This is a genomic window from Arthrobacter sp. JB02-1C, assembly GCF_057748045.1.
Window position 1 is genome coordinate 57672 of sequence record NZ_CM173235.1, and the last position, 55197, is coordinate 112868.

Annotated in this window: 58 protein-coding genes (2 of these 58 running past the window's edge); 26 read left to right on the forward strand and 32 right to left on the reverse strand. The window is 66.8% G+C overall.

Annotated elements, in window-relative coordinates:
- The 4 genes from AC3ANP_RS00225 to AC3ANP_RS00240 form a co-directional block, all read left to right on the forward strand.
- Positions 1 to 699, forward strand: partial view of an exonuclease domain-containing protein gene (locus AC3ANP_RS00225; protein WP_488331391.1) — the 3' portion only. 12 nt of this gene lie to the left of the window's left edge; the window shows 699 of its 711 coding nt (coding positions 13-711); its start codon lies off the left edge, out of view; its stop codon occupies positions 697 to 699.
- A gap of 302 nt (positions 700 to 1001) precedes the next feature.
- Positions 1002 to 1952 carry an ABC transporter substrate-binding protein gene (locus AC3ANP_RS00230; RefSeq protein ID WP_488333108.1) on the forward strand — a complete coding sequence of 317 codons (951 nt, stop codon included), beginning with the start codon at positions 1002 to 1004 and terminating at the stop codon, positions 1950 to 1952.
- A 12-nt stretch (positions 1953 to 1964) separates the two neighbouring features.
- Positions 1965 to 2729, forward strand: coding sequence for an amino acid ABC transporter permease (locus tag AC3ANP_RS00235; protein WP_488331392.1), 765 nt, complete (start codon positions 1965 to 1967; stop codon positions 2727 to 2729).
- Positions 2726 to 3463: an amino acid ABC transporter ATP-binding protein gene (locus tag AC3ANP_RS00240; protein ID WP_488331393.1), complete on the forward strand. Its 738-nt coding sequence runs from the start codon at positions 2726 to 2728 to the stop codon at positions 3461 to 3463. Before AC3ANP_RS00235 ends, AC3ANP_RS00240 begins: the two co-directional genes overlap by 4 nt.
- Positions 3464 to 3551: 88 nt before the next feature.
- On the opposite strand, the gene hemL is transcribed toward AC3ANP_RS00240, so the two are convergent.
- From hemL to hemE, 10 genes are all read right to left on the reverse strand, one after another.
- Positions 3552 to 4883, reverse strand: a complete 1332-nt coding sequence (hemL, locus tag AC3ANP_RS00245; protein ID WP_488331394.1) for a glutamate-1-semialdehyde 2,1-aminomutase — start codon at positions 4881 to 4883, stop codon at positions 3552 to 3554.
- Positions 4884 to 4888: 5 nt separating this feature from the next.
- Positions 4889 to 6010: an LLM class flavin-dependent oxidoreductase gene (locus tag AC3ANP_RS00250; RefSeq protein WP_488331395.1), complete on the reverse strand. Its 1122-nt coding sequence runs from the start codon at positions 6008 to 6010 to the stop codon at positions 4889 to 4891.
- The gene (gene hemB, locus AC3ANP_RS00255) at positions 6010 to 6990 is read right to left on the reverse strand and encodes a porphobilinogen synthase (RefSeq protein WP_488331396.1); all 981 of its coding nucleotides are present in this window, start codon (positions 6988 to 6990) and stop codon (positions 6010 to 6012) included. The genes AC3ANP_RS00250 and hemB overlap by 1 nt, the downstream gene beginning before the upstream one ends.
- Positions 6987 to 7901 (reverse strand): uroporphyrinogen-III synthase, encoded by a 915-nt coding sequence (locus tag AC3ANP_RS00260; RefSeq protein ID WP_488331397.1) that lies wholly within the window; start codon positions 7899 to 7901, stop codon positions 6987 to 6989. The genes hemB and AC3ANP_RS00260 overlap by 4 nt, the downstream gene beginning before the upstream one ends.
- A gap of 20 nt (positions 7902 to 7921) precedes the next feature.
- On the reverse strand, positions 7922 to 8920 hold the full coding sequence (hemC, locus tag AC3ANP_RS00265; RefSeq protein ID WP_488331398.1) for a hydroxymethylbilane synthase: 999 nt from the start codon (positions 8918 to 8920) through the stop codon (positions 7922 to 7924).
- Positions 8917 to 10200: a ferrochelatase gene (locus AC3ANP_RS00270; RefSeq protein WP_488331399.1), complete on the reverse strand. Its 1284-nt coding sequence runs from the start codon at positions 10198 to 10200 to the stop codon at positions 8917 to 8919. The genes hemC and AC3ANP_RS00270 overlap by 4 nt, the downstream gene beginning before the upstream one ends.
- Positions 10197 to 10913, reverse strand: a complete 717-nt coding sequence (gene hemQ, locus AC3ANP_RS00275; protein WP_488331400.1) for a hydrogen peroxide-dependent heme synthase — start codon at positions 10911 to 10913, stop codon at positions 10197 to 10199. Before hemQ ends, AC3ANP_RS00270 begins: the two co-directional genes overlap by 4 nt.
- Before the next feature lie 141 nt (positions 10914 to 11054).
- The gene (locus AC3ANP_RS00280) at positions 11055 to 11768 is read right to left on the reverse strand and encodes a hypothetical protein (protein ID WP_488331401.1); all 714 of its coding nucleotides are present in this window, start codon (positions 11766 to 11768) and stop codon (positions 11055 to 11057) included.
- Between the two features lie 199 nt (positions 11769 to 11967).
- Positions 11968 to 13422 (reverse strand): protoporphyrinogen oxidase, encoded by a 1455-nt coding sequence (gene hemG / locus AC3ANP_RS00285; RefSeq protein WP_488331402.1) that lies wholly within the window; start codon positions 13420 to 13422, stop codon positions 11968 to 11970.
- Positions 13423 to 13426: 4 nt separating this feature from the next.
- Positions 13427 to 14563 (reverse strand): uroporphyrinogen decarboxylase, encoded by a 1137-nt coding sequence (gene hemE, locus AC3ANP_RS00290; protein ID WP_488331403.1) that lies wholly within the window; start codon positions 14561 to 14563, stop codon positions 13427 to 13429.
- A 157-nt stretch (positions 14564 to 14720) separates the two neighbouring features.
- Here hemE and AC3ANP_RS00295 point away from each other — a divergent pair, with 157 nt between their 5' ends.
- The gene (locus tag AC3ANP_RS00295; RefSeq protein ID WP_488331404.1) at positions 14721 to 16079 is read left to right on the forward strand and encodes a glutamyl-tRNA reductase; all 1359 of its coding nucleotides are present in this window, start codon (positions 14721 to 14723) and stop codon (positions 16077 to 16079) included.
- A 32-nt stretch (positions 16080 to 16111) separates the two neighbouring features.
- On the opposite strand, the gene moeB is transcribed toward AC3ANP_RS00295, so the two are convergent.
- Positions 16112 to 17323: a molybdopterin-synthase adenylyltransferase MoeB gene (gene moeB / locus AC3ANP_RS00300; protein ID WP_488331405.1), complete on the reverse strand. Its 1212-nt coding sequence runs from the start codon at positions 17321 to 17323 to the stop codon at positions 16112 to 16114.
- Between the two features lie 10 nt (positions 17324 to 17333).
- Here moeB and AC3ANP_RS00305 point away from each other — a divergent pair, with 10 nt between their 5' ends.
- From AC3ANP_RS00305 to AC3ANP_RS00315, 3 genes are all read left to right on the forward strand, one after another.
- Positions 17334 to 18077 (forward strand): TetR/AcrR family transcriptional regulator, encoded by a 744-nt coding sequence (locus AC3ANP_RS00305; protein WP_488331406.1) that lies wholly within the window; start codon positions 17334 to 17336, stop codon positions 18075 to 18077.
- A 51-nt stretch (positions 18078 to 18128) separates the two neighbouring features.
- Positions 18129 to 18353: a DUF3107 domain-containing protein gene (locus AC3ANP_RS00310; RefSeq protein WP_488331407.1), complete on the forward strand. Its 225-nt coding sequence runs from the start codon at positions 18129 to 18131 to the stop codon at positions 18351 to 18353.
- Between the two features lie 63 nt (positions 18354 to 18416).
- On the forward strand, positions 18417 to 18719 hold the full coding sequence (locus tag AC3ANP_RS00315; protein WP_488331408.1) for a hypothetical protein: 303 nt from the start codon (positions 18417 to 18419) through the stop codon (positions 18717 to 18719).
- 49 nt (positions 18720 to 18768) lie between these two features.
- On the opposite strand, the gene mctP is transcribed toward AC3ANP_RS00315, so the two are convergent.
- From mctP to AC3ANP_RS00345, 6 genes are all read right to left on the reverse strand, one after another.
- The gene (mctP, locus tag AC3ANP_RS00320) at positions 18769 to 20463 is read right to left on the reverse strand and encodes a monocarboxylate uptake permease MctP (RefSeq protein WP_488331409.1); all 1695 of its coding nucleotides are present in this window, start codon (positions 20461 to 20463) and stop codon (positions 18769 to 18771) included.
- Positions 20460 to 20786 (reverse strand): DUF3311 domain-containing protein, encoded by a 327-nt coding sequence (locus AC3ANP_RS00325; protein WP_488331410.1) that lies wholly within the window; start codon positions 20784 to 20786, stop codon positions 20460 to 20462. The genes mctP and AC3ANP_RS00325 overlap by 4 nt, the downstream gene beginning before the upstream one ends.
- A 212-nt stretch (positions 20787 to 20998) precedes the next feature.
- Positions 20999 to 22015, reverse strand: a complete 1017-nt coding sequence (locus AC3ANP_RS00330; protein WP_488331411.1) for an Lrp/AsnC family transcriptional regulator — start codon at positions 22013 to 22015, stop codon at positions 20999 to 21001.
- A gap of 109 nt (positions 22016 to 22124) precedes the next feature.
- Positions 22125 to 23369: an amidohydrolase gene (locus AC3ANP_RS00335; RefSeq protein WP_488331412.1), complete on the reverse strand. Its 1245-nt coding sequence runs from the start codon at positions 23367 to 23369 to the stop codon at positions 22125 to 22127.
- A gap of 46 nt (positions 23370 to 23415) precedes the next feature.
- Positions 23416 to 24147 carry a hypothetical protein gene (locus AC3ANP_RS00340; RefSeq protein ID WP_488331413.1) on the reverse strand — a complete coding sequence of 244 codons (732 nt, stop codon included), beginning with the start codon at positions 24145 to 24147 and terminating at the stop codon, positions 23416 to 23418.
- Between the two features lie 22 nt (positions 24148 to 24169).
- On the reverse strand, positions 24170 to 24904 hold the full coding sequence (locus AC3ANP_RS00345; protein ID WP_488330617.1) for a DUF5058 family protein: 735 nt from the start codon (positions 24902 to 24904) through the stop codon (positions 24170 to 24172).
- 266 nt (positions 24905 to 25170) lie between these two features.
- Here AC3ANP_RS00345 and AC3ANP_RS00350 point away from each other — a divergent pair, with 266 nt between their 5' ends.
- The gene (locus AC3ANP_RS00350) at positions 25171 to 26682 is read left to right on the forward strand and encodes an RNB domain-containing ribonuclease (RefSeq protein WP_488331414.1); all 1512 of its coding nucleotides are present in this window, start codon (positions 25171 to 25173) and stop codon (positions 26680 to 26682) included.
- Positions 26683 to 26801: 119 nt separating this feature from the next.
- Here the strand turns inward: AC3ANP_RS00350 and AC3ANP_RS00355 are convergent, their stop codons facing one another.
- Entirely contained in the window at positions 26802 to 27401 is a 600-nt protein-coding gene (locus AC3ANP_RS00355) for a recombinase family protein (RefSeq protein ID WP_488331415.1), read from the reverse strand.
- A gap of 328 nt (positions 27402 to 27729) precedes the next feature.
- Between AC3ANP_RS00355 and AC3ANP_RS00360 the strand changes: the two genes are divergently transcribed.
- Both AC3ANP_RS00360 and AC3ANP_RS00365 read left to right on the forward strand, forming a co-directional pair.
- The gene (locus tag AC3ANP_RS00360; protein WP_488331416.1) at positions 27730 to 28275 is read left to right on the forward strand and encodes a hypothetical protein; all 546 of its coding nucleotides are present in this window, start codon (positions 27730 to 27732) and stop codon (positions 28273 to 28275) included.
- Between the two features lie 2224 nt (positions 28276 to 30499).
- Positions 30500 to 30922: a GNAT family N-acetyltransferase gene (locus AC3ANP_RS00365; protein ID WP_488331417.1), complete on the forward strand. Its 423-nt coding sequence runs from the start codon at positions 30500 to 30502 to the stop codon at positions 30920 to 30922.
- 62 nt (positions 30923 to 30984) lie between these two features.
- On the opposite strand, the gene AC3ANP_RS00370 is transcribed toward AC3ANP_RS00365, so the two are convergent.
- Positions 30985 to 31674 (reverse strand): SDR family NAD(P)-dependent oxidoreductase, encoded by a 690-nt coding sequence (locus AC3ANP_RS00370; RefSeq protein WP_488331418.1) that lies wholly within the window; start codon positions 31672 to 31674, stop codon positions 30985 to 30987.
- A 481-nt stretch (positions 31675 to 32155) separates the two neighbouring features.
- On the opposite strand from AC3ANP_RS00370, the gene AC3ANP_RS00375 reads away from it, so the two are divergent.
- From AC3ANP_RS00375 to AC3ANP_RS00395, 5 genes are all read left to right on the forward strand, one after another.
- Positions 32156 to 32617, forward strand: a complete 462-nt coding sequence (locus AC3ANP_RS00375; protein ID WP_488331419.1) for a hypothetical protein — start codon at positions 32156 to 32158, stop codon at positions 32615 to 32617.
- A 281-nt stretch (positions 32618 to 32898) separates the two neighbouring features.
- On the forward strand, positions 32899 to 33216 hold the full coding sequence (locus AC3ANP_RS00380; RefSeq protein WP_488331420.1) for a hypothetical protein: 318 nt from the start codon (positions 32899 to 32901) through the stop codon (positions 33214 to 33216).
- A 98-nt stretch (positions 33217 to 33314) separates the two neighbouring features.
- Positions 33315 to 34484 (forward strand): IS30 family transposase, encoded by a 1170-nt coding sequence (locus AC3ANP_RS00385; protein WP_488331421.1) that lies wholly within the window; start codon positions 33315 to 33317, stop codon positions 34482 to 34484.
- A gap of 149 nt (positions 34485 to 34633) precedes the next feature.
- Positions 34634 to 34783 (forward strand): ribbon-helix-helix protein, CopG family, encoded by a 150-nt coding sequence (locus tag AC3ANP_RS00390; RefSeq protein WP_488331422.1) that lies wholly within the window; start codon positions 34634 to 34636, stop codon positions 34781 to 34783.
- Complete coding sequence (locus AC3ANP_RS00395; RefSeq protein ID WP_488331423.1) at positions 34780 to 35175, forward strand: VOC family protein; 396 nt, start codon at positions 34780 to 34782, stop codon at positions 35173 to 35175. Before AC3ANP_RS00390 ends, AC3ANP_RS00395 begins: the two co-directional genes overlap by 4 nt.
- A 201-nt stretch (positions 35176 to 35376) precedes the next feature.
- Here the strand turns inward: AC3ANP_RS00395 and AC3ANP_RS00400 are convergent, their stop codons facing one another.
- From AC3ANP_RS00400 to AC3ANP_RS00410, 3 genes are all read right to left on the reverse strand, one after another.
- Positions 35377 to 35565 carry a hypothetical protein gene (locus AC3ANP_RS00400; protein ID WP_488331424.1) on the reverse strand — a complete coding sequence of 63 codons (189 nt, stop codon included), beginning with the start codon at positions 35563 to 35565 and terminating at the stop codon, positions 35377 to 35379.
- Between the two features lie 36 nt (positions 35566 to 35601).
- The gene (locus tag AC3ANP_RS00405; RefSeq protein WP_488331425.1) at positions 35602 to 35889 is read right to left on the reverse strand and encodes a DNA gyrase subunit A; all 288 of its coding nucleotides are present in this window, start codon (positions 35887 to 35889) and stop codon (positions 35602 to 35604) included.
- A 425-nt stretch (positions 35890 to 36314) separates the two neighbouring features.
- Positions 36315 to 37001 carry a hypothetical protein gene (locus tag AC3ANP_RS00410; protein ID WP_488331426.1) on the reverse strand — a complete coding sequence of 229 codons (687 nt, stop codon included), beginning with the start codon at positions 36999 to 37001 and terminating at the stop codon, positions 36315 to 36317.
- Positions 37002 to 37434: 433 nt separating this feature from the next.
- Here AC3ANP_RS00410 and AC3ANP_RS00415 point away from each other — a divergent pair, with 433 nt between their 5' ends.
- A complete protein-coding gene (locus tag AC3ANP_RS00415) occupies positions 37435 to 39165 on the forward strand; it encodes a DEAD/DEAH box helicase (RefSeq protein WP_488331427.1) in 1731 nt (576 codons plus the stop codon).
- A gap of 7 nt (positions 39166 to 39172) precedes the next feature.
- The gene (locus AC3ANP_RS00420) at positions 39173 to 40045 is read left to right on the forward strand and encodes a DNA-methyltransferase (protein WP_488331428.1); all 873 of its coding nucleotides are present in this window, start codon (positions 39173 to 39175) and stop codon (positions 40043 to 40045) included.
- 27 nt (positions 40046 to 40072) lie between these two features.
- Here AC3ANP_RS00420 and AC3ANP_RS00425 read toward each other — a convergent pair whose 3' ends face one another.
- Both AC3ANP_RS00425 and AC3ANP_RS00430 read right to left on the reverse strand, forming a co-directional pair.
- Positions 40073 to 40681, reverse strand: coding sequence for a MarC family protein (locus tag AC3ANP_RS00425; protein WP_488333109.1), 609 nt, complete (start codon positions 40679 to 40681; stop codon positions 40073 to 40075).
- Between the two features lie 8 nt (positions 40682 to 40689).
- Positions 40690 to 41535, reverse strand: a complete 846-nt coding sequence (locus tag AC3ANP_RS00430; RefSeq protein ID WP_488331429.1) for a PHP domain-containing protein — start codon at positions 41533 to 41535, stop codon at positions 40690 to 40692.
- Between the two features lie 72 nt (positions 41536 to 41607).
- Between AC3ANP_RS00430 and AC3ANP_RS00435 the strand changes: the two genes are divergently transcribed.
- Positions 41608 to 43191, forward strand: coding sequence for an aminopeptidase P family protein (locus tag AC3ANP_RS00435; RefSeq protein WP_488331430.1), 1584 nt, complete (start codon positions 41608 to 41610; stop codon positions 43189 to 43191).
- 92 nt (positions 43192 to 43283) lie between these two features.
- Here the strand turns inward: AC3ANP_RS00435 and AC3ANP_RS00440 are convergent, their stop codons facing one another.
- Positions 43284 to 44138, reverse strand: a complete 855-nt coding sequence (locus AC3ANP_RS00440) for a YflT domain-containing protein (protein ID WP_488331431.1) — start codon at positions 44136 to 44138, stop codon at positions 43284 to 43286.
- A 77-nt stretch (positions 44139 to 44215) separates the two neighbouring features.
- Between AC3ANP_RS00440 and AC3ANP_RS00445 the strand changes: the two genes are divergently transcribed.
- The 3 genes from AC3ANP_RS00445 to AC3ANP_RS00455 are packed head-to-tail and all read left to right on the forward strand — an operon-like array spanning position 44216 to position 47406.
- Positions 44216 to 45499, forward strand: coding sequence for a magnesium transporter MgtE N-terminal domain-containing protein (locus AC3ANP_RS00445; protein WP_488331432.1), 1284 nt, complete (start codon positions 44216 to 44218; stop codon positions 45497 to 45499).
- Positions 45492 to 46244: a DUF1003 domain-containing protein gene (locus tag AC3ANP_RS00450; protein WP_488331433.1), complete on the forward strand. Its 753-nt coding sequence runs from the start codon at positions 45492 to 45494 to the stop codon at positions 46242 to 46244. Before AC3ANP_RS00445 ends, AC3ANP_RS00450 begins: the two co-directional genes overlap by 8 nt.
- Before the next feature lie 10 nt (positions 46245 to 46254).
- On the forward strand, positions 46255 to 47406 hold the full coding sequence (locus AC3ANP_RS00455) for an Mrp/NBP35 family ATP-binding protein (RefSeq protein WP_488331434.1): 1152 nt from the start codon (positions 46255 to 46257) through the stop codon (positions 47404 to 47406).
- Positions 47407 to 47438: 32 nt separating this feature from the next.
- Here AC3ANP_RS00455 and AC3ANP_RS00460 read toward each other — a convergent pair whose 3' ends face one another.
- From AC3ANP_RS00460 to sigE, 3 genes are all read right to left on the reverse strand, one after another.
- Entirely contained in the window at positions 47439 to 47822 is a 384-nt protein-coding gene (locus AC3ANP_RS00460) for a twin-arginine translocase TatA/TatE family subunit (RefSeq protein ID WP_488331435.1), read from the reverse strand.
- Between the two features lie 187 nt (positions 47823 to 48009).
- Positions 48010 to 48273 carry a hypothetical protein gene (locus AC3ANP_RS00465; RefSeq protein ID WP_488331436.1) on the reverse strand — a complete coding sequence of 88 codons (264 nt, stop codon included), beginning with the start codon at positions 48271 to 48273 and terminating at the stop codon, positions 48010 to 48012.
- 6 nt (positions 48274 to 48279) lie between these two features.
- Entirely contained in the window at positions 48280 to 48915 is a 636-nt protein-coding gene (sigE, locus tag AC3ANP_RS00470; protein WP_488331437.1) for an RNA polymerase sigma factor SigE, read from the reverse strand.
- A gap of 283 nt (positions 48916 to 49198) precedes the next feature.
- Here sigE and AC3ANP_RS00475 point away from each other — a divergent pair, with 283 nt between their 5' ends.
- Positions 49199 to 49831 carry an O-methyltransferase gene (locus AC3ANP_RS00475; RefSeq protein WP_488331438.1) on the forward strand — a complete coding sequence of 211 codons (633 nt, stop codon included), beginning with the start codon at positions 49199 to 49201 and terminating at the stop codon, positions 49829 to 49831.
- A 65-nt stretch (positions 49832 to 49896) separates the two neighbouring features.
- Here AC3ANP_RS00475 and AC3ANP_RS00480 read toward each other — a convergent pair whose 3' ends face one another.
- From AC3ANP_RS00480 to AC3ANP_RS00495, 4 genes are all read right to left on the reverse strand, one after another.
- Complete coding sequence (locus tag AC3ANP_RS00480; protein ID WP_488333110.1) at positions 49897 to 50064, reverse strand: DUF3117 domain-containing protein; 168 nt, start codon at positions 50062 to 50064, stop codon at positions 49897 to 49899.
- Between the two features lie 223 nt (positions 50065 to 50287).
- Positions 50288 to 51613, reverse strand: coding sequence for a hypothetical protein (locus AC3ANP_RS00485; protein WP_488331439.1), 1326 nt, complete (start codon positions 51611 to 51613; stop codon positions 50288 to 50290).
- Positions 51610 to 52056 carry a DivIVA domain-containing protein gene (locus AC3ANP_RS00490; protein ID WP_488331440.1) on the reverse strand — a complete coding sequence of 149 codons (447 nt, stop codon included), beginning with the start codon at positions 52054 to 52056 and terminating at the stop codon, positions 51610 to 51612. Before AC3ANP_RS00490 ends, AC3ANP_RS00485 begins: the two co-directional genes overlap by 4 nt.
- Before the next feature lie 34 nt (positions 52057 to 52090).
- Positions 52091 to 52870, reverse strand: coding sequence for an LOG family protein (locus AC3ANP_RS00495; protein ID WP_488333111.1), 780 nt, complete (start codon positions 52868 to 52870; stop codon positions 52091 to 52093).
- Positions 52871 to 53169: 299 nt separating this feature from the next.
- Here AC3ANP_RS00495 and AC3ANP_RS00500 point away from each other — a divergent pair, with 299 nt between their 5' ends.
- The 3 genes from AC3ANP_RS00500 to AC3ANP_RS00510 all read left to right on the forward strand — a co-directional run.
- Positions 53170 to 53925, forward strand: coding sequence for an amino acid ABC transporter ATP-binding protein (locus tag AC3ANP_RS00500; protein WP_488331441.1), 756 nt, complete (start codon positions 53170 to 53172; stop codon positions 53923 to 53925).
- An 89-nt stretch (positions 53926 to 54014) separates the two neighbouring features.
- Complete coding sequence (locus AC3ANP_RS00505) at positions 54015 to 54896, forward strand: glutamate ABC transporter substrate-binding protein (RefSeq protein WP_488331442.1); 882 nt, start codon at positions 54015 to 54017, stop codon at positions 54894 to 54896.
- 98 nt (positions 54897 to 54994) lie between these two features.
- On the forward strand, positions 54995 to 55197 hold the 5' end (the start) of the coding sequence (locus tag AC3ANP_RS00510) for an amino acid ABC transporter permease (RefSeq protein WP_488331443.1). Its footprint extends 448 nt past the window's final position; the window shows 203 of its 651 coding nt (coding positions 1-203); it begins with the start codon at positions 54995 to 54997; its stop codon lies beyond the right edge, outside the window.

The following is a 55197-nucleotide window of genomic DNA, read 5'->3' on the forward strand; positions in this document are numbered from 1 at the left end:
CACACCCTTCCCCGCGCAGCTTTCGATCTTGAGACCACCGGCCGTAATTCCCGCGCCGCGCGGATCGTGACGGCGTCGGTGACCGTGGTGGACGCTGACGGCTCGGTCATCACGGAACACGAGTGGCTCGCCGATCCCGGGGTCGAAATCCCCACCGAGGCCAGCGATGTCCACGGCGTCACCACCGAGCAGGCGCGCCGGGAAGGCCGGCCCGCCGCCGACGTGACCCGGGAGCTGGCAGCGGTCCTGCAGGAACTCTTCGACACCGGGGTCCCGGTCATTGCTTTCAATGCCAGCTATGACTTCACGGTGCTCGCCGCGGAATCTGCCCGATACGGCGTCCCCCAGCTGACCCGCTTTCCCGTGCTGGATCCGTACATCATGAACAAGCAGGTGGACCGGTACCGCAAGGGCAAGCGGACCCTGACCGCCCTGTGCGAGGAATACGGAGTCAGCCTGGACAACGCCCACACCTCGGCCGCTGATGCGCTCGCGACGCTGCGGATGCTGGACGCGATGGCCGGGAAGTTCCCTAAACTCCGCATGCCGGCGGCCCACCTGCACCAGCTCCAGGTCGAATGGGCCACGGCGCAGGCGACAGATTTCCAAAGCTACCTGCGCAAGACGAAGCCCGCCGCGGTCATCGAGGGCGACTGGCCGGTTCTGCCACCCGAAGACGCCAGCCGCGGAGACTTCTAGCGCCGGCAAGAGCGACGCAAATCACAGCCACGCCCGACTGGCGCCCGAAGCTTTCGCTGCGCCGATCGTTCCGTCCGGCCCGGTCCGCGACGCCGCGCCGCCGGACGATCCGAGCCGATCTTGGAGATTGTTCGAGCCGCAGGGCCGTAGGCGCCAAGTAATTCGAATTGAGGCGCACCGGGCCACGGGTGACACAATTATCTTCCGCGGTGCGCGCGATTTTCGCCGGCGCCTGTGACAGCACAGCCGGCCCCGACGGTCCCCGCCGCAACCCACTGATTCCAGACGAAAGTGAATGCGTGATGAAGAGCAAAGCCTTGAAGTGGCTGACCAGCGTTCCCGTTGCGGTGGCCCTCGCCGCTTCCTTGGCGGCCTGCGGCTCCGGCGCTGCCCAGCCCAGCGGCAGCCCCACCGATGCCCTCCAGGGCAGCGACCAGCAGACGCTGGACAAGTACACCACCAAGGACGTCACGGCCTTGGACAAGATCGACAAGTCGAAGCTGGGACTCATCACGGAGGGCACGCTGCGCGTCGGCACGCTTTCCGATGCCCCGCCCAACATCTTCATCGACCCGTCGGGGAAGTTCACCGGCTACGACAACGAGCTCCTCCGCGCCATCGGCGCCAAGCTGGGCCTCAAGGTCGAGTTCGCCTCCACGGACTTCTCCGCGCTGCTCTCCCAGGTCAAGAACAAGCAGTTCGACGTCGGATCCTCCTCGATCTCCACCACGGACAAGCGCCGGGAGACCGTTGGCTTCACCAACGGCTACGACTTCGGCTACATGGCCGTCGTGACCAAGAGCGACGCCAAGGTCAAGGGCTTCGCCGACCTCAAGGACGGCGTCCGCATCGGCGTCGTGCAGGGCACCGTCCAGGACGACTACGTGACCAACACGCTCAAGCTGGAGCCGGTCCGTTTCCCGGACTACAACACGGTGTACGCCAACGTGAAGTCCGGCCAGGTGGACGCCTGGGTGGCACCGTCGCAGCAGGCCACCGGCCAGGTCAAGGAGGGTGACAACACCAAGATCGCCGAAAAGGTCGTCAACACGCAGAACTTCACCGCCTACGCCGTGAACAAGGACAACCAGCCGCTGATCGACGCCCTCAACAGCGGACTTGACGCGGTCATCGCCGACGGCACCTGGACCAAGCTCACGGCCCAGTGGTACACGGACCGCCAGACCGCAGCCGAGCAGACCCCGCAGGGCTGGAAGCCGGGCAGCAAGGCTGTCCAGGTTCCCGCGAAGTAGCCCGGACGTTCCATGGATTTCCTCACTCTGCTGTCCGAGACCTTCCTCGACTGGAAGGCGATCGGCGCTGTCCTGCCCAAGATGTTCGCCGTCGGCCTGCCGAACACGCTGGTCTTGGCCATCGCGTCCGGCGTCATCGGGACCGTCCTTGGCATGGTGCTTGCCCTGATGGGGATCTCCCGGAACGCCGCTGCCCGCTGGGTTGCACGCATCTACACGGATGTCCTTCGGGGCCTGCCGCCCATCCTCACGATCCTGGTGATCGGGCTCGGTTTCGGGCCGATTGTCCGCCAGCTGACCGGATCCACCAGTCCGTATCCGATGGCGATCGCTGCACTGTCCCTGATGTCGGCGGCCTACATCGGTGAGATCTTCCGCTCCGGGATCCAGAGCGTTGACAAGGGCCAGCTCGAAGCAACCCGGGCCCTGGGCTTCGGCTACGGCCCGGCGATGCGCCTGGTCGTCGTGCCCCAGGGCGTCCGCCGGGTCCTGCCGGCCCTGGTCAACCAGTTCATTGCGCTGATCAAGGAGTCATCCCTGGTCTTCATGCTGGGGCTGCTGGCCACCGAGCGGGAGATCTTCCAGATCGGCAAGGACGCGGCGTCGACCAGCGGGAACCTGTCCCCGTACGTGGCCGCTGCGGTGTTCTACCTGGCGCTCACCGTGCCCCTGACGCACTTCGTGAACTGGATCGACCGCCGGCTGCGCTCCGGCCGGCCGGAGAAGAAAGAACCGGACGAGGCAGCCGCCGTCGTCGGAAAGGGCGCCCACGCATGAGCGAGTTCGCATCCGGAACGCTGACGGCACGGAACATCCACCTGTCCTTCGGATCCAACCGGGTCCTGCGCGGCATCGACCTGCACGTCGAGAAGGGCTCCACCGCGTCGGTGATCGGCCCCTCGGGGTCGGGGAAATCCACCCTCTTGCGGGTCATGAACCGGTTGATCGAACCCGAGCAGGGCGACATCCTGCTCGACGGGCGGTCGGTCCTGAAGGACAACCCGGACGAACTCCGACGCCGGATCGGCATGGTCTTCCAACAGTTCAACCTGTTCCCGCACAAGACCGTCGCGGAGAACGTGTCCCTGGCCTTGCGGAAGCTGCGCGGGCTTTCCAAGGACCAGGCCCGGGATGAGGCCCTGGCCCAACTGGACCTCGTCGGTTTGAAGCACAAGGCCGATTCCCGGCCGGCAATCCTCTCCGGCGGCCAGCAGCAGCGTGTCGCCATTGCCCGTGCCCTGGCGATGAAACCCGAGGTGATGTTCTTCGACGAGGCTACGTCCGCCCTGGATCCGGAACTGGTCAAGGGGGTCCTGGCGCTCATGACGGACCTGGCCAAGGGCGGCATGACCATGGTGGTGGTAACCCACGAAATGGGCTTCTCGAGGAACGTGTCCGACACCGTGACCTTTATGGATGCGGGCGTCGTCGTGGAGACCGGACCGCCGGAACAACTCTTCACGGAGCCACGGACCGAGCGGCTGAAGGGCTTCCTTTCGGACGTCCTCTAGAGCGCCGCTGAAACATTTTCGGCACCCGCTACGGCGGGTGCCGAAAATGTTTAAGCAGGACGACGGCGGACGCCGCGCGCTGTGTGGCCTACGGTTGCGCTGCGGCAGCGGCCTTCGCTGCCGCAGGCAGCGCGTCGAAGATCCGGTTCATCGCGGCGTCGTCGTGCGCGGCCGAGAGGAACCAGGCTTCGAACACCGACGGCGGCAGGTACACCCCGGAGTCCAGCATCGAGTGGAAGAACGGCGCGTACCGGAAGACTTCCTGGCCCTGCGCGTCGTCGTAGTTGTGGACGCCGCGGGCCGAGGTGCCGAAGGCCACCGAGAACAGGTTCCCGGCGCGCTGGATGGAGTGGTCCACCCCGGCGGCGTCCAGCGCCGTAGACACGGCGCCGGAAAGTTCCAGCGAACGGGCGTCCACGAAGGAGTAGACCTCTTCGGTGGCGTGCGTCAGGGTCGCGACGCCCGCGGCCATCGCCACCGGGTTCCCCGAGAGGGTGCCGGCCTGGTAGACCGGGCCCACCGGGGCGAGGTAGTCCATCACGTCGGCGCGGCCGCCGAGGGCCGCCGTCGGCATGCCCCCGCCAATCACCTTGCCGAAGGTCAGCAGGTCCGGGGTCCAGGGCTCCGCGGCGTCGGCGGCACCGCCGGTGAGGCCCCAGTAGCCCGAATAGCCGGTCCGGAACCCGGTGAGGACCTCATCGAGGATCAGCAGCGCGCCGTGCTCCCGGGTGATCCGGGCCAGGCCGGCGTTGAAGCCCTCGCCCGGGGTGACCACGCCCATGTTCGCCGGCGCGGCCTCGGTGATCACGGCGGCGATGTTGGGTCCGTGCTTGGCGAAGGCGGCTTCGACGGCGGCAAGGTCGTTGTAGGGCAGCACCAGGGTCTCGGCGGCCGTGGCGGCGGTGACACCGGCCGACCCGGGCAGCGCCAGCGTCGCGAGCCCGGAGCCGGCGGCGGCGAGGAGTCCGTCCAGGTGGCCGTGGTAGCAGCCGGCGAACTTGATCACGAGGTCGCGCCCGGTGTAGCCGCGGGCCAGCCGGATGGCGGTCATGGTCGCTTCGGTGCCGGTGGACACCATCCGCACCCGTTCGGCGGCCGGGACGCGCTCCTTCACGATCGCGGCGAGGTTGGCCTCATCCGGCGTGGACGCGCCGAAGGACAGTCCGCGGTCGACGGCGGCGTGGACCGCGTCCAGGACGGCCGGGTGGGCGTGGCCCAGCAGCGCCGGGCCCCAGGAACAAACCAGGTCCACGTACTCGGCGCCATCGGCGTCGGTCAGGTACGGGCCCTTCGCGGAGACCATGAAGCGCGGCGTGCCGCCCACCGAGCCGAAGGCCCGGACCGGAGAGTTCACCCCGCCCGGCATCAGCTGGCGGGCGCGGTCGAAGAGTTCCTCATTGCGAGGGTGGCTGGAAGTCATGGTTCCTATTCTTTCAGTTCAGTCGCCGGGGAGGATCCGCCCAGCAGGGCGGCCACGCGGGGCGCCACTTCGGTGCCGAACAGCTCGATAGAGCGCATCATGGCGGCGTGCGGGAGCGTGCCGTTGCTGTATTTGAGGTCGAAGCGGTCCACGCCCAGGTTCTTCTTCAGCAGGGCGATCTTGGCGGCGACGGTTTCGGGCGAGCCGACGTAGAGTGCGCCCTCGGCGGTGCACATGGCGTCAAACTCGCCCCGGCTGCCCGGGCCCCAGCCGCGCTCCGCGCCTAGCCGGTTGCGCATCGCGAGCCAGTGCGGGAAGAACTCCTCCCGCGCGTCCTCGTCCGTGGCGGCGACGTGGCCGGGCGAATGCGTGGCGACCTGCTGCATCGGATGCCCGTACTTGGCCATCGCCTCACGGTAGAGCCCGGCCAGCGGGCCGAAGGACCGGGGCTGGCCGCCGATGATGGCGAAAATGATCGGATAGCCGTATTCGGCGCAGCGCAGCACCGATTCGGGCGTCCCGCCGACGCCGATCCAGGCCGGCAACAGGTGGTGCTCCAGCGGCGGGTAGACGCTCAGCCCGTTGATCGCGGGGCGGGTCCGGCCCTCCCATTTGATCGGCTTTTGCGCGCGGACCTTGTCGAAGAGCTCGAGTTTTTCCTCGAACAGCACCTCGTAGTCGGCCAGGTCCAGGCCGAACAACGGGAAGGACTCCACGAAGGAGCCGCGGCCCAGCATCACCTCGGCCCGGCCGTTGGAGATCGCGTCCACGGTGGCGAAGCGCTGGAAGACCCGGATCGGGTCGTCGGAGCTGAGCACGGTGACGGCGGAGCCGAGCCGGATGTTCTTGGTCCGCGCGGCGGCGGCGGCCAGGAACACTTCCGGGGCGGACACGGCGAAGTCGCGGCGGTGGTGCTCCCCCACGCCGAAGGCGTGCAGCCCCACCTGGTCGGCGAGCTCGGCTTGTTCCAGCAACTGCCGCAACACCTGGGCGTGCGGGACGGGCTTCCCGTCGGGAAACACGCCGACGTCGCCGAAGGTGTTCAGTCCGAGCAGGATCGACTCCGGGCCCACCGGTGCTGTGGGGTTCGCCGCCGACGCCGGGTCAGGGATTGCGGCCGTGGTCATCAGGACTCCTTCAGCCAGCCGGCGAGTTCGCTGGCCCAGTAGGTCAGGACCAGGTTGGCTCCGGCACGCTTGATGCCGAGCACGGATTCGACGATGGCGGCCCGGCGGTCGATCCAGCCGTTCGCGGCGGCGGCCTCGATCATCGAGTACTCGCCGGAGATCTGATAGGCGGCCACCGGGACGGGGCTCATCGCGGCGACGTCGGCCAGGATGTCGAGGTAGCTCATGGCCGGTTTCACCATCACCATGTCGGCCCCCTCCTCGAGGTCCAGTTCCACCTCAAGGAGCGCCTCGCGCCGGTTGGCGGCGTCCATCTGGTAGCTGCGCCGGTCCCCGGTCAGCTGCGAGTCAACGGCCTCGCGGAACGGACCATAAAACGCGGAGGCGTACTTCGCGGCGTAGGCCAGCACGGGGGTGTTGGCGTGCCCGGCTTCCGCCAGCGCCTGGCGGATCACGGCGACCTGGCCGTCCATCATGCCGGAGGGGCCGAGCACATCTGCGCCGGCTTCGGCCTGGGCCACGGCCATCTGCCCGTAGATCTCCAGGGTCGCGTCGTTGTCCACGTAGCCGTGCGCGTCCAGCACGCCGCAGTGGCCGTGGTCGGTGAATTCGTCGAGGCAGACGTCGCTCATCACGACCAGCTCGTCGCCGACCTCGCCCTTCACATCGCGGATGGCCTGGTTCAGCACGCCGTCGGGGTCCAGCGAGGCGGTGCCGCGTGCATCCCGGACCGCCGGGACGCCGAAAAGCATGATCCCGCCGACGCCCAGCTGTACAGCCTCGGCGGCGGCACGCTTGAGCGTTTCGGTGGTGTGCTGCTGGACGCCGGGCATGGAGGCGATCGGGTTCGGCTCGGAGAGGCCCTCCCGGATGAAGGCCGGCAGGATCAGATCCGCCGCGGCGAGCCGGTGTTCGGCGGTCAACCGGCGCATCGCGGGGGTGGTGCGGAGACGGCGGGGGCGGTGGATCGGGAAGCTCATGTCTGGTCCTTCACAGTCTGGTGGGCAGGGTGGATTGGGGATGCCCCGGAGTCCAGGGCCCGGATGACAGCGGCGACAAGGCCGGAGGCGGTGGGTTCGTCCGCGACGGCGGCAACCGGCAGGCCCAGCTCCCGGGCCTGGGCGGCCGTCGAATATCCGATCGCGACGAGGCGGCAGTCGCCCAGCGGTGCCAGCGCCGCGTGGACGCGGCGGACCGCACTGGGTGAGGCAACGACGACGGCGTGCAGGGCGCCGGCGTCGACGGCGGCCTTCGCGGCGGCCAGGGTGAGGACGGCGGCGTCGTGCTCCTGGGGTTCGGCGGCAGCCAGCCTGCGGCGCGGATCGGCAGGGTAGTCCACGGTCCGGTAGGCGGTCACGGCCTGGACCTGGGCGCCGCGGGCCTCCAGCCCCCGGCGGAGTCCCGGACCGGCGATGTCCGCCTGCGGCAGCAGCACGCTCCACCGGCCGCGGGGCCACACGGCCAGAAGCCCGTCGGCGGACTGTTGCCCGGTGGGGACGAGGTCGACGGCGATGTCCAGCTCCGCCAGCACCCTGCGGGTCGCTGGTCCGACGGCGGCCACCTGCAGGCTGCCCGGCAGCCAGCCGCTGAGCCGGGCCCCGCGTTCGGCGGCCTTCGCCTCGAGTACCCGGACGGTGGTGACGCTGCTGACCACGAGCCAGGAGTAGGCTCCGGCGCCGAGCGCGTCGAAGGCCACATCGAGGGAGTGCTGGTCCGGGGCGCGTTCGAAGTCGATCAGCGGCAGCAGCAGCGCCTCGGCGCCGGTGTGGCGCAGCGCCGAGACCAGTCCGGCCGCCCGGTCCGGGCTGCGGGTGACCAGGACGCGGGCACCCTCAAGCGACCTCGGTCCGGCACTGCCGTCCGGGCGGATGTTGGCGCTGCGGCGACCCATCAGCTGCGAATCCGTCCGGTTCAGGAGGCGGTCAGGTCGGCGATGTCGGCCGCGCCGGCTGCCAGCAGCGCTTCGGCGAGCTCGATCCCCAAGAGGGTGGCGCCGACCTCCGTCAGCCCGTCGGTTGCCTTCTTGTCGCGGACCATCGCGGTGCCGTCCACCGCGCAGACGACGGCTTCCAGGTGCAGCATGCTGCCCTTGCGGACGGCGTACGCACCCACGGGCGCGGCGCAGCCCGCTTCAAGCCGGGCCAGCAGCGCCCGTTCTGCCGTGACGGCCAGCCGGGTGTCCGGGTCGTCCAGGGCGGCGAGGGCCTGGGCGAGGACGCCCTGGGATCCCTCGGTGGACCCGGCTTTCCGGGGCGCGTCGGCGGTGCGGCACTCGATGGCCAGCGAACCCTGACCGGCGGCGGGGAGCATGACGTCGGACTCGAGGTATTCGCTGACGACGTCGAGCCGGCCGATCCGGTGCAGGCCGGCGGCGGCAAGCACGACGGCGTCGAGGTCCCCGGACTTGCCCTCGACCACGGCGTCGGTGCTGTTGCCCGGCAGCCCCGGCACCCGGCCCAGCCGGGTGTCGACGTTGCCGCGGATGTCCCGGATGTCCAGGTCCGGCCGTGCGGCGCGCAGCTGGGCGGCGCGGCGCGGGGAGCCGGTGCCCACCTTGGCGCCCGCCGGCAGTTCCGCGAGCTGAAGGCCGTCCCGGGCGCAGAGCACGTCCCGGACGTCGACGCGTTTGGGCGTGGCCGCGAGCGTCAGGCCGGGCGCGGCGCCGGTGGGAAGGTCCTTGAGCGAGTGGACCGCGATGTCGCAGGCGTCCTGGAGCAGCGCATCCCGCAGCGCCGCGACGAACACGCCGGTGCCGCCCATCTGGGCCAGCGATCCGGTCAGGACGTCGCCGTCGGTGCGGATGTGCACGAGCTCCACCGGGAAACCGCCGACGGCGGCGAGCTGGTCCGCGGTCTGTTGGGTCTGCGTCAGGGCGAGTTTGCTGGCGCGGGTGCCGATCCGGACCGTCACGGCGTAACCCGACCCGCCGGTGCGGCATCCGACGGCGCGCCCGGGTGGGGGTGGTGTCCGGTTCCCACCCGGGTGTCTGCGCCGGCGATGGTCGGCTTTTCGCCGCGGAAGTTGGCGCAACAGCCGGGCCGGCAGACGTCGTACCAGGGGCCGAGTTTGGTCAGGTGCGGCCGGTCGGCGATGTTGTTGGCGGCGGTCCGCTCACAGATCAGGTCCACGATTCCGGCCACGAACTTGGCGTGCGTTCCGGGCGTGGGGACGCGGGTGGCGGCAAGGCCCAGCTTGCCGCAGGTCTCGAGCGCCTCGGTGTCGAGGTCCCAGACGACTTCCATGTGGTCGCTGACAAAGCCCAGCGGCACGATCACGACGCCCTTGATGCCTTGGCCGGCGAGTTCTTCGATGGCGTCATTGATGTCCGGTTCGAGCCAGGGCACGTGCGGGGCACCGGAGCGGGACTGGTAAACGAGGGACCACGGCGCGGTCTGGCCGGTTTCGGCCTCGACCCGGCGGATGACCTCGGCCCCGGCGGCCAGGTGCTGGGCCACGTAGGCGGAGTCCTGCTCGAAGTGGCGGGGTTCGGCCTCCGACCGGCCAGCGGCTTCGGCGTCGCGGGTGGGGATGGAGTGTGTCGCGAACAGGATCTGGACCGGCGCGTCCGGGGTTCCGGCGGCGGCCAGTTGCGCGCGGACGTCGGCGAGGCCGGCGGCGGTGCCCTCGATGAACGGTTCGACGAAGCCGGGGTGGTCGAAGTACTGGCGGACCTTGTCGACCTCAAGCCTGCCGTCGAGGCCGGTTTCGGTCAGGGCCATGCCGATGTCTTCGCGGTACTGCCGGCAGCTGGAGTAGCAGGAGTAGGCGCTGGTGGTGACCATCAGGACCCTGCGGTGGCCGGCGTCGTAGATGTCCTGCAGGGTCTGCGGAATGTAGGGGTCCCAGTTGCGGTTGCCCCAGAAAACCGGCAGCTCGATGCCGCGGCCGGCCAGTTCGGCCTCCATCGCGGCCTTCAGCCGGCGGTTCTGCTCGTTGATCGGGCTGATGCCGCCGTTGGCGCGGTAGTGGTGCGAGACTTCCTCGAGCCGTTCGTCCGGGATGCCCCGGCCGCGGGTGACGTTGCGCAGGAAGGGGATGACATCTTCCTGGCCCTCGGGGCCGCCAAAGGAGGCGAGCAGCACGGCGTCGTAGTCCTTGGGCGCCAGCCGGCCGGTTTCTGTGACCGGGTTCAGCGCAATGGCTGTGCCTTCCTGGTCTGCCTGGTCTGCCTGGCGATCGAGCGGACTCATGCCAGGACCTCGGCGATTTCGGCGGCGCCGACCCGGCGGCCGGTGTAGAACGGGATTTCCTCCCGCACATGGTGGCGTGCCTCGGTGGCGCGCAGGTGCCGCATCAGGTCAACGAGGTCGACGAGTTCGGGAGCTTCGAGGCCAAGGATCCACTCCCAGTCGCCCAGCGCGAACGATGACACGGTGTTGGAGATGACCTGCGGGAAGTCCCGGCCCAGCATGCCGTGGTCGCGGAGCATGGCACCGCGCTCGGCATCGGGCAGCAGGTACCACTCGTAGGAGCGCACGAACGGGTAGACACAGAGCCACTCGGCCGGCTCGACGCCGCGGGAGAACGCCGGGGTGTGGTTTTTGGCGAACTCCGCCTCCCGGTGCACGCCCATGGCGGACCAGGCGATGTCGGTGCCGGTGAACAGCTTGCTCCGGCGGATCTCACGCACGGCGCGCTGCAGCGCCTCGGCCTTCGGGCCGTGGAGCCAGATCATGATGTCCGCATCGGACCGCATCGCCGACACGTCGTAGCTCCCGCGGTGGACGACGCCTTCTGCCGCCAGCCGCTCCAGGAGCGCTTCGAAGTCCGCTGCGGCATCGCCGCTGCGCAGGACGTCGGCGGAGCGCTTGAACACCGTCCACAGCGTAAAGAACTGCTCCGGTGATGCTTCGGCTGCTGTTTTTCCGGTTTTAGTGACAGTTTCGGCAGAAGTGTGGCTCATGAATACCAGTCTGCCCCCTCCCCCGGACTAAGTCGAAACAGAGCACTTCTACAAAGCGTAGAAGTGCTTAATTTCACAACCGGCCGGTTCCGACGGCCGGCGGCGAAGTGTCGCGGCGCCGGCTGCGAACTGTCGCGGAGCTCAGAACCGGCGCAGGCGCAGCGCGACGGCGCCGGCACCCAGGGAGACGGCAATCAGGCAGATTCCCCAGCCCACCAGCGCGGAGGGGCCGAACGGCTCGACCGCAGAAGCGGGCTGCATCCGGTCCTCCTCGGCTGAAGGCCGCGGGGTGGCCGTGGCCGCCGCCGTCGTGCTGCCGGAGTGGGGCGCGCCGGCCGGCGCAGGGGACGACGGCGTGCCGTTCGGGACAGCGGCCGTGCCGGGGACGCCGCCGTGCACCGTTTCCCGCGGTTCCTGCCGGCTGCCCGGGGCCGCTGCGGAGGGCGGCGTGCTTCCGGTCGGCTGGCCTGCCGCCGGTCCGGGTACGCCGGGGGTGCTCGGGGTAGCCGTGGGTACCGGGTGCGGCACTGCGGGGGCGGGCGGAGGCGCGGCCGGGCCCTGCTTCGGGGCGCCGGGACTCTGCTGCGGGGCGCTGGGGACCGGCACGGGAGCGGTTGCCGGCGGGGCCGACCGCCGGGCCCGCCGGTCCGGAGCGGGCGCAGGAGTGGTCGACGCGTGCGGTGACGGCCGGTGGGCGGGGGCGTCGGAGCCGGAAGTCGGCGCGGGCCTCGGGGTTTCCAGCAGGCCGCCGATCAAGTCATCGAGCCGGACCGTGACCGAGGCTGTGGGGGCATCAGGGCTGGGCGCGGGCGTCGCGGCGTGGGCGGCGGGAACGCCAGCGGTCAGAGCCAGCACTGCGCCGAGGACGGCCGCTGATGTGCCTCGCCTGAGCCTCCCATGGTGGCCGGTCGGATCAACTGAAACTTCGGACCTGTGCGTAACCATGGTCATCGAGCCTAGCCGGGGAACGGCACAGGGGAAAATTTGCCGAAACCTGTGGTTTCCGGGTAGCGGGTGGCCCGCTGCGCCGGCAGGTCCCGGTCTCCGGGGCCGGTCAGGGCAGCAGCGGAGCGACCTGTGCAGGGGTATCGGCGACGATTGCGGCGAGGCCGTTTCCGGAGAGCCAGCCCCCCACCAACGCCAGGGTTCCGTCCCCCGCTGCCAACCGGCGGACCTCCTCAACACGGCGTTTGTGGCCCAGTGCGGCGAACGGCAGCGCGCCGGACCACCGCACCACGTCCCATCCGGCCACGTCGGCGCGGGACAGCGGGACTCCCAGCAGCGTTGCGGCGTCATGCAGCGCGGCGGCGAACAGGTCTTCGTCCGTGCCCGGCTCCGCTCCGATGGCCGAGCCGCCCCGGGCGGCATCGCCGCGGCCATAGGAAAGGCGCAGCACGTGCCGGCCGGGGGCGGTGCGTTCGGCCAGCCACGCCCATTTCGCGGTTGCGTGGGTCAGGGCCTTGGCGCCGATGCCCGGGCTTTGGGGGGCCACGAGCACGCCGGTGCCGCGCGGGGCGGCGTTGAGCGCCGGGCTGTCCAGCACGAGCGTCACCAGGCGAACGTCCGGACCGGCGGCAGGGCGCAGGGCTGCCAGGGCAGGAAGCGTGCCTTCCAGCAGGGCAACGGCGGACGGTCCTTCCACCGCAACGACCAGCCGTTCGGCGTCGAACGCGGTGTCTCCGGCGGTGACCCGCCAGCCGCCCGGACGGCGCTCCACCGTGTCCGCCCGGGTCCTGCTCAGCAGGACCACGTCCAGGCCGCGCAGTTCCGTGACCAGCGCGGCGATCAGGGTATGCATGCCGCCCTGGAGACCGGCCACCGCCGACCCTGCCTTCTGCAACCCGGGGTGCGCGGAAGCCCCCCGGCGCTGGGCCGCGACGGCGGCAGCAAGCGAGCCGTGGGCGCGGATGCCGGCGCGCAGGCCGGGCGCCACCATGTCAACATCGAGCAGGGCGGGGTCCGCAGAGTGCACGCCACCCACAACCGGCGCGACGAGCCGGTCCAGCACGCGCCTGCCCATCCGGGCGCGCACCACGGCCGCAACGCTGGTGGTCTCTGCCGCCGTCCCGGCCGAGGCGGGCAACACCCGGTCCAGCGACGCGCGGATTGACCCGGCGATGCCCAGGGAACGCCGGACCTCGGGGTCCCAGGGGTTGGCCGGTATGCCCAGCACACCCGTTTTGGGAAGTTCCCGCGGGCCGTCCGGGAGTTGGACCCAGGCGCCGCCCGGGTTCGGCTGCACGATCCGGGCGCCGAGGCCCAGTTCGGTGGCCAGCGATGCCACCGCGGCAGACCGGGTGGCGAAGGACTCCGCGCCGCTGTCCAGTGTCAGGCCGGCCACCACGTGGCTGCCGACGCATCCGCCCCAGTCCGAGGATGCCTCCAAGACCGTGGTGCTGACCCCGGCCCTGGCAAGGTCCCGGGCGGCGAGCAGGCCCGAGATGCCGCCGCCCACCACCACGGCGGTCGGCGACGGAGCGCTGGGGCCGCCGTGGGACTCTGCTGCCACGGGTTTACTCCGGGGCGATCGAGTGGATCAGTTCGACCACCCGGGTCAGGACCGCCGCGTCCGTCTCGGGCGGTACGCCGTGGCCCAGGTTCAGGACATGGGCGGGGGCTGCAGCGCCGGCCGCGATGACCTCGCGGACGTGGGCCTCAAGGATCTCCCACGGCGCCGACAGCAGGGCGGGATCGATGTTGCCCTGCAGCGGGACGGTGCCGCCCAGGCGCCGGTTTGCCTCGTCCAAGGGCAGCCGGTAATCGACGCCCACGACGTCGACGCCGACGTCCCGCATGGCGACCAGCAGTTCCGAGGTGCCCGTGCCGAAGTGGACCAGGGGCGCTCCGAGGTGCCGCACGTGGTCCAGGGCGCGGACCGACGCCGGGGCAACGGAACGGGTGTAGTCGGCCAGGCCCAGCGACCCGGCCCAGGAGTCGAAGAGCTGGCCGGCGGATGCTCCGGCCTCCAGCTGGGCGCGGAGAAACAGGCCGGAGGCATCGGCGGCCCAGTTCGTCAGGGCGGTCCAGGTCTCCGGATCGGCGTGCATCATGGTGCGCGGCCCGAGGTGGTCCCGTGACGGCTTCCCCTCGACCATGTAGGCGGCCAGGGTGAACGGCGCGCCGGCAAAACCGATCAGCGGGGTGCTCCCCAACTCGGCCACCGTGAGCCTGACGGCCTGCCGGATCGGTTCGAGTGCCTCCCAGGTGAGCTGCGGCAGCGCAGCCACGTCCGCGGCGGTGCGCACCGGGTGGTCCAGCACCGGGCCCACACCAGGCACGATGTCGACGCCCACGCCGGCGAGCTTGAGCGGAATCACGATGTCGGAAAAGAAGATCGCCGCGTCGACGTCGTGCCGGCGGACCGGCTGCAGGGTGATCTCGGAGGCCAGTTCCGGCCGCAGGCAGGAATCCAGCATGCCGACGCCTTCGCGGACCTTCAGGTATTCGGGCAAGGAGCGGCCCGCCTGGCGCATGAACCAGACCGGACGCCGTGACGGCTTGCCCCCGCGGTAGGCCGTAATCAGCGGCGAACCGGCGGTGCGGCCATCCATCAGGGGGTGGCCGGCGTCGAGGCCGCCGCCCGCTGCCGTGCCGTTTGCTGCCGTGCCGTTTGTTGCCGTGCCGTTTGTTGCCGCCGCGCTAGGAGTCATGCCTCGATTGTGCCCAAGATCGGCGCCAAAAGATAACGACAACCTGTCAAAGAGCGGCGGCCGGGGGCCGCGGTGGCCGGAATCACAGCCGGCGGTGGGCAGCCCCACGCCCAGGCATTGTTCTACCGGGCTACGAAAAAGCTATGATTGTCCTGCTGTGGTTCTTTTTTCATTGGTGGCTACTCACGCCGACATCGACCTTGAGACCGTTGCTCAACTGAGCACCGGTGCTTCCGGGCTCGCCACATCCGCTCTTGCCGGGTCGCCGGCCGTCGCGGGTGCCGTTGTGCTGGCCACCTGCAACCGCCTCGAGATTTACGGTGAAGCCCCGCACCCCGACGACGTCGACGCGGCCCGCGCCGCGCTCGTCTCCCAGATCAGTGGAGCCAGCGGCCTGCAGGAGCAGTTGGTCTCCCGGGCCTTCAACACCCGCGTTGGACCCGAGGTCACCCGGCACCTGTTTGCCGTCAGCTCCGGCCTGGATTCCGCCGTCGTGGGTGAACGTGAAATCGCCGGCCAGGTCCGGCGGGCCCTGATCAGCGCCCAGCACGACGGCACGGCAAGTGCCGGCCTCGTCCGGCTCTTCCAGGCCGCGTCCAAGACGGCCAAGGACGTCGGCTCGCAGACGGCGCTCGGCTCGCAGGGGCTTTCGATCGTTTCGGTCGCCCTGGACCTGGCCACCGACCTCTCGGTGAGCCCCGACTGGTCCAGCAAAAAGGTTGTCCTTTTCGGTACCGGCGCGTACGCCGGCGCCACAGTGTCCTTGTTGCGCGAACGCGGCTGCACCGACATCTCGGTCTTTTCGTCCTCGGGCCGGGCCCCCGGTTTCGTTGCCAGCCGCGGCGGAACAGCCCTGGACAGCGCGGCCCTGCCGGCAGCCGTCGCCGCTGCCGACGTCATGATCGGCTGCAGCGGCTCGGACAACCGGGTCGAAGCTGCCGAACTGGCCCGGATCCGCGCGGCATCACCGCAGCCGCTGATCGCCATCGACCTGGCCCTCTCCCACGACTTTGACCCCGCCGTCGCCGAGCTGGACGGCGTCGAACTGCTCACGCTCGAATCCGTCCGGCTTGCGGCCCCGCAGGAGCAGGCCGAGTCCCTGAACCATGCCAGCGGCATCGTCGCCGGCGCGGCCGCCGCCTTCGAGCAGGAACGCGAGGCACGCTCGATCGACTCGGCCATCGTCGCGCTGCGCCGCCACACCATGGACGTGCTCGAATCCGAAATGGAAAAGGTCCGCGCCCGCCACGGCTGCACCGCGGCGGCCGAGGAAGTCGAATTTGCGCTGCGGCGGATGGTCAAGCAACTGCTCCACATACCCACCGTCCGCGCCCGGGAACTTGCCGCCAACGGCCAGCAGGACGACTACGTGGCCGGCCTTGAGGCCGTTTACGGCATCACCGTCGAACAGCCCGCCGCCAAGCCCAGCACGCGCGCAAGGGCCGGCAGCGAGGCAGAGTGCCCGGCCGGGCACAGCACGGCTGCAGCCCCCGGTCAAAGCCGGGAAACCGCTTAGCCTCTTCTTCCCGCCGCGGATACCGCCCCGCCTCAGTAGACGGGCTTGTCCGGCTCCACTTCCCGCACCCAGGCGAGGATTCCGCCGTCGAGGTGGCTGACGCGTTCGTAGCCGGCTGCCCGCGCCGCGGCCAGGACGGCCGCCGAGCGGGTACCTGCCTTGCAGTGGAACACGATGTCACGGTCGCGGGGCAGCTCGTCCCAGGCGTCGCCGGCCAGGATCCGGCCCTGCGGGATCAGCCTGGCACCGTCGATGCTGACGATGTCGAACTCGCCGGTCTCCCGCACGTCGACAAGGTCGAAATCCTTCAACCCCGCCTTCCGCGAGGCCAGCATGGTGGCCAGCTGGGTCGCGGTCACGGTGTGCTCGGTCCCGGCGTCCGTTCCGGCCGTGATGCCGCAGAAAGCCTCGTAGTCGGTCAGCTCGGTGATGTGCGCCGCCTCCGGGTCCCGGGCGACCTTAATTTCCCGCCAGCTGCCGCCGAGCGCATCGAACAGTGCCACGCGGCCCAGCAGCGGGCGCCCGACGCCGGTGATCAGCTTTACCGCTTCCGTCACCATCAGGGATCCGACGGCGGCGCACAGCATCCCGAACACGCCGCCCTCCCCGCACGAGGGCACCGAGCCTGCCGGGGGCGCCTCCGGGTACAGGTCGCGGTAGGTGGGACCGTGCTGCTCCCAAAAGACGCTGACCTGGCCGTCGAAGCGGAAGATGGAGCCCCACACGTAGGGTTTGCCCAGAATGGCGGCCGCGTCGTTGACGAGGTAGCGGGTGGCGAAATTGTCGGTGCCGTCGAGGATAAGGTCGTAGCCGGCGAAAAGTTCCAGGGCGTTGGAGGCATCGAGCCGGACGGTGTGCAGCCGGACGTCGACCAGAGGGTTCAGCGCTGCGACCGCATCCCTGGCGGAGACGGCCTTGGGGCGGCCGACGTCGGCCACGCCGTGGATGACCTGGCGTTGCAGGTTGCTTAGTTCCACGTCGTCGTCATCGACGATGCCAAGGGTCCCGACGCCGGCAGCGGCAAGGTAGAGCAGGGCGGGAGAGCCGAGGCCGCCGGCCCCGATAACCAGGACACGGGCGTTCTTCAGGCGCTGCTGCCCGAGAGAACCGATTTCGGGAATGATCAGGTGCCGGGAGTACCGTTCCACTTCCTCCGGCGTCAGGCCTTCCGCTGGTTCGACCAGCGGTCCGGGTACCGGGACGGGGATTGCGGGGGTGCCGTTTGCTGTCGACATCGATGCCATACCCCAATGTATGCCCGAAGATGCCGCGCGGTCATATTACCCGCGCGTAAAGTGGGAGCCAACAGCAAGGAAATGGAGGCCGCCAGTGGTACACCAGACACCGGTTGGGCGGGGAGACACCGGTAAGCCGGCGGCCGGCCAGGCACGGAGCGGAACGTCGCGCTCGGCACGGCTGCCGCGCGACGAGCGGCGTGCCCAGCTGCTCGCCGCAGCACGAGAAGTTTTTGTCGCCAACGGCTACCACGGCGCGGCCATGGACGAGATCGCCGAGACGGCCCACGTGAGCAAGCCGGTGCTCTACCAGCACTTCCCCTCCAAGCGGGACCTGTACCTCGCGCTTTTGGACGGGCACCTCTCAGCCCTCACAGCCCTCCTGCTCGGCGCGCTGAACTCGACAACTGACAACGACGAGCGGGTCCAGGCCGTGATGCGCGCCTACTTCCACTTCATCGCGAGCGGCGACCAGGCACACCGGCTGGTCTTCGAGTCCGGCTTGGTCAACGACCCTGAGGTGAGCGCGCGGCTGGAGACGTTTAACAAAGCCTTCGCGGACGCCATCGCCCAGGTCATCGCCGAGGACACCAAGCTCCCGCTGCTGGAGGCCCAGCTCCTGGGCCGCGGACTGTCCGGGATGGCGCAGGTCAGCGCGCGGTACTGGCTGGAAACCGGCGGTGACCTCGACCTCGATGTTGCCAGCGACCTGATCTACCGTTTAGCTTGGCGCGGAATCTCACGCTTCCCGAAAGAGCCCTAGACTACACATAGAGAACACCTGTTAAGACTTTGACTGGCTGGGAGGCCCCCTGTGGAGATTAAGATCGGCATTCAGAACATTGGTCGCGAGATTGCGTTGGAATCGGAGCAGGACGCCGAAGCCGTGGCGAAGCTGGTCGCCGATGCCCTGGCGAAGGGCACCGAGCTGCGCCTGACCGATGAGAAGGGCCGCCAGGTCATCGTCCCCGCCGGCGTGCTGGGGTATGTGGAGATCGGCGCCGAAGAAGTCCGCCGCGTCGGCTTCGGCGCCCTCTAGGCACCGCCGGCCTGCCCCGCAGTTCACCCCCCTCACTCCCCCGCAGTTCACGAAGGAGTCCGAATGCTGTCCCTGATTGTGGTGGCCATGGTGGCCGTGGCCGCAGGTTTCGTGGTCTGGGCCAATGACAAGCGGCACGCCAAATACGGCATCGCCGTGCCCGCCGGCACCGCCCTCGGGATCGGGATGCTCAGCTGGATCATCTTCATGGCGGCCGGCTTCGGCTACCAGCCGGGACTGACCTGGATCCCGTGGGTCCTGCCCCTGCTGCTGGGCGTGGCCGCCGCCGTCGGCACGGTGCTCTTTCTCGGCGGTTCCCGGACCAAGCAGGACACCGCGCGGCTGACCGCCATTCTGCGCTCCTAACTCAGCTGGATTCAGTTACCGGCCGGGGCTCCGCACCGGCCGGCGGCGTTCAGTAGGTCGCTGCTCCCGGCTCGGTCTGGGGATATTCACGCTGGAGCTGCGCAACCTTCGGGTCGTTTTCGTCCGCGCCGTAGTCCGAGGTGCGGGTGATGTCCCGCCCGTCGCTGAGCTTAAGGGCACGGCAGAGCAGGGTGAGGGCGACGGCCACCACAATGTTGATCCCGAAGGCCACCACGGCGATGTAGACCTGGATGTCGGTGCCGGGGATCGGGGCGACGGACCCGCCGAAGTGCGCCTTGGTGGCCGGGTTGACCACGTTGTAGGCGGCCAGGGTTCCGTAGACGATCCCCGCAGCCCAGCCGCCGAACAGCGCCCACCGGTGGAACCAGCGGGTGTAGAGGCCCGCGACGATGGCCGGGAACGTCTGCAGGATCCAGATGCCGCCCAGGAGCTGCATGTTGATCGCGGCCGACTGATCCATGGCGATCACAAAGACCAGCGCGCCGAACTTCACCACCAGCGAGGCGATCTTGGAAACGCTGGCTTCCTGCCGCGGAGTCGCGTCGGGTTTGATCAAGTCGCGGTAGATGTTGCGGGTGAACAGGTTTGCGGCCGCGATGGACATGATGGCTGCCGGAACCAGGGCTCCGATGGCGATCGCGGCGAGGGCAATGCCGGCGAACCAGGACGGGAAGTGGTCCAGGAACAGTTGCGGTACCACCAGCTGCGGATTAATGGCCCCGTTCAGGTCGGTCGGCTTGGTGCCGGCATAGATCGCCGCGTACCCCAGCAGCGCAAGGAACCCCAGCATGAGGGAGTACAGCGGGAGCACAGCCGCATTCCGGCGGATGGTGTTGCGGCTCTTGGTCGCCAGCACACCGGTAATGGAGTGCGGGTACATGAAGAGGGCCAGGGCCGAGCCGAGTGCCAGCGTCCAGTAAGCAGAGTAGCTGGCCGCGCCCGGGATGAAGACCCCCGCCGGCTTGCCGGTGGCAGGATTGACCGTGGCCAGTTTCGTCTCGGCTGCGTCGAAGATGTTCCCCCAGCCGCCGAATTTGATCGGAAGGTAGATCACCGCCACGATCACGGCCAGGTAGATCAGCAGGTCCTTGACGACGGCGATCAACGCCGGTGCGCGCAGACCAGAGGTATAGGTGTAGGCGGCCAGGACCACGAATGCGATGATCAGCGGCAGGTCGGTCAGCAGTACGTTCTCGGCACTGCCCAGGCCCAGGACGGTGAGCACGGCCTTGATCCCGACCAGCTGCAGGGCGATGTAGGGCATGGTGGCGACGATGCCGGTGACCGCCACCGCGAGGGTCAGGGCACGGCTGCCGTAGCGCCCGCCCACGAAGTCCGCCGGGGTGACGAAGCCGTGCCGGTGCGACACCGACCACAACCGGCTCATCAGCAGGAACACAATGGGGTACAGGACGATCGTGTAAGGCACCGCGAAGAAGCCGCTCACGGCGCCGGTGGCCCACATCGCCGCGGGGACGGCAACGAACGTGTAGGCCGTGTACAGGTCACCGCCGAGCAGGAACCACGTCACCCAGGTGCCGAAGCCGCGGCCGCCGAGCCCCCATTCATCGAGACTGTGCAGCCCGGTGTTTTCCTCCCGGCGCCATCGCGCCGCGACGAACCCGAGGGCCGCCACCAGGATGAAGAGGATGATCACGATAGCGAGGGCCACGCCGCTGATCGGCCGCTCGGGTACTGCCAGCGGCACGGCAACGGGGTTCACCGCTCCTCCCCTGCGCCGGGTTCGCTGCGGTCGACCCCGCCGCCGGCAACCGGCTCGCCGGTCGGCTCACCGCGTACGGCTCGGCGCCGGCGGCGGTCCTCGCCGGCCACCAGCCAGTAGGAAATCCCCACCAGGGCCGCGGTGACGGGAATCCACGCCATCTGATACCAGTAGAAGTACGGGATGCCGCCCAGGCGCGGCTGGTCAAAAGAGTAAGCAGGGACAAACAGCGGCACGACTATGGCTGCCAGCAGCAGGATTCCGGATACGACGTAGGGACCGGACCTGGCGGGGCCGCGCGTTGGCACATCGGAACTGGACATCGACGCCTCCTCGTTGAGACGGGCCCCCGGAGCGGGAAGGCTTCCCGGGACGTGCCGGCGGCCTGCGGACCGTGGATCGCACGGTCGTAAGCATCAGGATAGACACTTGACTAATTCTCCAACAGGGCACAGGCGCCCTGCATTTAGGCAGGTCCCATCCTCCCGGTTCCCCCGGCCGGCCTTGGTGGACCAGGATTCTTACCGGGCCATCCTCACACCTGGCTGAGGACTTCCCTGCTGCCCTCCGCGGACACCGGCGGGAGTTTTCCGTCACGGTAGGCGACCGTGCTGCGTTTGTGGATCCCGGCAAAGAGCGAGAGGTCCACCCCGGCCACTCCGTGATGCCCGGCGACATCCTGCATTACGCTGCGCAGCTCGGCCACGTCCTTAGTGGCAACCTGGACCAGGATGCGGCCCGAAACGTTGGCGGCCCAGCGGGTCGTGGGCAGGTCGGCAAGGTACCGGCCGGCGCCGTCCAGGTCGGGCGCGCCGGCCCGCACGGTCAGAAGTCCCTCCACCGGGTAACCGATCGAGGCGGGGTCCAGGATCGCGCGCACATACACAGCGCCGTCGGCGATGAGGGTCTCAAGCCTCCGGCTCGCGGTCGCATTCGACACGCCCAGGCCTGCGGCCAGTTCCTCGATCGTGACGCGGCCGTTGGCCCGCAGGAACCCGGCGAGCGCCCGGTTCACGTCGTCAAGGCGCGGCATCCCAAACTCGGCGTACCGGGTGGCCAGATGCGGATGCTCGGCGGTGCTGAGGGCCTCGTACTGCTTCGGGGTAAGGACGTCCGGCCGCCAGCCTGAAACGGTGCGGTAGTACTCGAAGACCGGCTCAAGCGCGAGGTTCCGTACACCGTCGAGGGCAGCCAGCTCGGTATAGAGGAACCGGCCCACTGCGTCCCGTTCGAGGAACAGCTCAACGATGCATTCGCTGGCCCCGGACAGGGAGCTGATCCAGTGCGTTTCGGGGCGCGCCGCGAGCCACGCGGCGATTGCCGTGAGGGCTGCCGGCTCCGCGGCGACCCGGAGCATGTACAGGTCGCCGTCGCCGAGCGCCGCGGGGCTGGGGAAGGACTGTACCCGCACCTCCCCGGAGGCCAGCAGCTTGTTCCCCCGGCGGGCCACGGTGCGTTCCTGTTGACCCAGGACTTCGGCAATGAGCCGCCACGGCGCCCGGCCGTTGCGGATGAGGGAAGCCACGATCTGGCGGTCAAGGTCGTCGAGCATGCGTCTCATCCTCTCATCCCGGGGAACGTGGCCCAGACAGCCGTCTGCCCCGGTGCCGGCGTCCCGGGGAGGCACGACGGCGGCGCAGCTGGCCGCCGTCGTGCGCCCGCTAGTTGCCCAAGTACTCGAGCAGGACCGTCAGGGCTGCCCCGGTGCCATTGACCACCGCGAGCTCGGCATCGGGCGCAAAGTGCGGTGAGTGGTTGCCGGCGGGGGCGGCGCCGTCGGCGAAGGCCTCGGCGGGGAAGGCACCGAAGGACCAGAACACCACCGGGACGCCAATCGCGTCGCCGAGCCAGCCGGCGTCCTCGGAGCCCATGCCGAGCGGCTCGGCGATGACCGCGTCGGGGCCGAAGCCGGCCTGGAGCGCTGCCGTGGCGCGGGCGGTGTGCCCGGCGTCGTTAAAGAGGCGCGGGAAACGGTTGATCTCCACGATCGCAGGCTCTTCGATGCCGGAGGCGGCAGCCTCGGCGGCGACAATGCGGCGGATCGAACCCAGGACGTGGGCGCGGACCTCCTCGTCGGGCGTGCGCACATTGAGGCTGAACTCTGCGGTCTCCGGGATGATGTTCTCTTTGAGGCCGGCATGGAAGGTGCCTACCGTGACGACCGCGGGCGTGATCGGAGCCAGCTCCCGCGAGACGATCGTCTGCAGGCGCAGGACCATGGAGGCCGCCGCGACGATCGGGTCCAGCGACTTCTCCGGCTGGGACCCGTGGGCCTGGCGGCCGCGGACGGTGATCCGCCACGAATCGGCGAGGCTTGCCATGTTTCCCGGCCGGAGCCAGAACTTGCCCGCTTCCAGCGGCATGACGTGCTGGGCGAGGACCACCTCGGGGCGCGGGGCGCGGTCCCACAGGCCGTCGTCGACCATCGCCTTGGCACCATAGGCGGTCTCCTCGCCGGGCTGGAAGAGGAGCACGACGGTCCCGTGCCACTTGTCCCGGTTCTCCGTCAGGTACTGGGCGGCGCCCAGGGCTGCGGTGATGTGGGTGTCGTGGCCGCAGCCGTGCATCGTGGGCGCTTCGCTGCCGTCCGGCAGGGTGCCGGTGGCGGTGCTCGCGTAGTCGAGGCCGGTGGCCTCGGCGATGGGCAGCCCGTCCGTATCCGCGCGGAAGCCGACCACGGGACCCTCGCCGTTGCTGAGGAGACCGACGACGCCGGTCCCGCCGGAGCGGAAGTGCTCAATGCCCAGCTCGGTCAGTCTGGCCTCGATCGATTCGGCGGTCCGGTGCTCCGCCGAGGACAGCTCGGGCGCGCGGTGGAATTCCTTGTAGAGCTCCACGTGCTCGGCAAGGAAACCCGCGGGGACCTCGATGCCGCTGGCGAGGGCAACGGTGGTGGTGTCAGTCATGATGGCCTTTCGTATCACTCGGGTAGGGTTCGGTGCTTAGTGCCGGTCAGTGTCCGACGGAGGTTGGCGCCTCGGCCGGCGTGGGGGCGTCCGTGCGCTTTCGGGCAAACCATGCCACGAAGATCACGGCGACGACGGAGATGGCCGTGACGTAGTTGGTCAGGAACGGCGCGAGCCGGACCACCCCGTAAACGACGATGGCCGAAACGACTGCGGCGATGATCGTGGTTCGGGCGTTCTTCATTGACACGATGGCCTGGATGGTCACGGCACCGAAGACAGCCGAGAGGATGTAGAGGCGGGCCACTGCGATGAGCCCCGCCGGCAGGAGGCCCAGGAGCCAGGTGCCGAGGAAGCCCACGAGGATGATCAGCGTGATGATGTGCACGAACGCGGCACCGATGATCGCCGCGCCTGCGATCAGCTCGGCGCGCCGGGTGCCCGGCTTCTCGCCCAGATCGGACTGGGCGATGATGGCGGAGGGCAGCAGCTTGTTCGCGATGTTGCCGATCATGAACGCCTGGTACATCGCGGACCGGCCGAGGATCGGGTAGTACGAGATCGGCTCGACGACGGCGATGATGCCGAACGTGGCGAAGACGATGCCGAACGCGGTCCATACCTCCTGGCCCGTGATGCCCAGGCCCGTGCCGAACGCTACGAAGAGCGCGGCGCCGAGGGAGATAAGGAATCCGAGTCCGAGGGTGATGGGGCCCCAGATGGAGGTGGTGCGGTCGAACTGGGCGAGCCCGTCGAGGGATGTGGTCTGAGAGGACATGGCAGGTTCTCCTGGGCTCGTATTACTTGGCGGTGGCGAGGAAGGCGGCGGCGAGGGCGACAAAGATGGCGATGCCGAGGCCCCACTCGCGCAGCCAGGGCTTTTTCAAGAACTTGGCACCGGCGAGGCACAGGCCCATCACGGCCGCCGAGACGAGCACCGTCAAGATGTGCACACCCGACTTGGTGGTCTCGGTGAGCGCAAGCGTGATGAAGGCGGCGAGGATTGCCGCGGTCGGGACGACCGTCATGACCGCCGGGTTGACCTTCCGAAGGGTCTTGTCGCCCTTGGCCAGGATCGGGGTGAGGATGAGCGCGCTGAGCATCCACACGATTCCACCGAGGGTCATCGCGGCAAAGCCGATCGCGAAGATCTTCTGGGTGTAGGTGGGGCCGCCGAGCTGGGCGCCTTGCGACGTGGCCGCGAGGCCTGCCGCGGCGACATCAAACGCCGCGGACCCGACCAGGCCGATCCGGGTCAACACCGCCGGCGTGCTGAAGAGCGGCAACAGCGAGACCGCGACCAAGGCAACGGCCAGCGAAGGACCGATCGCGGCGATGCCGCCGCGCCGGACCGAGCCCATCACCTGCTCGTCCGTGAGGTTCGCGGAGCCGGCGGCCTTGCGGATCGCCCGAAGGTAGATGACGGACTGAAGCACGATGACCGCGAACACGGCCGCGGCGCAGATCCAGAGGACGGGGTGGAAGGACACGGGGGTGATGTCGGTCGATCCCGGGTCAACGGCGAAGCGGTGCATCGCACTCCTTTTGAGGTTCAGGGTGATCCAGGTGTGTGATCGGGATCAAAGAGGACTGTGATCCACATCATTACTGGTTTCATCCATAGAACGGCACGAGATGTCCAGAAGTCAATAGATAGGTCGTAAATCTGTCGATATCAATTAAGCGGAGTACCGTTCCCGGCCGCCCCCGTGGCTGCCGGGAGAAGGAGGCCCGCAGCTGCCGGCGCCAGGGTCCCGGGCCAGCTGGGACTAATGACGGAAATCGGGCTACCCTGATTTTCGTGTCTCATCATCGCCTGACTCCGAGTGTGCTACAGCAGCAGAACCAGCTGGCCGAGGCGCTCAGCGCGCTGCACACCGAGCTGGAGCTGCCGGGGCCGTTTCCGGCGGAGGTACTCCGGGACGCGGAGGAAGCCGTGGCCAGCCACCGGATGCCGGAGCTGGACCTGACGCAGGCGGAGTTCGTGACCATCGATCCGGCGTCCTCGACCGACCTGGATCAGGCACTGCACATCGCGCGCTCCGGCGAGGGCTACAAGGTTTTCTATGCCATCGCCGACGTGCCCTCGTTCGTCCAGCCCGGCAGCGCGCTGGACGCCGAGACCCGCCGGCGCGGCCAGACCTTCTACACGCCGGAGGGACGGATCCCGCTGCATCCGGAAGTCATCAGCGAGGCCGCGGGCAGCCTGCTAGCCGGCCAGCTCTGTGCGGCGTTCGTCTGGGAGTTCGAGCTGGACGCCGCGGCCGAGGTCTCCTCGGTACTGGTGCGCCGGGCCCAGGTCCGCAGCCGCGCGAAGCTGAGCTACCGCGGCGTGCAGGCCGACCTGGACGCCGGCACCGCGGACCCGGTGCTGCAGTTGCTCCGCGAAGTCGGCATCAAAAGGGTCGAACTGGAACGGCTGCGCGGAGGCGCGAGCCTGAACATGCCGGAACAGGAAATCGAACAACTGCCCGACGGCGGCTACCGGATTGTCGTCGCCCCGCCGCTGCCGGTGGAGGACTGGAATGCCCAGATTTCGCTGATGACCGGTATGGCCGCGGCCGGAATCATGCTCGAGGGCAAGGTGGGGATCCTGCGCACCATGCCGGCCCCGGATGAGAGTTCGCTGCGCCATTTCCGGCGCCAGACCGGCGCCCTGGGCAGGCCGTGGGACGGGAAGGTCAGCTACGGCGAATACCTGCGCACCCTCGACCCCACCGACCCGCGCCAACTCGCGATCCTGCACTCCGCTGGCATGCTCTTCCGCGGTGCCGGCTACACCCCGTTCGACGGCGCCGTTCCCGAGGACGCGATCCAGTCGGCCATCGGCGCGGCATATGCCCACTCCACCGCACCGCTGCGGCGGCTGATCGACCGTTTCGTGCTGGTGATCTGCGAAGCCCTGTCCAACGGTGCCGACGTTCCGGGCTGGGCCCGGGAGGCGCTGCCTTCCCTGCCCGCCATCATGGCGGCCTCGGACCAGCAGGCCGGCAAACTTGAGCGGCTGTCCCTGGACACCGTGGAGGCCGCCCTCCTGATCAACCACATCGGGCAGGAATTTGACGCTGTCGTCATCACGGGTTCGAAGCCGGCAAAGAACGGCGGGCCGAACGGCAACGGCAATGGCCACGGGAACGGGAATGGGCGGAAGGGCAACGGTAACGGCAACGGCCCCTCCGGCATCGTGCAGATTGCCGAACCCGCCGTGACGGCACGATGCCCGGGCGAACTGGAGTCGGGGACCCAGGTCCGGGTGCGCGTGGTCTCTTCGGACATCCTCACCCGGGAAGTCCGGCTGGAACTTGTGGGCTGATGCTGCGTGCCGGGAGCGGGCTGCGTGTTTCCAAGGTTCAGGCCAGTAGTGAAAGTTGGGTTTTCAGCACTCCGTGCACGATTCGCAGCTCTTGTTCAATACTTCTTGCACCCTGATTATCAGGGGCGTTTTGGTTCTGCCGCCCTGCGTTGCCCGCGTTCAATTGCCCGGTAAACAGTGGAGCGACCGACGCTAAACAGCTCGGCCAGCTCTGCCTTGCTGTGTTTCCCCGCAGCGTGCAGTTCGAGGAGGTGGATTTCCTGATTGACGGTGAGTTTCGGTTGTTTCCCTCGTAGCCGGCCCTTGGCCTTGGCAACCTTCATCCCTTCACGGGTGCGCATGCGGATGAGGTCGGCTTCGAACTCGGAGATCATCGCCAACACGTTAAACAGCAGTTTGCCCATTGGGTCAGTGGGGTCATGAACGGATCCACCAATGCTGAGTTTGATTCCGCGCTTAGCGAGATCATCTGCAATTTCGTGGGCATCCCGGACTGAGCGGGCAAGGCGGTCAAGTTTCGTGACGACGAAGGTATCCCCCGCCCGACACGCGGCCAGAGCTTCGCGGAGTCCGGCCCGATTCTTGTTTGTGCCAGTAAAGCCGTGGTCAACATAAATTCGTTCAGCCTCAACGCCTAAGGCAGCGAGGGCATCACGCTGCGCACTGAGGTCTTGCGCCTCGGTAGACACGCGCGCGTAGCCGACCAGTATTTTCGACATGGAAAACAGTGTGTCACATAGCACCCCCTCGCCGGTCAAGTCACAGGACGGGTCTTACGGGACGCCGACGGACTCTTGCTCGCAATGACGCAGTTCAGCGACGTGTGCGACCGGTGGAGGACCGGCTTACGGGACGATGCTAAGTGGAAGCCTAAGGCCGCATTTGACCGAACAAGAGTGGGCGAACATCATGCCGTGGGCACGTTGACTGGTAGGGCTAGGCTTTGGACAAATACAGGAGAAGGTCCCCGGATGCACGCTTCGACAGCGACGAGCTGGCAAAGCGGGAGGCCAATTTCTGGACGACCCGAAAGAAGGACGGGCACGGATGCGACAACAAGACCTGAGTCCCGCGCCTAGAGGATGGGTTGAGAAGCTGCAAGACGCCAATGTTCCCAGCTACCTCTTGATCGCAATTCTTGTGTCGCTGTTTTCACCTCTAGAGGAATCGATAGGATTTTGGCCCGCCTTGGCTACCGTCTTTCTGGCAGGTTTCGCGGCACTACGGCTAGTTGAAGTGCTCTTACGGCCGATGAAGAGAAAACGGGTTGCGCTGGACGCGGAGCAAGGACTCTTTGAATGCGCGCATCGTGAGGAAGGATCAGCGCTCAAACGAAAATGGGCGTTAGGGTACGTGAAGGCAGAGCCAGGCAAAGTGCTATTTCAAGCGAAGACGGGCCTCACCGGTTCCGTGGGCGGTCCAGTCGAAATCTATTCAGAACCACGGCTTGTGCGCGACGGGGTAAAAGCACCATGGACGGTTTTCCCGAAAGGAAGCGTCATTGTTCTGAGTACGAACAAGGGAAACATTGAACTGGCTGCATCGGCATCCAGCCTGAACCTGCTCACCGAACGAGCCCTGAACGGTGACTGAACTAGCTCGGTCCTGTCGAACTTGTCCATAGGATCACCTATTCCCTGCTAGGCGTCGCGTCTGTGTCCGGTAAGGGATCCACAATCGGGCGTTTGGGGTGGCTGGAAAACTGCGGGCTACGGGCAGCCTTACAGGGGCAGGCAGCCTCGCTCGCCCCCCATCACGACCGGCCTTATCAAGAGACCATCCTGGTGATTAGACTCCCGAAATCACAGGAAGCGGGTTTCCCATGCGCGAACCGGACTTGGAACCAACACCGAGGAGCCGGCTGGAACGGCCATACGATGCCTTCGGTTCCTTGCCGCTGGTCGTCTTGGCCGGCATCATCTTTGTCCCTTTGCAGGCCGTCTTGGGCTGGTGGATTACCTTGGTCATCGTTATTACGGCTGGCGTCGTCCTTATAACTGCCATCCAGCTCATTTTCATTGCTCCCCTGCGAAAGAAGCGAGCAGCTCAAGACGCGGAACGAGGGCTTTTCGAATGTGCTCACAGAGAGCCCGGATCGGGACTGCGGAGTAGATGGGCCCGAGGCTATGCAAGAGCAGAGCCAAACCGACTAATCTTCCAGCTGGGTGCAAGCGAGAGCGGACCTCTTGCCGGGCCACTGGAAATCTACGCAGCTCCCACAGCCATTGGAGAGCCCGTAAAAGCCCCCTGGACTGTTTTTCCCGGAGGGCTCGTGATGACCATCAGCTCAGACGACATAACGCTCCAGCTGGCCGCAAGCCGTGCAAGCCTAGCGCTCCTCAATGAACGGTGTCTCACCAATCCAGCACAGGATTCCTAAGCGGTTGGCAAAGGACCGTAAGTAGCGTCCGGTGAAGGAACCCTCTACGGGACCCTCGCGCCTCACGACGGCTATCCGAGCGTTAGGGAACCCCGGGCATTGGTTCCGGAGAGGCACTTCTCATACGTTCGGGGGTCCACTCTCGCTGCTCTCCCTCTTTCGGCGTCGTGACCTGCGAATCTGCAGAGTTGCCTTCGGTGGGGGCGATTTGTTGAAGGCGCATCGGTGCAGGAGTGGCGTTACGCATCTGTTCCTCGGTCAGCGGGACGAATCTTGTGCCGCAGCTGGATGCAGTTGCAGAATCAGGGGAAGGAGCGCCCGATTCTGTTGAATCCGTCGGACCCTGGACTGTCTCCCGGCACTCGCTTCGGTCGGCTATTTCTGTACCCTCACTAACTTCGGGGGAAGGCTCTGCAGACGGCAGTGGCGGCTGTTGGTGCCATTCTTCCTGCCCGCTATTGCCAGCGCTTCCGCAAGCGGTCACAGTGAGGGAGAAAAGCAGGACGCCAGCTGCAGTGAACCGGCCCATCTCTTTCGAACGTCCCATGCCCTGATTGTCCCGATACGCGGGTTACAAGAATAGGGGTCCAGTCTGAACCTCTAGTTTCGATCCGATCAATTTTGACTTTGACTCAACGGAAAGGCCCCAGCTGATGCCCGGCTGCTCTCCTGTCCCATTAGGATCGTCCATCGAACGTGGGAGCGCCGTCCTGCGGGCCACCCGCTTACGGCCAAGAAGCGTCATTGCCGTAGGGTTCTCGGGATGGGGAATGGGAGATATTGCGGTGAACGTAGAAAGTTCGGTACGAAGGCGCTGCTGCTTGGGGTAATTGCTCTGGCTATCGGGGTTCCCGCATACTGCGCGCAAGCCTTCTGGATTCAGTGCCCGCCGGAGTATCGTCCATCGAACGTGGGAGCGCCGTCCTGCGGGCCACCCGCTTACGGCCAAGAAGCGTCATTGCCGTAGGGTTCTCGGGATGGGGAATGGGAGATATTGCGGTGAACGTAGAAAGTTCGGTACGAAGGCGCTGCTGCTTGGGGTAATTGCTCTGGCTATCGGGGTTCCCGCATACTGCGCGCAAGCCTTCTGGATTCAGTGCCCGCCGGAGTATGGCTATCCGGCAGGGGTTGCGTCGTGCAGAGAGGTTGAGAATACTTCGCTGATCTTTGGGCTGCTGGTTCTACTTTCGGGAGCGACAGTTTTAGTTGGTGCTGGCTTCGGGCTTGTTGCCCTTTTTCAACGCGAGCGGCCGTTGCGGGCGTTACTTCCGGTCGTTGTTGTCGCTGGATTGTTGGTCAACTGGATTGTCCGGTTGCCACATTAACCACATTGTCGCTTTGGGTAATCAATAGCCGAGCCAACGCCCGACAAGGGTCGGTCTACGGGCATGCAGGTCGTAGCCACACCAATGTCTTCGCTGCGTGTTTTGATGGTGCATGACCACCATCAAAGTAGTGAAGGCCAACGACCTGCCACTCAGCGAAGTCCTTGAGTTGTACCGTGCGGTGGAATGGCTTGCCTACACGAAGGACCCTGACAATCTAGTAAGAGCCCTGGAAGGATCTTCCACCCTCATTGCCGCTCACGATGGCCAGACGCTGGTTGGACTAGCGCGCGTCATTTCCGATGGTGCTTCCATTTGCTACCTCCAGGACATCCTCGTTCGACCGTCCCATCACAGACGAGGTATAGGACGAGCCCTCGCTGAACGAGCGCTCGAACAGTACCCGCATGTGCGTCAGAAAGTCCTAATCACCGACGACGAGCCGAAGCAGAAAGCGTTCTATGAAGCGCTCGGCTACACCCAGACCGAGGAGTTTCAAGGAGGATCGGTCAGGGCTTTCATCAGATTCGACTGACTACCTACGTGCGCTAAAGGATCCCGTTGCGGACCTTGATCAGGGGCCGCTGCCTAATCTTGCTACCAGCGGAGATCCTGCTCGCCAAGGGAACAGAAGCGTGGCGACGCCCGGTCCCCTGAGTCAACGAGCTCGCGCATCTGACGAGCGGCCGATCTCGGATCCTTGGACGCGTCAGCCTGACCCATGGCTGTTGCCAGCTTGCCGGGGTGAACTGCCCAGCAGCGGATACGGCCATGAAGGTCCTGGGCTAGGGAGACGGTCAGCATGTTCTGAGCGGCTTTCGAAATTTTATAGGCGTAACTCGTCGACAGACCGGAGAAGTCACGGTTTGCCTGGGCCGCAAGTGACCCTAGTCGCGACGACACGTTGACGATGATCGGATCAGGGGCCTCAAGCAGGTTCGGCAACAGGAACTGCACCAGGCGCAGCGGACCAGCGACGTTCACATCGACGGCGTTGAGGACCCCGTCAGCCCGGATAGTTCCCAGCTCCGCATGAGGCGCTCCCTGTGCGGCGTTATTAGTGAGCAAGTCCACTGGGCGACCGTTCAGAGCTTCAGCTAGCTCAGGGCCGGCCTCGAACCGCACATCCTGCTGGACCGTTACGACGTCCGTAGATCCGGCTCCGGCTTCCAGGACCTCGGGTGAGCGCGTGATGGCGATGACGTTCCAACCGGACTCCGAGAACTCTTGCACCAAGGAACGCCCAAGTCCTCGATTGGCACCCGTGATGACAGCCAGCTTCTTCATCCCTTCAGGCTAGTCGTCACACGAGTACCGGCGCTGCGCTTGCGAGTGTCCCGCAGATCGTTCCTAAACCGGAACGCTCAATTGCCTTCGGACTGCCTTACTCGCGCCCCGACTCGACAGGAGTGGAACGGGCCCTATCGCTCAACCTACGTTCGCTTCTGCGAGACGATACGGCCACTGCCGTCACCAAGACGACGACACAGGCGGCCGGGACAGCCAAGGCATCTGGAGCTATCGGGCTGAAGTTTCTAACTATCCAGGTGACGCCCAAACCGAGTGAGATGGCTGCAGCAGCCACCCACAGCCAAAACGTCCAGTTTGGCATCGCCCGATCGCTATTGTGTCCCTTGGCCGAAGCATAATCCCGCAGCAATGGAATGCACTAGATTCAGGAAAGCCGACCGCCCGAATGCGTTGAAATGACCGGTCAGGGTTCGTTTTCAGGGCAACCCTCCTTCATTTCGAGACTTAGGATCGGGTCATGATGGTGTCTAAAACTGGAGTTGTATACGCCGCAGAAGGTTCGGTGGTTCTTGATGTTGTTCCGCCGCCCAGAACGCTGGCCGAGGCCATGGCAGCCCGTGGCCACGATGAGGCACGGGAATTTGACGACATTCTCTTTGAAACCGGCATCAACAGGGGGCCCGTCGAAGTACAGATTGAGGTCTTGCCGGCTGAGCCTGCAGAGGACACGACGGATAATTGGGAAGATGCCTGGGAAGACTTCGACTTTGAGTTACCCCCGGGCACGGTGAATCTTTATGGTCCGACGATGGGTGATGTGCTCAACATTGGCACCATCGAGGAACCGTCGGTCTACAGGTTTCGGATCCAGGCGAATGGTCGGAGCCGCATGAGGGATCTGGTGGCCACGGAAGTTGTCGAGAGCTATTTGGTCCAAACATGGAGAGTCGAGCAGCAAACTAGGAAGATCGTGCCGTAGAAGGTTCGTGTTATAGGACAGTCTTTCCTGCAGCCCTGAGTCGTTTTCCCTTCCGCGTACTATTGCCTCAACACTGGCCATTGGGGGCATATGGAGATCCGGATTTTCACAGCTGCCGCGTTTGCGGTGGCCAGCCTAGGTATTGCGTTGTCCTCCTGCGCAGTCCAATCCGTTCCAGAAGGCACGACGATGCCATGAGACAAGAGCCTCCAGCGGCAAAGCGGGGAAGCTGGCCCGGATTGATTCTTTGGGCGGCCCTCATTGTCGCCTCCATCGTTCTCATGAGCATAGGGCTCTGGCGTGCCATGTTCTTCGGCTTCATGCCAGATCCTGCACTTGTTGAGGATCTGAGGGTTGGTGGACTCTACATCTTCGCCGGAGCGCTGGCATCCCTGGCGGCCGTTGCATGGTCCGTTACTATGAGGCATCCTCGCTGGGTTATTGCCTTCGTGGCGGCGCCCGCTGTCCTGGTAGGCGGGGCCGCCCTGATCGAGCCCACCAGCCTCATCCGGCACGTGGTCGCTGTTGTCGCCTTTCCCCTGGCTGTGGCGGGCCTCTACTGGGGATTGCGGCTCCGGGTCTACCGGCGGTCAGGGTAGGAAGGCCGACGTGGGGGTGACGTAGACGGACTCCAAGGTGCCGGGCGGTGTCCGTTCAAGGTTCCTTGGGTTCTTGCGGTGATTGCAACACTTAGCGGATGGGTGTTGTCGTGGCGAGGTATTCGATTTACGTAAGGCCGGATCTTTTGCAGCTGTTTTGGGCCGGGATGCAGGCCGGTGATTTCATCACTGACGCGGTTGTGCCGATCAATACGAGCCGGCGGACCGGGCGCCGGGTCCTGGCCGAGGCCGGGGGTGTCAGGCCACGCCGGGGCCGGGATCTGAAGGGCAGGTGCCTGACCTTCGCCCAGCGTGAGGAGATCGCGGTGCTGCGCGCCCAGGGACAGTCGCTGCGCCGGATCGGGGCCGTGATCGGCAGGTCGGCCTCGACGGTGTCCAGGGAGCTGCGGCGCAATTCGGTGGCGGGGTTGCCTTACCGGGCGACGTCGGCTCATGCTCTGGCGTATGAGCGGGCTTCGCGGCCGAAACCGGCGAAACTGCACACGAACGCGGTGTTGCGTGCGAAGGTGGAAGAGGACCTGAAAAAGAAGTACTCGCCGGAGCAGATCGCAGGACGCCTGCGGGTTGAGTTTCCCGATGAGCCGGAGATGCGGGTGTCACCTGAGACCATTTACCAGTCCCTCTACGTTCAGTCCCGCGGAGCGCTGAACCGTGATCTGGCCGCGTGTTTACGCACCGGACGTGCGCTCAGGCAGCCCTGCAGGAAGGCCGGCCAGCGGAAGAACCGGATCCCGGGGATGATCAATATCTCCGAACGCCCGCCCGAGGTTAAGGACCGTGCGGTGCCGGGGCATTGGGAGGGCGACCTCATCATCGGCAAAGGCAACCAGTCCGCGATCGGGACCCTCGTGGAGAGAACCACCAACTACACGATGCTCGTTCATCTGCCGGACGGGTACAAAGCTGAACAAATGCGTGACGCCCTGGCTGCCAAGATCAAGACGCTCCCCGAGGCGCTGAGGCATTCCCTTACCTGGGACCAGGGCATCGAAATGCAGGACTGGAAAACCGTGAAAATGGACGCCGGCATCGACATCTACTTCTGCGACCCGCACTCACCGTGGCAGCGCGGCATCAACGAAAACACGAATGGCCTGCTGCGCCAGTACTTCCCGAAAGGCACGGACCTGAGCATCCACAGCGCCGAAGACCTCGACTGGGTCGCACAGGAGCTCAACGACCGGCCACGGAAAAGACTAGAGTTCAGAAAACCGATCGAATTGATCGAAGGACTCCTGTTGCAATGACCGCCTGAATCCGCCGTTCCCCATACGAACCGGCTTACGTTCCTGGGCGCTCTAAAGCGGCGCAAACCGCTGGCGCACATGAACCAAGTCTTGAGGCAATACTCATCAAGCCCTTGCCCCGGCAGGGCTAGATTGCTAGCATCCTAGCTATGGCCGATAAAACGCAGTTCAATGTCTACCTGCCGCCACAGCTGGTCAAACAGGTGAAGCACGCCGCTATCGAGCGTGGATTGTCACTGTCATCGTTTGTAGAAGAGGCACTAACTCAGGCTCTAAACAAGGAAGGTTCGAGCAAATGAAAGTCACACCAATTCGTTTCGTGCGGAACATCGAGCTCGCAAATCGGTTCTATTCCACACTGGGCCTGTTCGAAAATGCTGCAGCAACAAGTGGAACCTGGGCGGACATGCGCGGCGACGGCGGTCAGCTAGGGCTCCACATCGCTGAAACGGCAACCACCCAGGCAGAGGCCGGAGCCGTGGCACTGCAATTCACAACTGAGGAAAAGCTGGAATTCACCGCCAAGCGGCTCAAAGACGCTGGTTACAAGCCATCCGACATCATGGACGAAACCTTCGGCCGCTACCTCACAGTCCAGGACCCCGACGGATACCTCATCCAGGTGAACGAGGTAGACGAGGAATTCAGCAACCTCAGCTACGAGATTCGGGAATCTGCGGCCCTGAAGTAGCTCGCGCCACACAAAGTGGTAGACCCGCCTCATGCTCGAGGGCCTTCCGGGGACGGCGCTGCTGGGCCGTCCCCGGGGTGAAGGCAACTCAATCGCCATGACGCCGATAAGCACAGATGGCACGACGCTGATGGAACGCCAGAGCAGAGTTAACGGCAGGAAACCGGCCGTGAAGACGGTTACATTGCGGAGCACTCTGGTCTAGCTGGACTTCCCCGCAGTACTCCTACTCATCGCCAGGAAAGTCGTCACACCGAGAACCAGCGAAATGGCAATGGCGCCGTTGACGGGTATGTTCCCGTTCACCCAGAGGGCAGAAAACAGCGTGAACGCCGCCACGGACAGCCCCGCAAGAATGGCAAATGTCCTGGTCCTGCTCTTGGTCCCCATGCGGCGAGCCTACCCACTGGGGCAGGGAAAGCAAGGTCACCGCTGAGGCTCCCCGCCAGAGGACAGGCTCGATCTGATTTCTTCCGCGTGAGCAGCAATAAGCCGTCGCCGTTCGCGAGTGAACCCTTTGACTTGCATGTCCAGGACTACCCGGGAGCACATTTCGTCCAGCTCCAGTAGTTCCATCAGACGACGGATTGCTTCGCCTTGGTCCTCTGAATCCTCCACCACGGCGAAGACTTCCTCCCGTCGATCCGTCGCCTTCACGATGGCGTCCACGACTCTCAGGGTGTCCTCAGCCCGCCTCCGCTGCTCCGCATTCATGTTGCGATTCTTCCATGCACGACGTACGCGTCTGGATGAGGAACGCGCTGCGGGACGCGGTCTGGAAAATTCTTGGAGCCGTGCGCCCGATGGTCAGGCGCCTAACGGGCGTCCTGCTCGGCTTCTCTCCTTTCGCCACGTCTTGCGCCGGAACGGGGCCTGCGGGTCGGGCCGGCGAAGCTGCACAGCCCCCCAGGCAAGAGCCAACGCCAATCCAACCGCCTACTGGCTCACTGGTCAGTCCTGAAGCTGCGCCTGCGGGCGGAACGATCTCTCATGCGGCCAGCACGCTGAGTGGGGAGCTGGCCGGGGATACTCAGCTCGCCTCAGTCGAAGTGACCGAGGGAAACCGGAGTATCGTTCATTGGCACGGCCCGGCGGGCGCGAGGGTAAAGGTTCCGCTTCCTGACGTTGTGGTGTGCCCATTAGCTCCGGGTCGTGAACTGGACCTGGATTCGTTTGAGCTCTGCGCGTGGAAGCACTGCGGTCACGACGCCGCCGCCTGCCAGTTGGGCTCCGATACCGTACACGAACGGGTCCGTATCGATCTCTGCACCGGGCACGTCGACTCCGTTGATGACGGTCCTGGCCTGGCCGTTGACCATCCGGCCGGTAACTGCGGGTGCGTGCTGGCCCCACGGGTTGCTGCCGGGCCAGAGCTCCTGCCGGTACTGGTTCATGAGGATGTGGTTGACATGGTCAACCAACAGGCTTCGAACCGAAGACCGCTCGGACGGCTCGCGGTGCCAGGTGGTTCGCACGGCCTCCCACAGCTGCGGATAACGCAGTCGCTCCACATACTCGAGCAGCCAAGGGGGCCGCGGCCAGGGAGGAACTTCCTCAATCGATCTGCGTGTCGCCTCGTTGAGGTCCGCGAGGTTTACCGGGTCCGAGCGATCATCCGGGTTACGCCAGAGCGTATAGGTGATGCTCGCCGTCATTTCGCTGTACCCACGATCATCTTGGCCATAGGTCACACCAACGCTGTCGGTGTCCTCCAACGATGGTTGAGGCGCGAGGCCCATCACCGGAATGGGCATCAGTTTCAGCCGCTCGGCCCATTCGGCACTGGGGTCGGGGGCGTCTTCGGGGAGGATGCCAGCTAGTCTCATGCCTCGAATATGAATCAAACGAGGGTGCCTGTAAATGGGATTGAGTTTCAGGCCCCAAAAGTTTCGGTCAGGGTTCGCCATACAACGCCGTGCAGACGACTCCGAAACATGACAGCTGGCGGCCCGGCAGTTGCCCCTGCCGCCGCGGTGCCGCGCCGCATAGCGGCAGCGGTCGGGCGTTGGGACGACGAGCCGCTAGACTGGAAGGGTAGTAATGGATGCCCGGTCGTTGATTTCCATGTTTTTCGAAATTCAACAAGCCCGCCCCTACGCGATCTTGAGATACACCCGCTGGTCCCAGTGCCAGCATTCAGATAGCCCGCGATCGGCTTCCACTGGACCTGCTCGCGCGCCTGGGCGTGCTCCGGAACGGCCCCCGCGCCGGCCCCGTTGAGCAAGCAGCGCAGCCCAAAATGAATAAGGAAACTCCCCCGTGAGTGAATTGCACACGCACCAGCTTCTGACCGACGAATCCGGCCTGGAATCGATCGACCCGGAAGAGACCATCATTTCGACCGAGACCCCGCACGCCATTGCGGAGAAGTCGTTCGCCGACTACAACGTCCGCGCCGACATTGTGGAATCCCTCGCCGACGCCGGCATCACCCACCCGTTCCCGATCCAGGCCATGACGCTGCCGGTCGCCCTTAGCGGCCACGACATCATCGGCCAGGCCAAAACGGGCACCGGCAAGACCCTCGGCTTCGGCATCCCGGCCCTGCAACGGGTCGTCGGACGCGAAGACGCCGGCTTTGCCGCGCTGCCCGCCCCCGGCGCGCCGCAGGCCCTCGTGATCGTGCCGACCCGTGAACTCGCGGTGCAGGTCGCCAGCGACCTGCAGAACGCTGCCCGCAAGCGCAACGCCCGCATCAGTACGATCTACGGCGGCCGCGCCTACGAGCCCCAGATTGAATCACTGCAGCAGGGCGTCGAGATCGTCGTCGGCACCCCCGGGCGCCTGATCGACCTGTACAAGCAGAAGCACCTGGTCCTCAAGAACGTGAAGATGGTCATCCTCGACGAGGCTGACGAGATGCTGGACCTCGGCTTCCTACCGGACGTCGAGACCCTGATCGCCGGTACCCCCGCCGTCCGCCAGACCATGCTGTTCTCGGCCACGATGCCCGGTCCGGTGGTCGCGATGGCGCGCCGCTACATGACCAAGCCAACCCACATCCGTGCGGCCGATCCGGAGGACGAGGGCCTGACCAAGCGCGACATCCGCCAGCTCATCTACCGCGCCCACAGCATGGACAAGGTCGAGGTGGTGGCCCGCATCCTGCAGGCCCGCGGACGCGGCCGGACCATCATCTTTACCAAGACCAAGCGCACCGCCGCGAAGGTTGCCGAGGAACTCGTTGACCGCGGTTTCGCCGCCGCCGCCATCCACGGCGACCTCGGCCAGGGCGCCCGCGAGCAGGCCCTGCGCGCCTTCCGCAACAACAAGGTTGACGTCCTCGTCGCCACCGACGTCGCGGCCCGCGGCATCGACGTCGACGACGTCACGCACGTCATCAACTACCAGTGCGTCGAAGACGAGAAAATCTACCTGCACCGGGTTGGCCGCACCGGCCGGGCCGGCAACAAAGGCACCGCCGTGACCTTCGTCGACTGGGACGACATGCCCCGCTGGGGCCTGATTAACAAGGCCCTCGGCCTGAACTACCCCGAGCCGGTTGAGACCTACTCCTCCTCCCCGCACCTGTTTGAGGAACTCGACATCCCGGCGGGAACCAAGGGCCGACTGCCCCGCGACAAGCGGGTGCTCGCCGGCGTCGACGCCGAAGTCCTCGAGGACCTCGGCGAGACCGGCAAGAAGCACCCCCGCTCCGGCGGGCAAAGCAGCGGCCACAGCAGCGGACGGGAGGCGGCCAAGACCAGCGGACGGGACGCCGGCCGTGGCTCCCGCGAAGCCGGCCGGGACGGCGGACGCTCCGGCTCGCGCGACAGCGGACGCTCCGGTGAGCGGCGTCGTCGTACCCCGGAGAAGGAAACCGCCGCGGGCCCCGCTGAGGCAACCGCCCCGGCGGCAAGGACCAGTGCCCCGACCGAGGTCGACCGGGCAACCCGGGCCCGCCGCCGCACCCGCACGCGCCGCCACAACGGCGAAGTGGTAACCGGCGACAACCAGGCCGGCACACCGGCACGCAGCGCCGAGGCCTAACCCGTTAATGACTGAGTCCGTCTGGGCGCCGGACGGCAGCAACCTGGTGGTGCATGCGGACAACGCTGACTACCTCCCGTCGCTGCCGGACGGCGCCTTCACCCTGATTTACGTGGACCCGCCCTTCAACACCGGGCGGGTGCAGAAGCGCCAGGAAACCAAGATGGTGTTCAACACCGGGGGCGCGGGCGACCGGGTCGGCTTCAAGGGCCGCTCCTACGACACCATCAAGGGCGCGCTGCACAGCTACGACGACGCGTTCAGCGACTACTGGTCCTTTTTGGAGCCGCGGCTGGTCGAAGCCTGGCGGCTGCTGGCCGACGACGGCACCCTGTACCTGCACCTTGACTACCGCGAGGTGCACTACGCCAAGGTCATGCTGGATGCGATCTTCGGCCGGGAGTGCTTCCTCAACGAGATCATCTGGGCCTACGACTACGGCGCCCGCGCCAAGTTCCGCTGGCCCACCAAGCACGACAACATCCTCGTGTACGTGAAGAACCCGGCGAAGTACCACTTCGACAGCGCCGAGGTGGACCGCGAACCGTACATGGCGCCGGGGCTCGTCACGCCGGCGAAGCGCGAACTGGGCAAACTGCCCACGGACGTCTGGTGGCACACCATCGTCTCGCCTACCGGCAAGGAGAAGACCGGCTACCCGACGCAGAAGCCCGAAGGCCTGATCCGGCGGGTCGTGGCTGCCTCCAGCCGCCCCGGCGACTGGTGCCTGGACTTCTTCGCCGGCTCCGGCACGCTCGGCGCCGTCGCGGCGAAGCTGGGCCGGAAGTTCGTCTGCGTGGACCAGAACCAGGCCGCCATCGACGTCATGGCCAAACGGCTCGGCCCGCACGCGGACTTCACGGCCCTGCCGGACAGCTAGCCCGAGCCCTCCGCGCTCAGCGCGGCGTCAGGTCCAGCTCTTGACGAATGAATGCACGGCGTCGGCGATCATCTGCACCGCGATCGCGGAGAGCAGCAGCCCGGCGATCCGGGTGACCAGCTCGACGCCGTTCTCCCCCAGCACGCGCTGCACCAGGCCGGCAAAGCGCATCGCCAGGTAGAGGGACGCGAGCGTGACCGCGATCCCGAGGCCGACGGCGAGGTACTGCGCCATGGTGCTCGAGCGCTGCACAAACACCATCACCGCCACGATCGCGCCCGGACCGGCCATCAGCGGCGTCCCCAGCGGCACAAACGCGACATTTTTGTACTTCGCGGCGTTTTCTTCGCCGCTGGTCGAACCGGTCAGCAGCTGCAGCGCGATCAGCACCAGGAGCAGCCCGCCCGCTCCCTGCAGGGCGGCCAGCGAGATATGCATGTAGTTCAGGATGGACTGCCCGAAAATCGCGAACGCCACGATCACGCCGGTCGCCACCAGGAGCGCCTGCAGCGCCGAGCTGTTGCGGTCCCTGGTGTTCATCTGCGCCGTCAGCGACATGAAGATCGGCACCGTGCCGGGCGGGTCCATGATGACGAACAGCGTGACGATCACAGAGGCCAGGAACTGAAGGTCAATCCACTCCATCAGCGCACCACCGGGGACCCGGTGCCCAGTTCCTCAATCCGGGCGAACACCTCCGGAGCGGTGAGGTTCTCCCCCAGCAGGTTCGGTTTCCCGGCGCCGTGGTAGTCGGAGGACCCGGTCACCAGCAGGCCGTGCCGTCCGGCGAGGCGGCGGAGGAAGGCACGGCCCTCCTCCGGGTTGTCCCGGTGGTCGATCTCCAGCCCGGCCAGCCCGGCGTCGATCATTTCGCGATAGGTGTCCTCCCCCACGATCCGTCCCCGGGAGGAGGCCACCGGGTGCGCGAACACGGGCACCCCGCCCGCGTCACGGACCAGTTCGACGGCGTACGCGGGGTCCGGCGCATAATGCTGCACCCAGTAGCGGGACCGTGAGGTCAGGATCGTTTCGAAAGCCTCGCTGCGGTCCGCGACGACGCCGGCCGCGACGAGGGCATCGGCGATGTGCGGGCGGCCCAGCGTCGCGCCCGGTGCCACGTGGTGGATCACGTCGTCCCAGCTCAGCGGGTAGTCCTCGGCGAGCAGGCTGACCATGCGCTCGGCGCGGGTGAAACGGGCGTCCTTGGACTTGGTGATCTCCGCCAGCAGTCCGGGGTGGTCCGGGTCGTGCAGGTAGCTGAGCAGGTGCACCGTGATGCCTTCGCTGGTCCGGCAGGAGATCTCCATGCCCGGGACCAGCGCGACCCCGAGTTCGCGGGCGGCGGCGGAAGCCTCCGGCCAGCCGTCAGTGGAGTCGTGGTCGGTCAGGGCAACGACGTCCAGCCCCGCGGCCGCGGCCGACGCGAGCACGTCCGCGGGCGTCTGGGTGCCGTCCGAGACGTTCGAATGGGCGTGCAGGTCAATTCTCACCTGTCCAGCCTAGTAGATCGGGTCGGAGCGGGTTGTTGGCCTAAGCCGCAGCGCTGGTGAGACGATGGACGGGTGAATGATGCAGATAACACCCAGGTCTCCACGTCCCAGCCACTCGAGGAGCGCGTCAACAACCGCTCGCAGCGGCCCAGCTCCGACGCCTTCAAGGCGTTCATGGCCAGCAACTGGGCCCCGGCCCCGGACGAACTGCCGGAGCGGGACGCCGTCGCCGGCCACGCCGCCGGCCGGCGGCGGGCCGTCTCCGAGCTGTTCAAAGGCGAACGACTGGTCATTCCTGCCGGGCCGTTGAAGATCCGCTCCAACGACTGCGACTACCGCTTCCGGCCGCATTCCGGCTTCGCGCACCTGACCGGCCTCGGACTGGACCACGAGCCCGACGCCGTGCTGATCCTGGAACCGACCGATGAAGGCAAGGGCGACGACGGCGGGCACCACCGCGCAACCCTCTATTTCCGCCCGCTGGCCGGCCGCGACACCGAGCAGTTCTACGCCGACTCCCGCTCGGGCGAGTTCTGGATCGGCGCCCGGCCGACCCTCGCCGAATTTACGGCCCGGCTGGGCCTGGAAACCGCGGACCTGGCAGAGCTCGAACTCGCCATCACCAAGAACGTGGGCGCCCCGGAAATCGGCGGCATCTCCATCCGGCTGGTCCGCAAGGTGGACGAGAACATCGACGCGCTGGTCGACACCGCACGCTACAACACCGCCAAGGACCCGGAAAACCTGGACCTGGAGGTGCTGGACGCCCTCGATGAGAAGCTCACCGAGGCACTGTCCGAGCTGCGGCTGCTCAAGGACGAGTGGGAAGTCGAACAGGTGAAGACGGCGGTGGCCGCCACCGTGCAGGGCTTCACCGAGGTGGTCAAGGCCCTGCCGCGGGCGCTCACGCACCGCCGTGGCGAGCGCGTGGTGGAAGGCGCGTTCTTCGCCCGCGCCCGCGAGGAAGGCAACGAACTCGGCTACGACACCATCGCCGCCGGCGGCAACAACGCCACCGTGCTGCACTGGACCCGCAACACCGGCAAGATCAACGCCGGCGAGCTGCTGTTGCTGGACGCCGGCGTTGAGGCCGATTCCCTCTACACTGCCGATATCACCCGTACCCTGCCCGCCAACGGCACGTTCTCGGAGATCCAGCGCAAGGTCTACGAGGCCGTGCTCGACGCCGCCGACGCCGGCTTTGCGGCCGCACAGCCGGGAACCAGGTTCCGCGACATCCACACCGCGGCCACCACCGTGCTGGCCGAACGGCTCGCCGAGTGGGGCCTGCTGCCGGTCTCCGTGGAAGAAGCCATCAGCGCCGACGGCCAGCAGCACCGCCGCTGGATGCCGCACGGCACCAGCCACCACCTTGGCCTGGACGTGCACGACTGCGCGCAGGCCAAGCGGGAGTTGTACCTGGACGGCGTCCTCACCCCCGGCATGATCTTCACGATTGAACCGGGCCTGTACTTCAAGTCCGAAGACCTCGCCATCCCGGCGGAATACCGGGGCATCGGTGTCCGGATCGAGGACGACATCCTGATGACCGCGGACGGCCCGGTCAACCTCAGCGCCGCGCTCCCCCGCAAGGCCGACGACGTCGAGTCCTGGATGGCGGGGATCTATCAGGACCTTGAGGCGCCGCTGGCGTAACGCAGGCTCCGCTGCCGGCCGGCGGGCAGGAAAACCGGCCGGCCGCCGGGCAGGGACCGGCCGGGCGGAGGAACGCCAGGACCCCAGAGGCTTTAGCGCTGCTCGCCCTCCGGGTGCGGCTCGTCCGGCTGCCGGGTCCCGCGGGGATCGTCCTGCGTGCCGGCACCGGTGACGCGGACGCCGTACTGCGGACGGCCGTCCGGCAGGTCCGGGTAGCTGATGGCCGAGGGCCGGCCCGGCTCGGGCTGCTGCGCCCCCTGGCCACCCGACGCCGGCTGCTGCTCCGCGCCCGGGGCCCGCTGGCCGTAGGGATCGCTCCAGCCGGCGGGGCGCTGCGGCGCAGCCCCGGTCCCCGGCTGCTGCGGACCCTGCTGCGGATGCTGCTGGAACGGCGGGTTCTGCGGATCGTACTGCTGGAAGCCCGGTCCGGCGGCGTCGCTGCGGGTCATCGGCAAGTGCTGCAGCAGACGGCGCGCCTCGTGCGCGGCCTCGAACGCCACCACCACGTCATAGTTGGTGGCCACCACCTGGCTGGTCGAGGTGAAGTCCCGCTTGCCGCGCTGCATGGCGTAGGTGACGATGCCGAACAGCATGAAAAACGCCGCACCCATCAGCACCGAGGTCACAATCGAGAAGTACCCCGGAGTCGTCGAGAAAAAGGACAGCATGACCCCGACGAAGAGCCCGAACCACATGCCGCTGAGCGCACCGGACAACGCGACCCGCGGGTAGGTGAGCCGGCCGGTGACGCGCTCCACCATCTTCAGGTCGTTGCCAACGATCGAGACCAGCTGCACGGGAAACTGCTGGTCTGCCAGGTAATCCACCGCCTTCTGCGCATCCAGATAGGAGTTGTAGGAACCGACGGTGTCGCCCTTCGGAACGGCACGGGCCTCGTCAGCCCTGCCCGAAGCGCCGGCCTTGGGACCACCAAAAATGTTTGACATACGCCCATTCTCGCCCATCCCGCTGTGCGGCGCCTGCAAATTCAGCTAAAAGAGAGCGGACTCGGTAGCCTGTAGGAGTGAGCACAACTCTTTCGCGGGTATTTGTCGCGCGCCTCCTTGGACTGGACGTCTTCGACCCTCTGGGCGACCGTCTGGGCCGGTTGCGCGACGTCGTCGTGCTCTCCCGCGGCAACCGCGGCGCACCGCACGTGGTCGGCATCGTCGTCGAAGTGCCCGGCAAGAAGCGCGTTTTCGTGCCGATGACGCGGATCACGTCGATCGACCAGACCCAGGTGATCTGCACCGGCCTGGTGAACCTGCGGCGTTTCGAACAGCGCGGCGCGGAGACCCTGGTGGTCGCGGAAATGTTCGACCGCCGCGTGACACTGGCCGACGGCAGCGGCGACGCCACGATCGAAGACATCGCGATGGACCGGCACCGTTCCGGCGACTGGATCGTCAGCAAGCTCTTCGTCCGGCGCGGTCATTCGCTCTCCCCGCTTAGCCGGCTGCGCCGGAACGAAACAATGATCATCGACTGGGCCGACGCCCGGCCGGGTGCCAAGACGGAACCGCAGGCAGCCACCCAGTTCGTCGCCACGCACGAGGATCTGAAGCCGGCCGACTTCGCCGAGGCCCTGCAAGAGATGAGCGACAAGCGCCGCTTCGAGGTCGCCAGCGAACTCCAGGATGAACGCCTCGCGGACGTGCTCCAGGAAATGCGCGAAGGCGACCAGGTGGAGATCCTCTCTGCCCTGGATGTCGAGCGCGCCGCCGACGTGCTCGAGGAGATGGACCCCGACGACGCCGCCGACCTCCTCGCCGAGCTCCCCAGCGCCCAGGCCGAGGAACTGCTGCAGCTGATGGAACCGGAAGGCGCCGAAGACGTGCGCCGGCTGCTCGAATACGACGAGGACACCGCCGGCGGACTGATGACCCCGGTCCCGGTCATCCTCCCCCCGGAAGCCACCGTCGCCGAGGCCCTCGCCCACGTCCGGCGCGAGGAACTCTCCCCGGCGCTGGCCTCCTCGATCTTCATCACCCGGCCGCCGCTGGAGACGCCGACGGGGCGCTTCCTCGGCGTCGTGCATATCCAGCAGCTGCTGCGCTACCCGCCGCCGGAACCGCTCGGCAACCTGGTGGACAAAAACCTGGAGCCTGTTTCGGACCAGGCCCACATCAGCGAGGTGGCCCGCGCACTGGCCAACTACAACCTGAATTCACTTCCCGTGGTCAACGACGACGGCCGCCTCGTGGGGGCGGTGACCGTTGATGACGTGCTGGATCACCTGTTGCCCGATGACTGGCGCGCCCACGAGGACGACGCCCCGATAAGGAAGCTAGGAGGCCGCATTGGCTGATCTCAACGCGCCGCGGAACTCCAACGCCAACCAGGGCGCACGGACCGCCGGCAGCCTGGACACCCCGCTCAGCGGGCGCCAGCGGATCCTGCCGAAGTTCTCCCCTAACCCGGATGCCTTTGGCCACGCCACCGAGGGCTTCGCCCGGTTCATGGGCACCCCGCAGTTCCTGGTCTACATGACCGTGTTCTGCGTCTTCTGGCTTGCCTGGAACACCTGGGCGCCCGTCGACTGGCAGTTCGATTCCAGGGACCTCGGCTTCACCCTGCTCACCCTGATGCTGTCCTTGCAGGCGTCCTACGCGGCCCCGCTGCTGCTGCTGGCGCAGAACCGCCAGGACGACCGCGACCGGGTCACGCTCCAGCAGGACCGCCAGCGCGCCGAACGGAACCTTTCGGACACCGAGTACCTGACCCGGGAGCTGGCGTCGCTGCGGATCGCGCTGCGCGAGGTCGCCACCCGCGACTACGTCAGGGCCGAACTGCGCAGCCTCCTGGAGGACATGCTGGAGGCCCAGGAGGAACTGCGCAGCCACGACCCGGCCTCCGGTGCGCACGAGAACCTGCGCGAGAAGGCCAAGGACAAAGTCAGGGACCGCCGCGACAAGCAGCGCATCCCCCGCACCCAGCAGATTCCGCGGGTCCGCGGCGAGGCCAGAACCGAAACCGCGCCCGGAGCTGGCCCCGAGCGCGCCGCGGCTTCCGATCAACGCACCACTCCGAAAGCCGAGCAAAGCCCGCAATGAGCGTGCCCCAATGAGCACCCCGCAGGGATCCCCGGCAGCGGCGGAGCTCGAACAGTCCGTGCACGCCGCACTGGCCACCGTGATCGACCCGGAACTCCGACGTCCTATCACGGAGCTGGGCATGCTTGATTCCGTGAACATCTCCGCTGACGGCCGGGCGGCGGTTACCGTGCTGCTGACCATCGCCGGCTGCCCGTTACGGGGTACCATCACTGCCGATTGCGAAGCCGCGCTGGCCGCGGTCCCCGGGATCACCGGCGTCGACGTCGACTTGAAGGTGATGAATCAGGAACAGCGTGATGCCCTCAAGGAACAGCTGCGCGGCCCCGGCGGTCGCCGCGGGATCCCCTTCAACGCCCCCGGTTCACTCACGAAGGTGTACGCCGTCGCCAGCGGCAAGGGCGGCGTGGGTAAATCCTCGGTCACGGTGAACCTGGCCTGCGCGCTGGCGGCACAGGGCCTGCGAGTCGGCATCGTGGACGCGGACGTCTACGGTTTCTCAGTTCCTGCCCTGATGGGCATCACCCAGGCACCGACCCGGGTGGACGACATGATCCTGCCGCCGGTCGCCTACGGCGTCAAGGTCATCTCGATCGGCATGTTTGTCACCGGAAACCAGCCCGTGGCCTGGCGGGGGCCGATGCTGCACCGGGCTTTGGAACAGTTCCTCACCGACGTCTATTTCGGCGACCTGGACGCCCTTTTCCTGGATCTTCCGCCGGGCACCGGGGACATCGCCATCTCCGTGGCGCAACTCCTGCCGAAAGCCCGCCTCCTGGTGGTCACCACGCCGCAGGCGGCCGCCGCCGACGTCGCCGAGCGCGCCGGGGCCATCGCGGTCCAGACCGGCCAGACCGTGGCCGGCGTCGTGGAGAACATGTCCTACTTGGAAATGCCCGACGGCGCCCGGATGGAACTCTTCGGCAGCGGCGGCGGCGCTGTACTGGCCGAGCGGCTGTCGGCGACGGTGGGTTCCGAGGTACCGCTGCTGGGCCAGATCCCGCTTGACATCCTGCTCCGCGAAGGCGGCGACTCCGGCGTTCCGCTGGTCCTCGGCCGGCCGGAGACCCCGGCGGCCGTTGCCCTGACCGGCATCGCAGCTGCCCTCGCATCCAGTCCCCGCGGGCTTGTCGGGATGCCGCTGGGACTCCAGCCCCGCTAGGCCCATCCCAGGTCCGGTCCGGCTGGTCGGGCTTAGGTTGCCTCGGAGTCGAAGGGCGCGGCTTCGCCTTCGGCAAGGCGCTCCACGGCCCGCGCGGGGCGCCGTTCCGCTGTGCCGGCGTTGGCGACGGCGGCAGGCGCACCCGGGCTCATGGGCTTCGTGTCGTCGTCGAGCAGGGCTTCTTTAATGATCCGGCGCGGGTCGTACTGTCTGGGATCGTACTTCTTCCAGTCCACATCGTCGATGTCGATGCCGACTTCTTCCTTGATCTGCTCCCGCGCTCCGGAGGCCATACGCCGGACTTCCTTGACGATGTTGGCCAGCTTCTGGGTGTATTCGGGCAACCGGCTGGGGCCGATCACCAAAAGGCCGACGATCAGCAGAATTATGAACTCCGGTCCGTTGATTCCAAACACCCTAGGAAGATTACCCTCTCTGTGTGGCGAGCGACGATTCGGCCCACGGCCGGGCGCCACGCGAGGTCAAGGGTCTGCCACGAAGCCCGCCAGCCGCTCGCGTTCAGCCCGCCAGCTCTCCCATGACACGGTCCAGTCCGCGCTCCAGCCGGGATGGAACGTCGTCCCGCGGAGCTGGTGCAGCCGGTCACGGGGCGCCCGCCAGCCCTCCCGTGCGGGCCAGCAGGCGGGCTGTCAGGTCACCGCTGGCCGCAGGCACGGCCGCGCCCCGCAGCCGTTCCAGATACTGCTGCTCACGGCGTTGCCGAAGACGGCAGCTGGCGCAAGCCTCGAGGTGTTTCCGGCGCCGGTCCTGCCGCCCTGCAGTGAGCCGGTAGCCGCCGAACCAGGCCCGGCGCCGGGCCAGATACCCGCACCGGAGTCCGCCCAGGAAGTGCTTCAGTTGCCGCATTGCCCGTCAGAGCAGACCCGCAATGCGGGGCATCTTGAGCCGGGGCTTGAGCGACTGTTTTCCGGCCGCCGCGGACCTGGGGGCGCGGTGGGCGAGTTTTTCACGCAACATGGTCCGGCCGCGGTGGATGCGGGACCGGACGGTGCCGAGTTTGATGTCCAGGGCCGCGGCGACCTCATCGTAGGACAGGCCCTCAAGGTCGCACAGCACGACAGCGGCCCGGAAGTCCGGCGGGAGTTCCTCCAACGCCGCCTGCACGTCCAGATCGAGGTTGTTGAACTCAAAGCTCTGCTCCGGGCCGGGCTCGCGGCCGGGGATCCGGGTCTCCGCGTCCTCCGCCAGCGCATCGAAGCGGATCCGGCTCTTGCGCCGGGCCTGGTCCAGGAAGAGGTTGGTAGTGATGCGGTGCAGCCAGCCATCGAGCGTGCCGGGCTTGAAATTTTCCAGCGAGCGGAAGGCCCGAACAAAGACCTCCTGGGTGAGGTCTTCGGCGTCGAACTTATTGCCCGTGAGGCGGTATGCCAGCCGGTAGACCTTCGCGGAGTGGTTCGTCACCACCTCCTCCCACGTCGGCCTGACCCACTCGGCCTGGGCCGTGGGTTGGGATTCACTATTCTCAGGGACAGCTGCCATAGCCGACATTTGCCCACTCCCCTCGCGGATGGTGTTACGCCCGGATGGCTCTTGCTCCTGCAAGTTCCTTACACCCTGGATTCGACGCCGGTCACCACGCGGATGAGCGGACCATCATCATTTCAAAATAAGCTGGGAATTTCCTGACGCGGCAGCCTTCTTCCGCCACCGGCGGAATGCGGCCCGCAGGCCGGCACACCGGCCGCGGACTCCGCGCCCGAACGCCGGGGAAACGGCGGGACACAGTACGCTGTATGAGACACTCCCCTCCTCCGCCCGGAAAGCGATACCAATGAGCGCCGATAAGTCCACGAGCTGGTCCTACGCAGAAGATCTGCCTGCCGAGGACGAGGTTCTGTTGCGCGCGCGCGAACGGTCTTTCGAGCTTGGCGTTACCCCCATCGGTCCCGGCGTCGGTGCCGTCCTGACAGTCCTCGCGGCTGCGTCCAAAGCGCAAACCGCGGTGGAGATCGGCACGGGCGCCGGCGTCTCCGGCGTCTGCATCCTGCGCGGCCTGGGCCCGCACGCCGTCCTAACGACCATCGACGTCGACGTCGAGCACCTCCGGGCCGCCCGGGAGTCCTTCCACGAGGCCGGAAGCCCCGCCAACCGCACCCGCACCATCTCGGGACGGGCGGGCGATGTGCTGCCCCGCCTGACCGACGGCGCCTACGACCTGGTCTTCATCGACGCGGACAAACCCAACTACCCCGGCTACGTTGAGCAGGCCATCCGGCTGCTGAAGGCCGGCGGCCTGCTGATCATCAATGACGCACTGGACAAGGACCGGGTCTCCAACCCCGCCGCACGGGACGCGACCACCGTGGTGCTCCGCCAGATCGGAAAGTCCATCCGGGACGACGAGCGCCTGGCCTCCGCCATGTTGCCCACCGGCGATGGGCTGCTGGTGGCGGTCAAGAAATAGCAGTTTGGAGCGCCGAAAAGACCCGCCGCCGGGAGGCGACGGGCCCTGTCTCAGGGAACGCCAAACTACTCGGTAGCGCCGACCAGGCATTCCTTGAGGTTTGTCGCTTCTGCAGCGTTGAGTTCGACCACAAGCCGCCCCCCGCCTTCGAGCGGAACCCGCATAATCAGGCTGCGACCCTCTTTGGTCACTTCCATAGGGCCGTCGCCGGTGCGTGGTTTCATAGCCGCCATGAGGAATATCCCCTCCAGTAGTCCCGTGACTTGCCAGCCCGGCCGGGCTGCGTCCGCTTGGTCAAACATGCCGCCGGGCTGCCATGATCTCGCCGCCTGGCTCAACACTCATTTTCCTTAGCTTATGGCCCATTATCCCGTAATTACGCGCGTGTAGCTAATCGTTGGACTTTCCCCGGGGCACCGGCGGGGCTGGGCGGCAGTGTCGCAAAGGTGTCCGGCGTCACGGCGGGTAGTCGCCCCCGCCGGGCAGGGGCGCCCAGGCCCACAGCCACACCACCCAAACCACCTGTAACAAAAGGAACATCAGCACCAGGGTTGCGCGGTAGGCACGGGAGCGGGAAACCCGCGCCGCGGCGAGGGCCAGGGGAAACAAGGGGAGCAGCATCCGGAAGGTGCTGGTCTGCGGATGCAGGAAAACCAGCAGGTAGCCCATGTAACACACGCACCAAAGCCGCAGTTCGGCACCCAGCGAGGCCACGGGCCGTGTCCGCATCAGCGCGGCGAAGGCCAGCGCGACCACGAACGGTGCCAGCAGCCCCAGGACCGGACCGAAGAGCTGCACACCGGTGTCAAACCAGGGCCTGAACGGCACCAGGTCCTGGCCGCGCCAGACCGTCTCCGTCTTGGTGTATGCCTGGATGTCGCCGGTGGCAGCCCACGCGACGGCAGGCCAGAGCAGGGCGCCAAGGCCGCTGACGGCGGTCAGGCCGGCCAGGGACCAGAGCTCGGCACGGCTATGGGCCCTCCCGTGCAGGTCTGGTTCCGCTGCGGCGGTGTGCTGCACGGTCAATGCGGCCCCGGCATCCGTCCTCCGGCCGAGAGATGCGGCCCTCAGGTGGGGAAGAATGCGGTACAGGAACAGCAGCCCGATCATGGCGGCGAAGGGAACACCGGTAGGCCGCGAGAGGCACATCAGGATGACCACCGGCATCGCCCCGAGATAGCGCCGACGCACCACCAGCAGCAGTGCCGAGGCCAGCAGCAGCAGGTTTAAAGACTCCGCATAAGGCACCTGCAGCACCGGGGAGACCGGGAACGTCGCGATCAAAACCGCAGCCCACAGGGCCGTGCGGTGCGAGGCCCGGTGCGCGAACAAGCGGTAGATCACCAGGACAGCGGCCAGCCCTGAGATCATCGCGATAAGGGTCAGGGAGGCAGCCGGGGCGATCCCGGCCAGCCCGGTCAGGGAGCGGCCCAGCAAGGGGAAGAGCGGGTAGAACGCCCAGGCGTTTTCCTGCACGTTGCCGGCACCGTCGGCAGGAAGAACCGCCGGGTAGCCGTTGGTCAGCGCTTCGCCGTACCAGCGGGCATCCCAGATGTTGATGAAATTCCAGTAGTCCGGCTTCGGCGGAAACCACGGATTCACGCCCTGGTGCAGCGCGGCGGCCATGAAGATGCAGGCACTGACCAGGCGCGCGGCGAGGTACAGCGCGCCCACTTGCAGCCACCACGGCCAGGCGTCCGGGCGGGAGAAGGAGGCCGCGGCCCGGTCCCGCAGGGCCGTGCCCCGGCCGAGCGGGTCCCGGTCCGGCGCCGTTTCGCTCACGGTGCCGGGTGCTGGACGGCGGTGGGCGGCTCGACGGCGGCCGGCTGCTCGCGGGCGGGGTGTTCTGCGGCGGAGCGGGGCCCTTCGGCGGCGCGGGGCCCTTCGGCGGCGCGGGGCTCGGCTGCGGCGGCGAGCCGGGCCCGGAGGCCGGCAATTTCGCGGTTCTTCCCGGCGATCTGGTCCCGCAACTCGTCGAGGACCTGGTCAACCTGGTCCATCCGGTAGCCCCGAACGCCAACGGCGAAACGGATCCGGTCGACGTCGGCCGGCTCTGCCGCCTCGGGGAGCAGCACGGCGGGAAGGGATGCCACCGGCTGATCAAAACCGTCGTCGAAAGGCTGCTCAGCCGCGCGGCGGCGGAAGATCCGGGACCCAAGGTCGGTGCCGAGGAGGATGGCGAGGGCGGCCAGCACGACCGCCACGAAGACCAGGAAGAAACTCACAGGTCCATCGTGCCAGATCAGCGGGGCGCGCTGCTCAGGCCGGCGGACGGGCCCCGATTCCGGCGTCGCCGTTGCCGCTGCCGTTGCCGTCAGCACCATTGCCGCCGTTGACCCCGTTGCCGGCCGCGCGGGTGCCGGTCGGGTTCCGGTGCCGGGCCGCGCCCTCCACGATAAGTTCGACGGCGAGCGCGGGGTCGTCAACGAGCTGCACGAGGTCAAGGTCTTCCTCCGCCATCATCCCCTCGGCGACCAGCGTGGACTGGAGCCATTCCAGCAGCGGACCCCAGTAGGCGGTGCCGATCAGCACGATCGGGAAAGACGTCACCTTCCGGGTCTGGACCAGGACCATGGCTTCGAAGAGCTCGTCGAGGGTCCCCAGGCCCCCGGGCAGCACGATGAACCCCTGCGCGTACTTCACAAACATGGTCTTCCGCGCGAAGAAGTAGCGGAAGTTGATACCCAGGTCCACCCACTGGTTCATGCCTTGTTCGAAGGGCAGTTCAATCCCGAGCCCCACGGAGACGCCGTTCCCCTGGACGGCGCCCTTGTTCGCGCCTTCCATCGAGCCGGGGCCGCCGCCGGTGATGACCGCCAGCCCCGCCTCGGCCAGGCTGCGCCCGACGTCGACGGCAAGTTCGTAGTTCACGCTGCCCGGCAGGGTCCGGGCGGACCCGAACACGCTGACGGCCGGCCCCAGATCGGCGAGCGCGCCGAACCCTTCGACGAATTCGCTCTGGATCCGCAGCACCCGCCACGGATCCGTGTGTACAAACTGGCCCGGGCCCTTGGTGTCCAGCAGCGTCTGGTCCGACATTGTGACCTTGGCGGCCTTGCGGCGCAACTCCAGCGGGCCCTTGTGCCGGATGCCGTTGGCTGGCGGGGCGTCCCGCCGGCCCGCACCTGCATTTCCGGCTCGGTTCGGCTCTGCTGGAGGCTGCTGCTCGGTACTCATCCCCCTAGGCTAACGCGGTTGGCCCGGCCGGGCGGCCCGGCGCGGCAGACCGGTTTGCGGGCGGCCCCGATGCCGGTCCGCGGATATCTCTTGGGTCACGATGTAGGGCAACTCCGGGTGATTGGCGTCATATCCGGCTAATGTTCGCTAGATTTCTTCCTATGACTACTCAAGTGCCCGGCGATGCCCTCGTCTCCCTGACTGCCGTCAACAAGCATTACGGCCAGCTGCACGTCCTCAAGGACATCAACCTGTCCGTCCGCAAGGGAGAGGTTGTCGTTGTCATCGGCCCCTCGGGCTCCGGCAAGTCGACGCTCTGCCGCGCCATCAACCGGCTGGAAACCATCGACGACGGCGTCATCAAGATCGACGGCAAGGAACTGCCCGCTGAGGGCAAGGACCTGGCCAAGCTGCGCGCCGACGTCGGGATGGTCTTCCAGTCCTTCAACCTGTTCGCGCACAAAACGATCCTGGAAAACGTCACGCTGGGACCGATCAAGGTCAAGGGCGAGTCCAAGGGCCAGGCCGACAAGGACGCCATGGCGCTGCTTGAGCGCGTCGGCGTCGGCCACCAGGCCCCGAAACTGCCGGCCCAGCTTTCCGGCGGCCAGCAGCAGCGCGTCGCGATTGCCCGCGCGCTGGCGATGAAGCCCAAGGTGATGCTGTTCGACGAGCCCACCTCGGCCCTGGACCCGGAGATGATCAACGAGGTACTTGACGTCATGATTCAACTGGCCAAGGAGGGCATGACGATGATCGTGGTGACCCACGAGATGGGCTTCGCCCGCAAGGCAGCGGACCGTGTGGTCTTCATGGCCGACGGCCAGATCGTCGAGGACGCAACGCCGGAAGAGTTCTTCACCAACCCGAAGAGCAGCCGCGCCAAGGACTTCCTGTCCAAGCTCCTGACGCACTGACCCGCACCCCCTTCCACGCATCACTCCTGAACCTCCGCAGAGTTCGCACCCAGGCCGCCGGGAGGCGGCCGACCAATGAAAGGAATGTCATGAAGGCATTTTTGACCCGAAGGAAATCCCTTCTGGTTGCCGCATCCGCTGCTTTGGCCCTGAGCCTGAGCGCCTGCGGCGGCAGCTCCTCCACTACCAACCCGCCCGTAGCCGAGAAGCCGAGCTTCGCCGCCGACAGCACCATGGCAAAGCTTTCCTCTGCCGGCAAGATCACCATCGGCACCAAGTTCGACCAGCCGCTGTTCGGCCAGAAGGGCCTCGACGGCAAGCCTGTCGGTTTCGACGTTGAGATCGGCAAGCTGATCGCCGCCAAGCTGGGCATCGGCGCGGACAAGATCGAGTGGGTCGAGACGGTCTCCGCCAACCGCGAGCAGTTCATCAAGCAGGGCAAGGTCGACATCATCGTCGCCACCTACACGATCAACGACAAGCGCAAGACCGAAGTGGACTTCGCCGGGCCGTACTACGAAGCCGGCCAGGCCCTCATGGTGAACAAGGACAACAGCTCCATCACCAAGCCTGAAGACGTCAAGGGCAAGAAGGTCTGCTCCGTGACCGGCTCCACCCCCGCCTCCACCATCGTGGACAAGTACGGAGCGATCCTGGTCCCGGCAGCAACCTACTCGGCCTGCCTGGAGCCGCTGCGCAACAAGCAGGTCGACGCCGTCACCACCGACAACGTCATCCTCGCCGGTTTCGTCAACAAGGAGCCGGACGCCTTCAAGCTCGCCTCCGATGAAACCTTCACCAAGGAGCCGTACGGCATTGGCCTGAAGAAGGACGACAAGGTCTTCCGCAACTGGATCAACGACCAGCTGGAGGCCTTCGAAAAGGACGGTACCTACAAGAAGGCCTGGGAGGCCACCGCCGGCGCCGTCATCAAGACCGCTCCGAAGCTCCCCGCCATCAACCGCTACTAAATCAGGCGTGGCGGCCGCCGGTACCCGCGTTTTCCGCGGACCGGCGGCCGCCATTCACCTGCCAGCGCCTGAACCACCCAACGCAGTTGAAGGAACCTATGGACGTCATCATTGAAAGCCTGCCCCAGTACTGGGACGGCTTTCTCAGAACCCTTTTCCTGGCCGTGGTCTCGGGGATCATCGCCCTCATTTTCGGTACCCTGCTCGCTGCGGCCCGGGTCTCCCCGATCACCGCGCTGCGCGGCTTCAGCATGGCGTACGTGGAGATTGTCCGGAACACCCCGCTGACCATCGCTTTCTT

Bases quoted from the DNA above. Each gene is read 5' to 3' on its own strand.
- AC3ANP_RS00230 (WP_488333108.1), top strand. From the start codon at position 1,002: ATGAAGAGCAAAGCCTTGAAGTGGCTGACCAGCGTTCCCGTTGCGGTG.
- AC3ANP_RS00235 (WP_488331392.1), top strand. From the start codon at position 1,965: ATGGATTTCCTCACTCTGCTGTCCGAGACCTTCCTCGACTGGAAGGCG.
- AC3ANP_RS00240 (WP_488331393.1), top strand. From the start codon at position 2,726: ATGAGCGAGTTCGCATCCGGAACGCTGACGGCACGGAACATCCACCTG.
- hemL (WP_488331394.1), bottom strand. From the start codon at position 4,883: ATGACTTCCAGCCACCCTCGCAATGAGGAACTCTTCGACCGCGCCCGC.
- AC3ANP_RS00250 (WP_488331395.1), bottom strand. From the start codon at position 6,010: ATGACCACGGCCGCAATCCCTGACCCGGCGTCGGCGGCGAACCCCACA.
- hemB (WP_488331396.1), bottom strand. From the start codon at position 6,990: ATGAGCTTCCCGATCCACCGCCCCCGCCGTCTCCGCACCACCCCCGCG.
- AC3ANP_RS00260 (WP_488331397.1), bottom strand. From the start codon at position 7,901: ATGGGTCGCCGCAGCGCCAACATCCGCCCGGACGGCAGTGCCGGACCG.
- AC3ANP_RS00270 (WP_488331399.1), bottom strand. From the start codon at position 10,200: ATGAGTCCGCTCGATCGCCAGGCAGACCAGGCAGACCAGGAAGGCACA.
- hemQ (WP_488331400.1), bottom strand. From the start codon at position 10,913: ATGAGCCACACTTCTGCCGAAACTGTCACTAAAACCGGAAAAACAGCA.
- hemE (WP_488331403.1), bottom strand. From the start codon at position 14,563: ATGACTCCTAGCGCGGCGGCAACAAACGGCACGGCAACAAACGGCACG.
- moeB (WP_488331405.1), bottom strand. From the start codon at position 17,323: ATGGCATCGATGTCGACAGCAAACGGCACCCCCGCAATCCCCGTCCCG.
- AC3ANP_RS00305 (WP_488331406.1), top strand. From the start codon at position 17,334: ATGCCCGAAGATGCCGCGCGGTCATATTACCCGCGCGTAAAGTGGGAG.
- AC3ANP_RS00315 (WP_488331408.1), top strand. From the start codon at position 18,417: ATGCTGTCCCTGATTGTGGTGGCCATGGTGGCCGTGGCCGCAGGTTTC.
- AC3ANP_RS00325 (WP_488331410.1), bottom strand. From the start codon at position 20,786: ATGTCCAGTTCCGATGTGCCAACGCGCGGCCCCGCCAGGTCCGGTCCC.
- AC3ANP_RS00330 (WP_488331411.1), bottom strand. From the start codon at position 22,015: ATGCTCGACGACCTTGACCGCCAGATCGTGGCTTCCCTCATCCGCAAC.
- AC3ANP_RS00335 (WP_488331412.1), bottom strand. From the start codon at position 23,369: ATGACTGACACCACCACCGTTGCCCTCGCCAGCGGCATCGAGGTCCCC.
- AC3ANP_RS00340 (WP_488331413.1), bottom strand. From the start codon at position 24,147: ATGTCCTCTCAGACCACATCCCTCGACGGGCTCGCCCAGTTCGACCGC.
- AC3ANP_RS00345 (WP_488330617.1), bottom strand. From the start codon at position 24,904: ATGCACCGCTTCGCCGTTGACCCGGGATCGACCGACATCACCCCCGTG.
- AC3ANP_RS00355 (WP_488331415.1), bottom strand. From the start codon at position 27,401: ATGTCGAAAATACTGGTCGGCTACGCGCGCGTGTCTACCGAGGCGCAA.
- AC3ANP_RS00360 (WP_488331416.1), top strand. From the start codon at position 27,730: ATGCGACAACAAGACCTGAGTCCCGCGCCTAGAGGATGGGTTGAGAAG.
- AC3ANP_RS00365 (WP_488331417.1), top strand. From the start codon at position 30,500: ATGACCACCATCAAAGTAGTGAAGGCCAACGACCTGCCACTCAGCGAA.
- AC3ANP_RS00370 (WP_488331418.1), bottom strand. From the start codon at position 31,674: ATGAAGAAGCTGGCTGTCATCACGGGTGCCAATCGAGGACTTGGGCGT.
- AC3ANP_RS00375 (WP_488331419.1), top strand. From the start codon at position 32,156: ATGATGGTGTCTAAAACTGGAGTTGTATACGCCGCAGAAGGTTCGGTG.
- AC3ANP_RS00380 (WP_488331420.1), top strand. From the start codon at position 32,899: ATGAGCATAGGGCTCTGGCGTGCCATGTTCTTCGGCTTCATGCCAGAT.
- AC3ANP_RS00385 (WP_488331421.1), top strand. From the start codon at position 33,315: ATGGGTGTTGTCGTGGCGAGGTATTCGATTTACGTAAGGCCGGATCTT.
- AC3ANP_RS00390 (WP_488331422.1), top strand. From the start codon at position 34,634: ATGGCCGATAAAACGCAGTTCAATGTCTACCTGCCGCCACAGCTGGTC.
- AC3ANP_RS00395 (WP_488331423.1), top strand. From the start codon at position 34,780: ATGAAAGTCACACCAATTCGTTTCGTGCGGAACATCGAGCTCGCAAAT.
- AC3ANP_RS00400 (WP_488331424.1), bottom strand. From the start codon at position 35,565: ATGGGGACCAAGAGCAGGACCAGGACATTTGCCATTCTTGCGGGGCTG.
- AC3ANP_RS00405 (WP_488331425.1), bottom strand. From the start codon at position 35,889: ATGAATGCGGAGCAGCGGAGGCGGGCTGAGGACACCCTGAGAGTCGTG.
- AC3ANP_RS00410 (WP_488331426.1), bottom strand. From the start codon at position 37,001: ATGAGACTAGCTGGCATCCTCCCCGAAGACGCCCCCGACCCCAGTGCC.
- AC3ANP_RS00420 (WP_488331428.1), top strand. From the start codon at position 39,173: ATGACTGAGTCCGTCTGGGCGCCGGACGGCAGCAACCTGGTGGTGCAT.
- AC3ANP_RS00440 (WP_488331431.1), bottom strand. From the start codon at position 44,138: ATGTCAAACATTTTTGGTGGTCCCAAGGCCGGCGCTTCGGGCAGGGCT.
- AC3ANP_RS00455 (WP_488331434.1), top strand. From the start codon at position 46,255: ATGAGCACCCCGCAGGGATCCCCGGCAGCGGCGGAGCTCGAACAGTCC.
- AC3ANP_RS00465 (WP_488331436.1), bottom strand. From the start codon at position 48,273: ATGCGGCAACTGAAGCACTTCCTGGGCGGACTCCGGTGCGGGTATCTG.
- sigE (WP_488331437.1), bottom strand. From the start codon at position 48,915: ATGTCGGCTATGGCAGCTGTCCCTGAGAATAGTGAATCCCAACCCACG.
- AC3ANP_RS00475 (WP_488331438.1), top strand. From the start codon at position 49,199: ATGAGCGCCGATAAGTCCACGAGCTGGTCCTACGCAGAAGATCTGCCT.
- AC3ANP_RS00480 (WP_488333110.1), bottom strand. From the start codon at position 50,064: ATGGCGGCTATGAAACCACGCACCGGCGACGGCCCTATGGAAGTGACC.
- AC3ANP_RS00495 (WP_488333111.1), bottom strand. From the start codon at position 52,870: ATGTCGGACCAGACGCTGCTGGACACCAAGGGCCCGGGCCAGTTTGTA.
- AC3ANP_RS00500 (WP_488331441.1), top strand. From the start codon at position 53,170: ATGACTACTCAAGTGCCCGGCGATGCCCTCGTCTCCCTGACTGCCGTC.
- AC3ANP_RS00505 (WP_488331442.1), top strand. From the start codon at position 54,015: ATGAAGGCATTTTTGACCCGAAGGAAATCCCTTCTGGTTGCCGCATCC.